At 74.0% G+C, this 56395-nt stretch carries 52 protein-coding genes (1 of these 52 cut by a window edge); 30 read left to right on the top strand and 22 right to left on the bottom strand.

Annotated features, from left to right (window positions below; translation table 11 throughout):
* Both AB0C78_RS34050 and AB0C78_RS34045 read left to right on the top strand, forming a co-directional pair.
* Positions 1 to 593, top strand: partial view of a TetR/AcrR family transcriptional regulator gene (locus AB0C78_RS34050; RefSeq protein ID WP_151541355.1) — the 3' portion only. Its footprint begins 61 nt before the window's first position; only the last 593 of its 654 coding nucleotides appear in the window; its start codon lies beyond the left edge, outside the window; it ends in the stop codon at positions 591 to 593.
* 91 nt (positions 594 to 684) lie between these two features.
* The gene (locus tag AB0C78_RS34045; RefSeq protein ID WP_360756041.1) at positions 685 to 2157 is read left to right on the top strand and encodes a carboxylesterase family protein; all 1473 of its coding nucleotides are present in this window, start codon (positions 685 to 687) and stop codon (positions 2155 to 2157) included.
* Between the two features lie 4 nt (positions 2158 to 2161).
* On the opposite strand, the gene lhgO is transcribed toward AB0C78_RS34045, so the two are convergent.
* The 3 genes from lhgO to hisN all read right to left on the bottom strand — a co-directional run bounded on the left by lhgO (position 2162) and on the right by hisN (position 4540).
* Positions 2162 to 3340 (bottom strand): L-2-hydroxyglutarate oxidase, encoded by a 1179-nt coding sequence (gene lhgO / locus AB0C78_RS34040; RefSeq protein ID WP_360756071.1) that lies wholly within the window; start codon positions 3338 to 3340, stop codon positions 2162 to 2164.
* A 45-nt stretch (positions 3341 to 3385) separates the two neighbouring features.
* Positions 3386 to 3577: a hypothetical protein gene (locus AB0C78_RS34035; protein ID WP_151541353.1), complete on the bottom strand. Its 192-nt coding sequence runs from the start codon at positions 3575 to 3577 to the stop codon at positions 3386 to 3388.
* Between the two features lie 159 nt (positions 3578 to 3736).
* The gene (gene hisN, locus AB0C78_RS34030; RefSeq protein ID WP_151541352.1) at positions 3737 to 4540 is read right to left on the bottom strand and encodes a histidinol-phosphatase; all 804 of its coding nucleotides are present in this window, start codon (positions 4538 to 4540) and stop codon (positions 3737 to 3739) included.
* A 125-nt stretch (positions 4541 to 4665) separates the two neighbouring features.
* Here hisN and AB0C78_RS34025 point away from each other — a divergent pair, with 125 nt between their 5' ends.
* A complete protein-coding gene (locus AB0C78_RS34025) occupies positions 4666 to 5532 on the top strand; it encodes a hypothetical protein (RefSeq protein ID WP_360756038.1) in 867 nt (288 codons plus the stop codon).
* Positions 5533 to 5572: 40 nt separating this feature from the next.
* Here AB0C78_RS34025 and AB0C78_RS34020 read toward each other — a convergent pair whose 3' ends face one another.
* The 6 genes from AB0C78_RS34020 to AB0C78_RS33995 form a co-directional block, all read right to left on the bottom strand.
* Positions 5573 to 7198, bottom strand: coding sequence for a serine/threonine-protein kinase (locus AB0C78_RS34020; RefSeq protein ID WP_360756036.1), 1626 nt, complete (start codon positions 7196 to 7198; stop codon positions 5573 to 5575).
* Positions 7199 to 7276: 78 nt separating this feature from the next.
* Positions 7277 to 8242 (bottom strand): ribosome small subunit-dependent GTPase A, encoded by a 966-nt coding sequence (gene rsgA, locus AB0C78_RS34015; protein WP_360756033.1) that lies wholly within the window; start codon positions 8240 to 8242, stop codon positions 7277 to 7279.
* 76 nt (positions 8243 to 8318) lie between these two features.
* Positions 8319 to 9635, bottom strand: a complete 1317-nt coding sequence (gene aroA, locus AB0C78_RS34010; RefSeq protein ID WP_360756030.1) for a 3-phosphoshikimate 1-carboxyvinyltransferase — start codon at positions 9633 to 9635, stop codon at positions 8319 to 8321.
* A 50-nt stretch (positions 9636 to 9685) separates the two neighbouring features.
* A complete protein-coding gene (locus AB0C78_RS34005) occupies positions 9686 to 10387 on the bottom strand; it encodes a zf-HC2 domain-containing protein (RefSeq protein WP_360756028.1) in 702 nt (233 codons plus the stop codon).
* A complete protein-coding gene (locus tag AB0C78_RS34000) occupies positions 10384 to 10872 on the bottom strand; it encodes a sigma-70 family RNA polymerase sigma factor (RefSeq protein ID WP_360756068.1) in 489 nt (162 codons plus the stop codon). The genes AB0C78_RS34005 and AB0C78_RS34000 overlap by 4 nt, the downstream gene beginning before the upstream one ends.
* A gap of 254 nt (positions 10873 to 11126) precedes the next feature.
* Positions 11127 to 12200, bottom strand: coding sequence for a DoxX family protein (locus AB0C78_RS33995; RefSeq protein WP_360756026.1), 1074 nt, complete (start codon positions 12198 to 12200; stop codon positions 11127 to 11129).
* Between AB0C78_RS33995 and AB0C78_RS33990 the strand changes: the two genes are divergently transcribed.
* Together AB0C78_RS33990 and AB0C78_RS33985 are read left to right on the top strand one after the other, a co-directional pair.
* The gene (locus AB0C78_RS33990) at positions 12199 to 13047 is read left to right on the top strand and encodes an SOS response-associated peptidase (RefSeq protein ID WP_360756024.1); all 849 of its coding nucleotides are present in this window, start codon (positions 12199 to 12201) and stop codon (positions 13045 to 13047) included. The two genes, AB0C78_RS33995 and AB0C78_RS33990, sit on opposite strands and share 2 nt — an antisense overlap.
* Before the next feature lie 102 nt (positions 13048 to 13149).
* Positions 13150 to 13482, top strand: coding sequence for a TraR/DksA C4-type zinc finger protein (locus AB0C78_RS33985; protein WP_360756022.1), 333 nt, complete (start codon positions 13150 to 13152; stop codon positions 13480 to 13482).
* Between the two features lie 22 nt (positions 13483 to 13504).
* Here AB0C78_RS33985 and AB0C78_RS33980 read toward each other — a convergent pair whose 3' ends face one another.
* Positions 13505 to 14308, bottom strand: coding sequence for a methyltransferase domain-containing protein (locus AB0C78_RS33980; protein WP_360756020.1), 804 nt, complete (start codon positions 14306 to 14308; stop codon positions 13505 to 13507).
* A 446-nt stretch (positions 14309 to 14754) separates the two neighbouring features.
* On the opposite strand from AB0C78_RS33980, the gene AB0C78_RS33975 reads away from it, so the two are divergent.
* The 6 genes from AB0C78_RS33975 (at position 14755) to AB0C78_RS33950 (ending at position 21548) form a co-directional block, all read left to right on the top strand.
* The gene (locus AB0C78_RS33975; RefSeq protein WP_151541343.1) at positions 14755 to 15360 is read left to right on the top strand and encodes a sigma-70 family RNA polymerase sigma factor; all 606 of its coding nucleotides are present in this window, start codon (positions 14755 to 14757) and stop codon (positions 15358 to 15360) included.
* Positions 15361 to 15449: 89 nt separating this feature from the next.
* On the top strand, positions 15450 to 15761 hold the full coding sequence (gene rsrA / locus AB0C78_RS33970) for a mycothiol system anti-sigma-R factor (protein ID WP_151541342.1): 312 nt from the start codon (positions 15450 to 15452) through the stop codon (positions 15759 to 15761).
* 111 nt (positions 15762 to 15872) lie between these two features.
* Positions 15873 to 16790 carry an NAD-dependent epimerase/dehydratase family protein gene (locus AB0C78_RS33965; protein WP_151541341.1) on the top strand — a complete coding sequence of 306 codons (918 nt, stop codon included), beginning with the start codon at positions 15873 to 15875 and terminating at the stop codon, positions 16788 to 16790.
* 571 nt (positions 16791 to 17361) lie between these two features.
* The gene (locus AB0C78_RS33960; RefSeq protein WP_360756015.1) at positions 17362 to 18708 is read left to right on the top strand and encodes an HD-GYP domain-containing protein; all 1347 of its coding nucleotides are present in this window, start codon (positions 17362 to 17364) and stop codon (positions 18706 to 18708) included.
* 11 nt (positions 18709 to 18719) lie between these two features.
* A complete protein-coding gene (locus AB0C78_RS33955) occupies positions 18720 to 20063 on the top strand; it encodes an HD domain-containing phosphohydrolase (RefSeq protein WP_360756013.1) in 1344 nt (447 codons plus the stop codon).
* Between the two features lie 147 nt (positions 20064 to 20210).
* The gene (locus tag AB0C78_RS33950) at positions 20211 to 21548 is read left to right on the top strand and encodes a biotin carboxylase N-terminal domain-containing protein (protein WP_360756010.1); all 1338 of its coding nucleotides are present in this window, start codon (positions 20211 to 20213) and stop codon (positions 21546 to 21548) included.
* A gap of 14 nt (positions 21549 to 21562) precedes the next feature.
* Here the strand turns inward: AB0C78_RS33950 and AB0C78_RS33945 are convergent, their stop codons facing one another.
* Together AB0C78_RS33945 and AB0C78_RS33940 are read right to left on the bottom strand one after the other, a co-directional pair.
* Positions 21563 to 22453 carry a MauE/DoxX family redox-associated membrane protein gene (locus tag AB0C78_RS33945; RefSeq protein ID WP_360756008.1) on the bottom strand — a complete coding sequence of 297 codons (891 nt, stop codon included), beginning with the start codon at positions 22451 to 22453 and terminating at the stop codon, positions 21563 to 21565.
* Positions 22450 to 24348: an ABC transporter ATP-binding protein gene (locus AB0C78_RS33940; RefSeq protein ID WP_360756005.1), complete on the bottom strand. Its 1899-nt coding sequence runs from the start codon at positions 24346 to 24348 to the stop codon at positions 22450 to 22452. Before AB0C78_RS33940 ends, AB0C78_RS33945 begins: the two co-directional genes overlap by 4 nt.
* Before the next feature lie 218 nt (positions 24349 to 24566).
* On the opposite strand from AB0C78_RS33940, the gene AB0C78_RS33935 reads away from it, so the two are divergent.
* Both AB0C78_RS33935 and lanL read left to right on the top strand, forming a co-directional pair.
* Complete coding sequence (locus tag AB0C78_RS33935; RefSeq protein ID WP_192808868.1) at positions 24567 to 24737, top strand: hypothetical protein; 171 nt, start codon at positions 24567 to 24569, stop codon at positions 24735 to 24737.
* 100 nt (positions 24738 to 24837) lie between these two features.
* Positions 24838 to 27396, top strand: a complete 2559-nt coding sequence (gene lanL, locus AB0C78_RS33930; protein ID WP_360756003.1) for a class IV lanthionine synthetase LanL — start codon at positions 24838 to 24840, stop codon at positions 27394 to 27396.
* Positions 27397 to 27422: 26 nt separating this feature from the next.
* Here lanL and AB0C78_RS33925 read toward each other — a convergent pair whose 3' ends face one another.
* Positions 27423 to 27914, bottom strand: coding sequence for a GNAT family N-acetyltransferase (locus AB0C78_RS33925; protein ID WP_360756001.1), 492 nt, complete (start codon positions 27912 to 27914; stop codon positions 27423 to 27425).
* A gap of 193 nt (positions 27915 to 28107) precedes the next feature.
* Here AB0C78_RS33925 and AB0C78_RS33920 point away from each other — a divergent pair, with 193 nt between their 5' ends.
* Positions 28108 to 29769 (top strand): carotenoid oxygenase family protein, encoded by a 1662-nt coding sequence (locus tag AB0C78_RS33920; protein WP_360755999.1) that lies wholly within the window; start codon positions 28108 to 28110, stop codon positions 29767 to 29769.
* Between the two features lie 21 nt (positions 29770 to 29790).
* On the opposite strand, the gene AB0C78_RS33915 is transcribed toward AB0C78_RS33920, so the two are convergent.
* The gene (locus tag AB0C78_RS33915) at positions 29791 to 30564 is read right to left on the bottom strand and encodes a hypothetical protein (protein WP_360755996.1); all 774 of its coding nucleotides are present in this window, start codon (positions 30562 to 30564) and stop codon (positions 29791 to 29793) included.
* A gap of 113 nt (positions 30565 to 30677) precedes the next feature.
* Between AB0C78_RS33915 and bioD the strand changes: the two genes are divergently transcribed.
* Complete coding sequence (gene bioD / locus AB0C78_RS33910) at positions 30678 to 31403, top strand: dethiobiotin synthase (RefSeq protein ID WP_360755993.1); 726 nt, start codon at positions 30678 to 30680, stop codon at positions 31401 to 31403.
* Positions 31404 to 31407: 4 nt separating this feature from the next.
* On the opposite strand, the gene AB0C78_RS33905 is transcribed toward bioD, so the two are convergent.
* Together AB0C78_RS33905 and AB0C78_RS33900 are read right to left on the bottom strand one after the other, a co-directional pair.
* The gene (locus tag AB0C78_RS33905) at positions 31408 to 32142 is read right to left on the bottom strand and encodes a GntR family transcriptional regulator (RefSeq protein WP_151541499.1); all 735 of its coding nucleotides are present in this window, start codon (positions 32140 to 32142) and stop codon (positions 31408 to 31410) included.
* A 112-nt stretch (positions 32143 to 32254) separates the two neighbouring features.
* Positions 32255 to 33421, bottom strand: coding sequence for an 8-amino-7-oxononanoate synthase (locus tag AB0C78_RS33900; RefSeq protein WP_360755990.1), 1167 nt, complete (start codon positions 33419 to 33421; stop codon positions 32255 to 32257).
* Positions 33422 to 33494: 73 nt separating this feature from the next.
* Between AB0C78_RS33900 and AB0C78_RS33895 the strand changes: the two genes are divergently transcribed.
* On the top strand, positions 33495 to 35189 hold the full coding sequence (locus AB0C78_RS33895) for a histidine kinase N-terminal domain-containing protein (protein WP_360755988.1): 1695 nt from the start codon (positions 33495 to 33497) through the stop codon (positions 35187 to 35189).
* A gap of 210 nt (positions 35190 to 35399) precedes the next feature.
* On the opposite strand, the gene AB0C78_RS33890 is transcribed toward AB0C78_RS33895, so the two are convergent.
* A complete protein-coding gene (locus AB0C78_RS33890; RefSeq protein WP_151541468.1) occupies positions 35400 to 35660 on the bottom strand; it encodes a WhiB family transcriptional regulator in 261 nt (86 codons plus the stop codon).
* A 295-nt stretch (positions 35661 to 35955) separates the two neighbouring features.
* A complete protein-coding gene (locus tag AB0C78_RS33885) occupies positions 35956 to 36897 on the bottom strand; it encodes a diacylglycerol kinase family protein (RefSeq protein WP_151541469.1) in 942 nt (313 codons plus the stop codon).
* A 75-nt stretch (positions 36898 to 36972) separates the two neighbouring features.
* Here AB0C78_RS33885 and AB0C78_RS33880 point away from each other — a divergent pair, with 75 nt between their 5' ends.
* A complete protein-coding gene (locus AB0C78_RS33880) occupies positions 36973 to 37530 on the top strand; it encodes a hypothetical protein (protein ID WP_360755983.1) in 558 nt (185 codons plus the stop codon).
* 95 nt (positions 37531 to 37625) lie between these two features.
* Here AB0C78_RS33880 and AB0C78_RS33875 read toward each other — a convergent pair whose 3' ends face one another.
* From AB0C78_RS33875 to AB0C78_RS33865, 3 genes are all read right to left on the bottom strand, one after another.
* Complete coding sequence (locus tag AB0C78_RS33875) at positions 37626 to 38438, bottom strand: RNA polymerase sigma factor SigF (protein ID WP_190852562.1); 813 nt, start codon at positions 38436 to 38438, stop codon at positions 37626 to 37628.
* Complete coding sequence (locus AB0C78_RS33870) at positions 38435 to 38863, bottom strand: anti-sigma factor (protein WP_151598884.1); 429 nt, start codon at positions 38861 to 38863, stop codon at positions 38435 to 38437. Before AB0C78_RS33870 ends, AB0C78_RS33875 begins: the two co-directional genes overlap by 4 nt.
* A 105-nt stretch (positions 38864 to 38968) precedes the next feature.
* Entirely contained in the window at positions 38969 to 39955 is a 987-nt protein-coding gene (locus AB0C78_RS33865) for a sugar kinase (RefSeq protein WP_360755979.1), read from the bottom strand.
* 35 nt (positions 39956 to 39990) lie between these two features.
* Here AB0C78_RS33865 and AB0C78_RS33860 point away from each other — a divergent pair, with 35 nt between their 5' ends.
* From AB0C78_RS33860 to AB0C78_RS33845, 4 genes are read left to right on the top strand one after another with little or no spacing between them, the layout of a single operon-like run.
* Complete coding sequence (locus AB0C78_RS33860) at positions 39991 to 41178, top strand: DUF5005 domain-containing protein (protein WP_360755976.1); 1188 nt, start codon at positions 39991 to 39993, stop codon at positions 41176 to 41178.
* 3 nt (positions 41179 to 41181) lie between these two features.
* Positions 41182 to 42144, top strand: coding sequence for a DUF4432 family protein (locus AB0C78_RS33855; RefSeq protein WP_360755974.1), 963 nt, complete (start codon positions 41182 to 41184; stop codon positions 42142 to 42144).
* Positions 42141 to 42938 carry an SDR family oxidoreductase gene (locus AB0C78_RS33850; RefSeq protein ID WP_360755971.1) on the top strand — a complete coding sequence of 266 codons (798 nt, stop codon included), beginning with the start codon at positions 42141 to 42143 and terminating at the stop codon, positions 42936 to 42938. The genes AB0C78_RS33855 and AB0C78_RS33850 overlap by 4 nt, the downstream gene beginning before the upstream one ends.
* Positions 42939 to 43751 carry an SMP-30/gluconolactonase/LRE family protein gene (locus tag AB0C78_RS33845; protein ID WP_360755969.1) on the top strand — a complete coding sequence of 271 codons (813 nt, stop codon included), beginning with the start codon at positions 42939 to 42941 and terminating at the stop codon, positions 43749 to 43751. It abuts the gene before it with no gap.
* A gap of 3 nt (positions 43752 to 43754) precedes the next feature.
* On the opposite strand, the gene tnpB is transcribed toward AB0C78_RS33845, so the two are convergent.
* Complete coding sequence (tnpB, locus tag AB0C78_RS33840; RefSeq protein WP_360755966.1) at positions 43755 to 45083, bottom strand: IS607 family element RNA-guided endonuclease TnpB; 1329 nt, start codon at positions 45081 to 45083, stop codon at positions 43755 to 43757.
* 128 nt (positions 45084 to 45211) lie between these two features.
* Here tnpB and AB0C78_RS33835 point away from each other — a divergent pair, with 128 nt between their 5' ends.
* From AB0C78_RS33835 to AB0C78_RS33795, 9 genes are all read left to right on the top strand, one after another.
* Positions 45212 to 46387: a DUF5005 domain-containing protein gene (locus AB0C78_RS33835; RefSeq protein WP_360755963.1), complete on the top strand. Its 1176-nt coding sequence runs from the start codon at positions 45212 to 45214 to the stop codon at positions 46385 to 46387.
* A gap of 4 nt (positions 46388 to 46391) precedes the next feature.
* Entirely contained in the window at positions 46392 to 47339 is a 948-nt protein-coding gene (locus AB0C78_RS33830) for an alpha/beta hydrolase (protein WP_360755960.1), read from the top strand.
* 37 nt (positions 47340 to 47376) lie between these two features.
* Positions 47377 to 48069: an FCD domain-containing protein gene (locus AB0C78_RS33825; RefSeq protein ID WP_360755957.1), complete on the top strand. Its 693-nt coding sequence runs from the start codon at positions 47377 to 47379 to the stop codon at positions 48067 to 48069.
* Positions 48070 to 48268: 199 nt separating this feature from the next.
* Positions 48269 to 49546: an extracellular solute-binding protein gene (locus AB0C78_RS33820; RefSeq protein WP_360755954.1), complete on the top strand. Its 1278-nt coding sequence runs from the start codon at positions 48269 to 48271 to the stop codon at positions 49544 to 49546.
* A 4-nt stretch (positions 49547 to 49550) separates the two neighbouring features.
* On the top strand, positions 49551 to 50513 hold the full coding sequence (locus tag AB0C78_RS33815) for a sugar ABC transporter permease (RefSeq protein ID WP_360755951.1): 963 nt from the start codon (positions 49551 to 49553) through the stop codon (positions 50511 to 50513).
* Positions 50513 to 51319, top strand: a complete 807-nt coding sequence (locus tag AB0C78_RS33810; protein ID WP_360755948.1) for a carbohydrate ABC transporter permease — start codon at positions 50513 to 50515, stop codon at positions 51317 to 51319. Before AB0C78_RS33815 ends, AB0C78_RS33810 begins: the two co-directional genes overlap by 1 nt.
* 33 nt (positions 51320 to 51352) lie before the next feature.
* Complete coding sequence (locus AB0C78_RS33805) at positions 51353 to 54391, top strand: glycoside hydrolase family 38 C-terminal domain-containing protein (RefSeq protein WP_360755946.1); 3039 nt, start codon at positions 51353 to 51355, stop codon at positions 54389 to 54391.
* Positions 54392 to 54393: 2 nt separating this feature from the next.
* Positions 54394 to 55629 (top strand): enolase C-terminal domain-like protein, encoded by a 1236-nt coding sequence (locus AB0C78_RS33800; RefSeq protein ID WP_360755944.1) that lies wholly within the window; start codon positions 54394 to 54396, stop codon positions 55627 to 55629.
* Between the two features lie 58 nt (positions 55630 to 55687).
* On the top strand, positions 55688 to 56158 hold the full coding sequence (locus tag AB0C78_RS33795) for a GNAT family N-acetyltransferase (RefSeq protein WP_360755941.1): 471 nt from the start codon (positions 55688 to 55690) through the stop codon (positions 56156 to 56158).
* Positions 56159 to 56395: the final 237 nt, after the last annotated feature.

The following is a 56395-nucleotide window of genomic DNA, read 5'->3' as shown; positions in this document are numbered from 1 at the left end:
TGCTCGCCCGGCTGTCCGACCCCGCCGCCGACGGCGACGACCTGGACGCCCGGATCCTGGACGCCGCGCTGGCCGAGTTCGAGACCTACGGGCTGCGCCGGGTCAGCGTCGAGGACGTCGCCAAGCGCGCCGGCGTCGCGCGCACGACGATCTACCGGCGGTTCACCAACAAGGAGCAGCTGCTCCAGGCGGTGATCCTGCGCGAGTGCCGCCGCTTCCTGACCGGCATCGCCCGGGCGACCGAGGGCCTCGCGTCGCCCGAGGACGCGGTGGTCGAGGGCTTCGTGGCCGGGTTGCAGAGCGCGCGCACGCACCCGCTGATGACCCGGGTCCTGCAGAGCGAGCCGGAGGCGTTCCTGCCGCAGCTCAGCATGAACGGCGGCGCGGTGATGCTCGCCGCCCGCGACGTCCTCGCCGACCGGCTCCGGCGGGCCCGCCCCGACCGGGCCGACGAGCACAACGCCGTCGCGGAGGTGCTGCTGAGGGTCGCGGTGTCGCTGCTGCTGGTCCCCGGTGGCGGGCTCGCGCTCGACGACGAGGACGCCATCCGCGCGTTCGCCCGCGCCTACCTGACCCGCATGCTGCGCCCCTAGGCAGCGCACCGGCTGAATCGCCCATTCCGCCCGGGGCGCCCGTCCCGTACCCTCTGATTGTCGAATTTCGTTCTAGAATCGGAGGCGCGGCATGGCGGCGGTCGTTCGGACGGCGTACGGCGAGGTTCGCGGCACCACCCGGGACGGCGTCACCGCCTTCCTCGGCATCCCGTACGCGGCGCCGCCGTTCGGCGCGAACCGGTTCAAGGCGCCGCAGCCGCCCGAGCCCTGGGACGGCGTCCGCGACGCCGTCGAGTACGGGCCCACCGCGCCCAAGCCCGGCTACCCGCGCCCCTACGACCGGCTGCTGCCCGACCCGGTCATCCCGGGCGACGACTGCCTCAACCTCAACGTCTGGACCCCCGAGCCCGGCGGCTCCGGGCTGCCGGTCATGGTCTGGATCCACGGCGGCGCGTTCCGCAACGGCTCCGGCGCCGTCGACGTCTACAACGGCCGCAACTTCGCCCGCGACGGCGTCGTCTGCGTGAGCGTCAACTACCGGCTCGGCGTCGAGGGCTTCGCGCACCTGCCCGGCGCCCCCGCCAACCGCGGGCTGCTCGACCAGATCTTCGCGCTGGAATGGGTCCGCGACAACATCGCCGGGTTCGGCGGCGACCCCGCCCGCGTCACCGTCTTCGGCGAGTCAGCGGGCGCGATGAGCGTCAGCACCCTGCTCTCCCTCGACCTCGGCCTGTTCCACCGCGCGATCGCGCAGAGCGGCGCCGGCTCCATCGCGCAGGACCCGGCGGACGCGCTGCTCGTCACCAAGGAGATGGCCGCGCGGCTCGGCGTCGAACCGACCGCCGAGGGGTTCGCCGCGCTCGACCCGGCCGCCATCCTGCCGATCCAGTCCGCCGTGGCCGCCGAGGTCACCGCGCTGCCCGACCCCGGCCGCTGGGGCGCCACGACCGCCGCCGGCGGTATGTCCCTCACCCCCGTGCTGGACGGCGAGCTGCTCGCCCGGCGGCCCGAGGACGCGGTCGGCGACGGCGCCGGACGCGACGTCGACCTGCTCACCGGCTACACCTCCGAGGAGTTCCGGCTGTTCCTGATGCCGACCGGGATCGCCGCCGCCCTCACCGACGACCTGGTGGTCGCCGCGACCGCCGGGATGGGCGTGCCGCCCGCCGTCACGGCCGGCTACCGGGACCGGCACCCCGGCGTCCCGTCCGGCGAGCTGATGGCGACGATCATCACCGACAGCCTGTTCCGGGTCCCCGCGAACCGGCTCGCCGAACGGCACGCCGCGGCCGGCGGCACCGGCGGCACCTGGATGTACGAGTTCGGCTGGCGGTCCCCGAACCACGACCTCGGCGCCTGCCACGCCCTCGAACTCGGGTTCGTCTTCGACAACCTCACCGCCGAGCCCGAGGGCCTCACCGGCCCGAACCCGCCGCAGGACCTCGCCGACCGCATGCACCGCGCCTGGGTCTCCTTCGCCGTCGACGGCGACCCCGGCTGGGACCGGTTCGACCCGTCCACCCGCCCGGTGAAGCTCTTCGGCCACCCGTCCGACGCGATCGTCCACGACCCCCGCGCCGGCGACCGCGAGCTCTGGGCCTGACCGCTCAGAGGCGCGCCGCGACGTGCTCGGCGATCGCCAGCGACGAGGTCGCCGCCGGGGACGGGGCGTTGCGGACCGTCACGACCGGGCCGACGCGGCCGATGCGGAAGTCGTCCACCAGCGAGCCGTCCGGGTCCACCGCCTGGGCCCGGACGCCCGCGGGCGCGGCGACGACGTCGTCCGCGGTCAGCTCCGGCACGAAACCGCGCGCCTGCGCGACGAACGCCCGCTTGACCGCCGACCCGTACAGCTCCTTCGCGCCCGTCCGCCAGTGCCGCCGCGCGAGATGCCGGAAACCGGGGAAGCGCAGCGTCTCCCACAGGTCGGCCGGACGGACGTCGCGGCGCCGGTAGCCCTCCCGCGCCAGCGCCAGGACGGCGTTCGGGCCGACGTCGACGCCGCCGTCGACGCGGCGGGTGAAGTGGACGCCGAGGAACGGGTACCGCGGGTCGGGTACCGGGTAGATCAGCCCGCGCACCAGGTCCGTCCGGGACGGGACGAGCCGGTAGTACTCGCCGCGGAACGGGACGATCGCGGGCTCGGGGGAGTCGCCCGCCAGCCGGGCCACCCGGTCCGACTGGAGGCCCGCGCATACGATCAGCAGGTCGAAGAGCAGCTCCTCGTCCGGTGAGCCGACCCGGACCCGGTCGCCCGCCCGGCCGAGCCGGACGACCTCGAAGCCCAGCCGCACCTCGCCGCCGCCCGCGGTGACGTCGGCCGCGAACGCGCGCGCCACCGCCGGGAAGTCGACGATGGCGGTGGTCGGCGAGTGCAGTGCCGCGACCCCGGCGGCGTGCGGTTCGATCTCGCGCAGTTCGGCCCCGGTCAGCCGGCGCAGGCCCGGCACCCCGTTCGCGGTGGCGCGGCGCTCGATCTCCTCCAGCGGGCCGATCTCGCCCGCGTCCCGCGCCACGACGACCTTGCCGCACTCCTCGTACGGCAGGCCCTTCTCCGCGCAGTAGTCCTTCAGCAGTCCGATGCCGCGGCGGCACAGGGTCGCCTTGAGCGATCCCGGCGCGTAGTAGAGGCCCGCGTGGGCGACACCGCTGTTGTGGCCCGTCTGATGGGCCGCGACGCGGGCCTCTTTGTCCAGGACCGTCACGCGCGCGTCCGGCCGCGTCGCGGTCAGCCGCCGCGCGACGGCCAGCCCCAGGATCCCGGCCCCGACGACACCGATCCGCATCTCCGCCACGAGGCGAATGCTACGGCGTGCGGGGCCGGGCCGGGATCAGCTGCCCAGGCGCTTGCGGCCCTGCGCGCGGACGCGCTTGCGCTGCGACGGGTCGAGCATCAGGTAGCCGGCGAGCGGCGCCCCGAGGACGCCCAGGATGATCAGCGCGCTCAGCCACCACGGGAACACGAACAGGGTCAGGAAGCCGACGACGACTCCACCGATCACTACCTTGGTCTTGGTCGACATCTGATACCTCCGTTGACGGGCCGCCCACCTGTTACAACGGCCGTCCCGCGACCGCTGTTCCACGATATGTCGCGAGTCCGGTGCGAAGCCACCCGTCAGACCCGCGAGGAGCCGGCCGTCGGAGACGCGAGGAGCCGGGGACCCGCGACGGGCCGGCGGTCAGACGCGCAGCGAGAGCTGCCCGCCGCCCAGCGTGCGCAGCACCTCGGCGTGCAGCCGGCCGTTGGTGCACACCACGCTGCCGCCGTCCGGGCCCGGCACCCCCGACAGGTCGGTGAACATCCCGCCCGCCTCCTCCACGATCACCTGGAGGGCGGCGAGGTCCCACAGCGACACCTCCGGCTCGGTGGAGATGTCGATCGCGCCCTCCGCGACCATCATGTGCGACCAGAAGTCCCCGAACGCCCGCGTCCGCCACACCTGCCGCGTCAGGTCCAGGAAATGGGGGAGGCGGCCCTGCTCCTCCCAGCCGCTCAGGCTGGAGAACGACAGCGACGCGTCCGACAGCTCCGTCACCGCCGACACCGTCATCCGGGTCGCGCGGGTCAGGCTGCGGCCCGTCCAGGAGCCGCCGCCGCGCGCCGCCCACCAGCGCCGGTTCAGCGACGGCGCCGACACCACCCCGACCACGATCTCGTCGTTCTCCATCAGCGCGATCAGCGTCGCCCACACCGGGACGCCCCGCACGAAGTTCTTCGTGGCGTCGATCGGGTCGATGATCCAGCACCGGTTGCCGTACCCGGTCCGCCCGTACTCCTCGCCGAGCACCGCGTCCCGCGGCCGGGCCCGCTTCAGCGTGCCGCGGATCTGCTCCTCCACGCTGCGGTCGGCGTCGCTGACCGGCGTCAGGTCCGGCTTGGTCTCGATGTCCAGATCGAGGGCGCGGAAACGCCTGGTCGTGATGTCGTCGGCCCCGTCCGCCAGCACGTGCGCGAGACGCAGGTCATCGGAATAGCCCGCCACGGCGTGCCACGCTACCGCGATCACGGCCCGCACCGACACACTCACCCCGGGCCGTTACGGCTTTTCGGTCCGCCCGCGGGGCGCGGCGGCCGGTGCGGGGCGCGGGCACCTGGCAGCATGGGCGCATGGCCCACGACCTACCCGGGTGGGTCGCCGAGCTCACCGACCCGCGCCGCGCGCGGACGCTCGACGAGCTCGCCGACCGCCTCGTCCCCCTGGCCGAGCACGCCATCGACGTCTCCCGCCGGCTCCAGGCGCAGCTGAACGACCTGAACGACCCGTTCAGGCGGGAGGCCCTGTACGGGCGGGTGGAACGGCTGAAGGCCCGGGCCGGCGAGGCGCTGGAGGAGATCACCGCGGAGATCGCCGCGTCCGGCGACGAGCGCCTCGAACGGCTCTGGGCGGACTGGGCGGAGCGCGCCGGCACCGGCGGGCGCGGCGCCCGCGAGGAGGAGCTGCGCCGCCGGCTCGACCGCGACGTCGTCCCGGTGCTGTCCCGCAGCCGCCGGGACGTGGCCGAACGGGTCGCCGCCCGCACCTCCGCCGCGCTGGACGAGGCGACGCGGACCCTGCTCACCCGGGTCGAGGAGCTCGCCCGGGCCGTCACCGACCTGATCACCGAGGTGCTGCCGCTGGCCCGCGAGGGGCTGGCGCTCGCCGGCCGCATCTCCGGCCTGTCCGCGCAGGCCCGCAAGGCGGGGCGCGGCCCGATCCCCGGCGAGCTGAAGGAGGCGGGCGCCGGGACGGCCCGCGCGTTCGACGAGGCCGTCGCGCGGCTGGAGCTGGAGTGGGCCGCGCTCGGCGCCCGGTCCGCGAGCGTGCGGGCCGCGCTGCGCGCCGCCGAGGAGAGCGCGTTCAGCCACGTCACCGAGGAGATGACCCGGTGCGTGGAGGAGCTGGCGCCCGAGCACGTCCGGGCCCTGAACGAGGCGGAGGCGCGGGCCCGCGCCCTGTTCGGCGACCCCCCGGACGAGCGCCCCGCCGACGGGTGACGGGGCGCGTGACGGGGCGCGTGACCGGAGGCGGCGGCTCTCAGCCGGAGGAGCGGAAGCTGGCGAGGAACGTCTCGTACACGGGGACGGTCGCGTCCCAGTGCGCCTGGTCGGCGGCGAGGATCACCTGGTAGAGGGCGTCGTCGAACGCGAAGACGCGCACCCGCGCCCGGCTGTCCTTGCCGTTCTTCTTGAAGGTGAACTCGATCTCCGCCGCGTCCTTGCCCTGGTAGGGCACCTTCCGGTGGAAGTACACCTGCTTGTAGTCGGCGTAGCCGGAGTCCTTGTCGCCGAAGTCCTTCGTCGCCGCCGCGAGCGCGTCCCCGGGGTCGCTGGTGTCGAAGGGACCCGGCTTCGCCCGCGTCACGGCCACGCCCCGCGTCGCGCCCTGCTCGGGCGCCGTGAAGGTGACGTCGTCGCCCGAGCCGTCGGCCTTCCAGCCGTCGGGCACGGCCGCCACGAACGCCGACCCCTCGTACCGGTGGTAGCCCGGCGGGACGCCGGACCCCGCGCTCGGCGACGGATGGGCGCTGGGAGTGGTGCCGGTCGGGCCGCCGTTACCGTTCCCGTTGACGAAGACCGCGAACACCACGGCCGCCGCGACCAGCGCGACCGAGAAGATCGCCGCCGGGACGATCAGCTCCCACCGCCGCCGCGGCCGGGGCGGCGGTGCCGCGTCCGGGTGCGGCGACGGCCCGGGGACCGGCATCGGAGCGGGCCGCGGGGGCGCCGGGTGCGGTGACGGCGAGGCCCCGGGCGCCGGAGCGGGGCCGGGTGGCTGCGTCCCTTCGCCGCCCTGACCGAGGGTGGTGTCGAGGCCCCGCGGCTCAAGGGTCGGCTCCGGCCCGTGCGCCCTTTGCGGGACCGCGGCCGCGCGCAGCAGGCGCTCGGCCTCCTCGTAGCCGAGCCGGTCGCGCGGGTCGCGGCGGAGCAGGCCGTGGAGCACCGGCTCCAGGGCGCCGGCGCGCCGCGTCGGGTCCGGGTCGTCCTGGAGCAGCGCGCCCATCAGGGCGTAGATGTCCGGGCGGCTGTACGGGCGGCGGCCCTCGACCGCCGCGTAGAGCGTGGCGCCGAGCGACCACAGGTCGGACGCCGGAGTCGCGTCCTCCCGGCGGGCCTGCTCCGGCGACAGGTAGGCGGGGGACCCGACGATCGCGCCGGTCTGGGTGAGCGTCTCGTCCCCGGCGATGGTCGCGATCCCGAAGTCGGTGAGGACCGCCCGCTCGTCGGTGAGCAGGACGTTCCCCGGCTTCACGTCGCGGTGCACGACGCCCTTGGCGTGCGCGGCACGGAGCGCGTCCAGCAGGTCCAGCCCGATCTGCGCCACCCGGTCCGGGGCGAGCGGCCCGTCCCGCCGGACCACCGCGTCCAGGGCGGGCGCGTGCACCAGCCGCATGACGATCCAGGGGCGGCCGTCCTCCCGGACGACGTCGTGCACGGTCACGATGCCGGGGTGGTCGAGCAGCGCCGCCGACTGCGCCTCCCGCATCGTCCGCGCGTACATCCGCTCGGCCTGCGTCCCGTCCAGGCCGCGCGGCGGGGACACCTCCTTGATCGCCACCTCGCGGCGCAGCACCGTGTCGCGGGCGCGCCAGACCACGCCCATCCCGCCGCGGCCGAGCTCCTCCAGGAGCTCGTAGCGGCCCTCGTCGATCGTGCGCAGCATGCAGGCGACGATACCGACGTACCACCCGGAGTGAAGGGCCGTTCTCGCCCGGTTCGCCTGATCCGCTGCGGCCGGCGGCTACTCCGGCTCGCCCTCCCGGCTGGCGAGCAGCCGGCGCAGCGAGTCCAGCCGGGCCCGGCTGGCGTGCCCGTCCGCGACCCATCCGTCCAGGCCGCAGGACTCCTGCAGGTGGTCGCAGAGCGGCGGGCAGCGCTCCGCCGCGCCCTCCGCCAGGTCCTCGAACGCGTTGATCACGTTCTCCGGGTCGACGTGCGCCAGCCCGAAGCTGCGCACCCCCGGGGTGTCGATGATCCAGCCGTCGCCGCCGGGCAGCTCCAGCGCGATCGCCGACGACGAGGTGTGCCGCCCCCGCCCGGTCACCGCGTTGACATGGCTGACGGCCCGCTCCGCGTCCGGGACCAGCGCGTTGACCAGCGTCGACTTGCCGACGCCCGAATGCCCGACGAGCACGCTCATCCGGCCCGCCAGGTGCCCGCGCAGCTCGTCCAGGTCGCCGCCGCGCCGCGTCACCACGTACGGGACGCCGAGCGGCGCGTACTCGGCGACCAGGCCGTCCGGGTCGGCGAGGTCGGCCTTGGTGAGGCACAGCAGCGGGTCCATCCCGGCGTCGTAGCCGGCGACGAGCTGCCGGTCGATCATCCGGGGCCGCGGCTCCGGGTCGGCCAGCGCCGTCACGATCACCAGCTGGTCGGCGTTCGCGACGATGATCCGCTCGAACGGGTCGGTGTCGTCGGCGGTGCGGCGCAGCGACGACGCCCGCGGCTCCACCCGGACGATCCGGGCGAGCGTGTCCGGCGCGCCGGACACGTCCCCGACCAGCGCGACCCGGTCGCCGACCACCACGCCCTTGCGGCCGAGCTCGCGGGCGCGCATCGCGACGACCGCCCGCTCGCCGCGGGTCCCGCCGTCCACCAGGCAGCGGTACCGGCCGCGGTCCACGGCCGTGACGAACCCGGCGGAGGCGTCGTCGTGCGCCGGGCGGCGGCGGGTCCGCGGCCGCGACCCGCGGCGCCCGGGCCGCACCCGGACGTCGTCCTCGTCGTAGTCCTGTACTCGTCGTGCCAGTGGTCCGGTCTCCGTTCCTGAGCGGGCGCCGCTCTCAGGCGGACGCCAGCATCGACGCCCACAGCTCCGTGAAGCCTGGAAGTGTCTTGCCCACCGTGCCGGGATTCTCCACCTCGACGCCCGGGACGGCCAGCCCCAGCACGGCCGCCGCCATCACCATCCGGTGGTCGTCGTAGGTGCGGAACACGCCGCCGTGCAGCGGGCGCGGGCGGATCTCCAGGCCGTCCGGCAGTTCCCGGATGTCCCCGCCGAGCCCGTTGATCTCGGTGACGAGCGCCGCCAGCCGGTCGGTCTCGTGGCCGCGCAGGTGCGCGATGCCGGTGAGCCGGGACGGGCCGTCCGCGAGCGCGGCGAGCGCCGCGAGCACCGGGGTCAGCTCGCCGACGTCGTGCAGGTCGGCGTCCAGGCCGCCGAACCCGCCGGTCCCGCGGACGGTGAGCCCGTCCGGGCCGGACGCCACGTCCGCGCCCATCCGGGCGAGCAGGTCGCGCAGCGCGTCGCCGGGCTGGGTGGTGTCGTCCGGCCAGTCCGGGACGGTGACGCGCCCGCCGGTGACGAGCGCGGCGCAGAGGAACTGGGCGGCGTTCGACAGGTCGGGCTCGATCACCCATTCGCCGCCGCGGACGGGCCCGGGCGCGACCCGCCAGACGTCGGTGTCCGTCTCGACGGTGACGCCGCGGTCGCGGAGCATCCGGACGGTCATCGCCAGGTGCGGCGCGGACGGCACCGGCGGCCCCTCGTGCCGGACCTCCACGCCCTTGCCGAACCGCGGCGCCGCCAGCAGCAGCCCGGACACCAGCTGCGACGACCCGGACGCGTCGATCGTGACCGGCCCGCCGTCGACCGCGCCGGTCCCGTGCACGGTGAACGGCAGCGCGCCGCGACCGCCGTCGTCGATGGACGCGCCGAGCGCGCGCAGCGCGGTGATGATCGGGCCCATCGGGCGCCTGCGGGCGTAGGGGTCGCCGTCGATGGCGACGTCGCCGGCGGCGAGCGCCGCGACGGGCGGGACGAACCGCATCACCGTCCCGGCGAGCCCGGCGTCCACCCGCGCCGGCCCGCGCAGCTCCTGCGGCACCGTCTGCCAGTCGGCATCCTTCTGGGGGGACGACCCCCCAGACCCCCCGGCAACGGCCTTTGCGTCTTCTCCGATGCTCGCGCCGAGCGCGCGCAGCGCGCCCGCCATCAGCTCGGTGTCGCGGCTGTGCAGCGGCCGGGTGATGCGCACCGGGTCCTCGGCGAGCGCCGCCAGGATCAGCGCCCGGTTCGTCATCGACTTGGAGCCGGGCAGCCGGACCGTGGCGTCGACCGGGCCGTCGGCCACCGGGGCGTTCCAGTGCGGAGTGGGCATGCCCCAAGGTTATCGGGCGGGCCCGGGGACGGCGCGAACCGTTATGCGGGTCAGAGCGGGATGGTCAGCAGCGTCCCGCCGCCGCCGTCCACGACCACCTGGAAGCGGCTGATCTCGGTGCGCGAGAGCGCGGTCGCGCCCTGCATCGCGAGCGGCTTCGGGGACCCGGGGACGCCGTACCCGGGCTCGGGCACGCGCCAGCCGCCGACGACCGACCGCGCCCCCGACGTCGACACCGCCTCGAGATGGCACTTCAGCGGGCCCTTGACGTTCGTCAGCTCGAACGTGACCTGCGTGCCCCACTTCTTGTTCACCAACCCGACGGTGCCGGACGCGCCGGTCCGGGCGTCCGTCGCCTGGTGCCGCTCGCCGACGATCGCCTGGGGCTGCGGCTGCGGCTTCGCTCCCTCGTCGCCGCCGAGCGTCGTCCCGACCCCCACCCCGATCGCCACCAGCGCCGCCGCGGCCGCCGCGCCCGCCCCGTACGCGACGCGCCGCATCCGCCGGTCCCGCGCCTGCCGACGCCGGACCAGGTCGATCACCGGCGCCGGCGGCCGCGCCGGTTCGCCCGGCGGCTCGGCCTCCGCCGGGTCGATCCCGGAGAGCGCCTCCGCCAGCGAGCCCATCTCCCGCAGCTCGGCCTGGCAGAGGCCGCACCCCCGCAGATGCGCCTCGAAGGCCCGCCGATCGCCGGCTTCGAGGAGCCCGAGCGCGTAGGCGCCGACATCGGTGTGCTCGACCTGGGAACTCATGAGTCCACCCCCCTCTCCTCCAAGGCGACGCGCAGGGCGCGCAGCGCGTAGTACACCCGGGACTTCACCGTCCCCACCGGGATCCCGAGGTGCTCGGCCGCCTGGTTGACCGTCCGGTCGCGCAGCACCGTCTCGGTCAGCGCCTGCCGGTGCGCGGGCGACAGCGAGGCCAGCGCCTCGGTCACCACGACCTTGCGCAGCAGGGCGTCCATCTCGTCCGCCATCGGGAGGTTCTCCAGGGGGGCGTCGCCGACCTCGGGCGGCCGGACGTCGCGGTGCCGACGGTCGTCGATCACGATACGCCGTGCCACGGTGGCCAGCCAGGGCATCAGCGAGGCCGACCGGACGTCCAGCCGGTCCGCGCTGCGCCACGCCCGGATCATCGTCTCCTGCGCCACGTCCTCCGCCCACTGCCGGTCGCCGCCGGTCAGCCGCAGCACGAACGACATCAGCGGCCGCTGGTACTCCCGGTACAGCCGCGCCACCAGCTCCTCGCCGGCCGGCGCGGGGGGCGGTCCGCCGCCCGGGCCGGGCCTGCGGAGCAGGCTCCGCAGGCCGCCGGTCCGGCGGGTCGATCCGGGTGCTGCCATGGCCGGGCGTCTCCGTGTCGGTCGAAGGACCCAGGTAGCGGGCGGGCACCAGGCAGTACGCGGCCGGCCCGGCGCGCGGTTCAACCGATTTGAGGCCGCGTTAAGGCTCCCTTCGGGAAACCGGCGCCGGGCCGCTTCCCCGCGCGGGCTCAGTGCTTGACGGCCTGCAGCACCTTGCCGGCCTGCACCGCCGTGCCGGTCCCGACCGTCCTGCCGGCCTTCGCGGCGCGGGCGGCCTGCGCGGCGGTCTGGGCCTTCACCGTCTTGCCGGCCTGGGACGCCATGCCCTGCGCCTTCCCGGCCCTGCCGGCGGCCTTGCCGCCCATGAGCCCGGCCTTGCCGCCCATCAGCCCCAGCTTGCCGCCCTTCCTGGACGCCTTGCCGAGCTTCAGGCCGCCGAGGAGCGCGCCGCCCCGGCCGGAGGCCTTCCCGGACGCGCGGCCCAGCTTCGCGCCGAACTTCGCGCCGCCGCCGCGGCCGGTCTTGGCCGCCTTCGCGGCCTGCGTCGCCGCGCCCGCCTTGATGGACTTGCCGGCCTGCGCCATCATCCCGGACGCCTTGCCGGACGCCTTCCCGGCCTTCGCGGACGCCTTGCCCAGCTTCGCGCCGAGCAGGGCACCGCCGCCGCTGCCCGCCTTGGCCGCCTTCGCGGCCTTCCGGGCGGCCTTCCGGCCGCTCTCGGCGCGGGCCACGCGGACCTGCCGGGCCGCCTCGCGGCGCGCCTCCCGCAGCGTCGCCGCCGCCTCCCGGCGCATCGCCTTGGCCTCGGCGCCCGTCCTGATCTGGGACTCGCGCGCGGCGCGGCGCAGCTCGGCGAGGCGCGGGGGGCGCCGGGGCTCGGTCGCCGAGATCAGCAGCGCGCCGAACAGCGCGGCGTTCTTCAGCAGGTGGGAGCGCTCTTCGGCACGGCGGTCGGGGTCGTCCTCGGTCCAGTAGCGGTGCTCGGTCGCCAGCGCCGGCACCATCTGCGCGGCGAGCAGCAGCGTCGTCAGCCGCCGGAACCTGCCCATGACCAGCAGCGCGCCCGTGCCGACGCTGATCGCGCCCTCGATGCGGACGAGGGTCTCGGGGTCCTTCGGCATCCAGTCGATCCGGTCGGCGATCGGCTTCACCGACGGCCCGACCTGCTCGGCGCGCGGGCGCGGATCGCGGACCGCCTCCAGACCGGTCATGATGAACGGGGCCGCCACCAGGGGGCGGGCCAGGGTCTCGATGGGTCGCATGACCCGCTACATGCCCGCCACGATGCGCCTCAAGCGCGGCAGGATGGGGACCATGTGCGGTCGATATGCCACCACCCGCGCGCGTCAGGAGCTGCTGGACGAGTTCCAGGTGCAGGTCGACGCGGCCGGCGGGGAGATCCAGCCCGACTACAACGTCGCCCCGACGAAGCAGGTCCCGGCGGTGCTCAGCCGGCGCCCGAAGGACGCCCCGGAGGACGAGGACGCGGTGCGGCAGCTCCGGACGCTGCGCTGGGGGCTCGTCCCGTCGTGGGCCAAGGACCTGTCGATCGGCTCCCGCATGATCAACGCGCGGGCCGAGACCGTCCACGAGAAGCCGTCGTACCGCCGCGCGTTCGCCAAGCGGCGCTGCCTGCTGCCCGCGGACGGCTATTTCGAGTGGTACACGCTGCAGGATTCCGACGACCCGGCGGAGGGCGAGAAGAAGGCCAAGCGGAAGCCGCAGAAGCAGCCGTTCTTCATCCGTCCGAAGGACGGCGCCGTGATGGCGATGGCGGGGCTCTACGAGCTGTGGAAGCCGCGCGACGACGAGGACGCCGACTGGCTGTGGACGTGCACGGTGATCACCACGAACGCGCCCGACGACCTCGGCCGGATCCACGACCGGATGCCGATGGTCGTGCGGCCCGACCAGTGGGACGCGTGGCTCGACCCCGAGCTGACCGACCCGGACCGGGTGCGGGGCCTGCTGGTCCCCGCGATGGCGGGCACGATGGACGCCTATCCGGTGTCGAAACTGGTCAACAGCGTGAAAAACAACGGCCCGGAACTCATAGAACCGTCCAGTGATGGGGATAGTTCCGGCAACCATTCCGGCGCGCTGTTCTGACCGCCGTACACCGGCCCCTCCCGGTTCCGGCGGCCGGAGCCGACGCTCCCGTCCGCCGGAGGGCTTTGCCCGGAGACCCCCACCGGGAGGAGTTCGGACCTCGTGGACGCAGCCGCCGCCCGTTCCCGACTGGAGTCGATGGTCGAGGATCTGGATCGGTCCATCGCCATTCTGCGGGGGGAGAGCCCGGAGCGCGACCATTCCCCGGCGGACGCCGGCTCCGGCCTTTCCGACCGCGACCGGGTCGAGGCCGCGCTCGACTCGCTGCGCCGGCACCGCGCCGCCGTCCAGGCCGCCCTGGACCGCATCGCCGCCGGCACCTACGGGCGGTGCGTCGGCTGCGGCGACCCCGTTCCGGAAGGGCGCCTGGAGGCCCGCCCCGACGCCGCCAGGTGCGTGCCGTGCCAGGCCCGGCACGACCGCCGCGGGCGCTAGCGAACGGGCGCCAGGCGCCGTCCTAGAGGCGCTTGGCGCTGGCCAGGAGGTGGAAGCCCAGCGACTCGTCCCCGGGCGGGGCGTTCAGCTCGGTCCGGACGAGGCGCGGCAGCGCGTCCGGCGACGTGGACAGCACGTGCTCCACCGTCGACGGGGACAGCGCCGTGCGCGGCCTGATCCACGCGACCTCGAGCCCGACCTCGGCGAGCAGCTCGCGGAGCTGGTCGGCGCCGAAGCAGCGGGTGATCGTCCCGTCCGGCCAGGGCACCAGGACGACCTCCGCGCTCGGCACGTCCGACAGGTGCGCCCAGTGGCTCTGCTCGGCCAGCAGCGCCATCCCGAGCGTGAGCGAGTCCACGCACAGCAGCACGCGCCCGCCGGGCCGCAACACCCGTGCGATCTCCGCGATCGTCTCCTCGGTGGCCAGGTGCCGCGACAGCACCCGGTTCTCGGCGAGGACGGCGTCCATCGACGCGCCGCCGAGGAAGGCCAGCGAGCCGGAGTCCCCGAGGACCTTGGTCGTGGCGGGTCCCGGCCCGGACGCCCCGTCACCGGACGTCCCCGCCGCGAGCGCCCCAGCGGTGCGGCGTTCCAGCAGCGGGTCGCGGACCTCGATCACGGTGTGCCCCGCCTCCGCGGCGCGCTCGGCGCAGCGCCCGTGATCGCCGGAGATGTCGAGGACGCGCGACGGCCGGCGCGGCAGCCAGCGCGCCAGCTGCGCGTCGGCCACCGCCCAGTAGAACCTCCAGTAGCGCGCCAGAGCGTCGCCCTCCGTGGGGGAGTCGCGCAGGCTGGCGATGGTGGGCTCGGGAGGTCGCGCCGGCACCGGTAGCAACGGTTTGCTCCTGTTCTCGCCGTGTATGTGGGTTCTTTCCCCGTCAGGGCCCGGTCATCACCCTCCGTGCAGGCCGGGCGGGGGCGACCCGGTCCGCTCGGGGACGTCCGGAATCTTTTCCGCGCGCGGCTCCCGGTCGGGGAATCGGCGGGCGCGTCCCGGCGTTGCACCGTCTCATAACCGTCCGCATGCGTGGTGCGGCACGACCGGACGGACCGCACCGCCCGCGCTCGCGGGCGGGGCGATGGACGAGCACACAGCGGAGGTGCAGGCCGATGACCACAGCCGTTGCCGATTACCCGCGCGGCGCGGGGGTAGTGTCCCCGCCCGGCGGCGCGCGCGCCCCCAGGGGCGTGATGAGGCAGCGCGGCCCGATATCGTCTGTGGGATACGACGCCACCAGGCCGGCCAAGGCCACGGGCGCCACAGTCAAGGGGGTGGGTCAGGTACCGGGCACCACGGAGACCGTTGAGCAGCGCCAGGAGCGGTTCCAGCGCGACGTGCTCCCGTTCTTGGACCAGCTGTACTCGGCCGCGCTGCGCATGACGCGCAACCCGGCGGACGCCGAGGATCTCGTACAGGAGACCTTCGCCAAGGCGTTCGCGTCCTTCCACCAGTTCAAGGAAGGCACCAACCTCAAGGCGTGGCTGTACCGCATCCTGACCAACACGTTCATCAACTCCTACCGCAAGCGGCAGCGCCAGCCGCAGCAGTCCGCGACCGAGGAGATCGAGGACTGGCAGCTCGCGCGCGCCGAGTCGCACACCTCCAGCGGACTGAAGTCCGCGGAGGCGGAGGCGCTCGAGCACCTGCCCGACTCCGACGTGAAGCGGGCGCTGCAGGAGCTGCCCGAGGAGTTCCGCATCGCCGTCTACCTCGCCGACGTCGAGGGCTTCGCCTACAAGGAGATCGCCGACATCATGGGCACGCCCATCGGCACGGTGATGTCGCGGCTGCACCGGGGTCGCCGGCAGCTGCGCGGGATGCTGGAGGACTACGCTCAGGACCGCGGCCTGACGCGCGCCACCGGGGGGCCGGCATGAGCCGGGGAAGCGCCGGACGCGTAGAGCGGAGCGACATGCCGGACACCGCGGCCGGGCGCGGCGCGGTGAGCGAGAGGGGTGCGTGAGCCATGAGCTGTGGCGACCACCACGAGACGTCCTGCGAAGAGGTCCTCGCGCGCGTCTACACCTACCTTGACGGCGAACTCGACCAGGGCGGCTGCGGCGAGGTCCGCGAGCACCTCGACGAGTGCGGGCCCTGCCTGCGCGAGTACGGCCTGGAAGAGGCCGTCAAGAAGATCGTGAACAAGTCCTGCGGGTGCGAGCAGGCGCCGGCCGAGCTGCGCTCGAAGGTGCTCGGCCGGATCGAGGAGATCTGCGGCGAGATCAAGGCGTCCGGCGGCGTCGCGTCCGGCGGCACCGGCGCGTCCGAGTCCGCCTGAGGACCCTCCCGCCCCGTACGGTCCGGCGCTGATCGCCCGAGCGGCGGCGGTGTCCGGGGACGGCCGGGCGCGGGCCCGATCGAGGGCGCCGCGGCTGGGTATCGTGCTGGGGTGCTCGCTCTCGTCACCGGCGCGGCCGGCTTCATCGGGTCCCATCTCGTCGACCGGCTCCTCGCCGACGGCCACGAGGTCGTCGGCGTCGACGACCTGTCGTCGGGGGCCAACCTCAACCCGTCGATCGAGCTGTGGCGGATGGACGTCGCCGACCCGGCCCTCGCCGAGCGGATGGCCGCGCGCCGCCCCGAGGTGGTCTGCCACCTGGCGGCGCAGGTGAGCGTGCGCGCGAGCGTCGCCGACCCGCTGCACGACGCGCGGGTCAACGGGCTCGGCACGGCGAACGTGCTGGAGGCGGCGCGGGCGGCGGGCAGCCGCAAGGTCGTGTTCACCTCCAGCTGCGCGGTGTACGGGGTGCCGGACGCGCTGCCCGTCCCGCCGGACGCGCCGCTGCGTCCCGCGTCGCCGTACGCGGCGTCGAAGGTGACGGGCGAGGTGTACGCCGGGATGTACCGGGCGCTGCACGGCCTCGACTTCACGACGCTGACGCTGGCGAACGTGTACGGGCCGCGGCAGACGCCGGAGGGCGAGGCCGGCGTGATCTCGATCTTCACGGACGCGCTGCTGGCGGGCCGCCCGACCCGGGTGTTCGGCGACGGCAAGCAGACCCGCGACTACGTGTACGTCCTGGACGTGGTGGACGCGTTCGCGCGCGCGGCGGGCGAGGCGGGCGGCGGCGGCCGGTTCAACGTGGGCACGGGCCTGCAGACGACCGACCGTGACCTGCACGCGCTCGTGGCCGCTGCGGTGGGCGCGCCGGACGAGCCGGAGTTCGCGCCGCCGCGCCTGGGCGACCTGCCCGCGATGGCGGTGGACCCGGGGCCGACGCGGGAGGCGCTGGGCTGGGAGCCGCGGGTGAGCCTCGTGGACGGTCTCGCCGAGACGGCCGCCTGGGCCCGCGAGCGGACGGCCTGACCGCACGGGCGGGCCGCCCGGCCCCATGAACCCGCGTGACCGGGCGGTCGGTGTCGGAGAGCTGAGGAATGCGGCTTGGTGCCATTGATGGGTTGATTCTGACCGGTTTAAGAATGCCATTTGCAGATGCACGTGCATTGAGATTGTGCAGCGGCATTGTGCGGGTACGCTCGGTGCATTAATCTCCGGCCATTGATCACTTAAAGTGACACTTGCTTCACGCTTTGCTCACGATTCCCGGCATGCCTGTGTGACCTGGGCAGTTCGCGTTAGGCTTGGGGCCGAAATCAGCGACGGGAACGCGTGCAGGCCCCGGGAATTCGGGGTATGTGCGGACCTGGGAGACCGGGGCCGTGCGGTTCCGGCGGGCCGGCCCGTGCCGGCCGACCCGGTTGACGGGGGGAGGCGGAAGCCATGCTCAAGTGCGACAGTCCGGCCCGACGAGGCCGGTGCGAGGGCGCCACGGGATCGTCGCTGATGATGCCCGAGGGCGTTTCCTGGGTCTAGGTGCCGGCAGGCACGGTCGATCCCGGCGGCGGCCCGCTCGTTCGTCACTCCCTAAGGGGCGGCAATGCGTGGACTACCTCTCGCTGCCTGGGCGTACGTGTGCGGGGTGGTCGCGCTCGCGGCCGCGGTCATCGCCACGTCGTCCTTCACGGGGGTGGACTGGACGAAGCTGGCCGTGCTGGCCCTGCTGTTCCTGATCTGCGACTCCGCGCCCGCCCGGCTCAACGTCGAGCGGGCCCGGGTCTCGCTGAGCTTCGCCGCCAGCCTGGCGGGGGTCGTGCTGCTCGGCCCGGCCGGCGCCGCACTGCTCGGCCTGTCCGCCCTGGTCACCGGGCAGCGGTTCTTCGCCCCCGAGAAGCGCGCCTTCAACGGCGCCCAGTTCGCGCTCAGCGGCTTCTGCGCCGGCACGGTCTTCGACCTGCTCGGCGGTGACCGCTTCCATCCCGAGCAGTCCCGCTGGGTGGAGAACGTCATCGGGCCCTTCCTCGGCGCCCTCGTCACCTTCGTCCTGGTCAACCTGCTGCTGATGGCGGGGGTCCTGCTGCTGTCCCGGCAGGCCGCGCCGCGCGAGCTGCTGCACGAGAGCGGCCAGCTCGCCGTCGGCTGCCTCGGCTACGGCATGGTCGGCCTGCTGATCGCCGGGCTGTGGCCGCGGATCGGCGCCTTCGCCGCCGTGCTGGTGCTGCTGCCGCTGTTCATCGCCCGGTGGGCGATGGACCAGGCGTACGTGCAGCAGCAGGCGCACGCCGCCACCCTCGCCGCGCTCTGCCAGGCCGTCGAGACCAAGGACTTCTACACCCGCGGCCACTCCGAGCGCGTCTCCCGCGGCTCGGTGATGATCGCGCAGGAGATCGGCATGCGCGCCGACCGGGTCGAGGCGATCCGGTACGCGGGCATGCTGCACGACGTCGGCAAGCTCGGCGTCCCGACGAAGGTGCTGCAGAAGTCCGGATCGCTCACCGAGGAGGAGTTCGCCGCGATCCAGCTGCACCCGATGCGCGGGCTGGAGATCGTCCGGGAGATCGGGTTCCTGGACGAGGCGCTCGCCGGGATCATGCACCACCACGAGAAGGTGAACGGCCGCGGCTACCCGATGGGCCTGGCCGGCGACGAGATCCCCGAGTTCGCGCGGGTCATCTCCGTCGCGGACGCGTTCGACTCGATGACCTCCACCCGCTCCTACCGGGCGGCCCGCACCGTCGCGGAGGCCGTGGCGGAGCTGCGCCGCGGCATGGGCGACCATTTCGACCCGGTGATGGTGGAGGCGTTCCTGCGCGCGCTGGACCGGGACGGCTGGGAGCCGCCGCGGCCCGTCGTGCTGCCGGACGACGACGTCGTCGAGACCACCCAGCAGGACCATGACGACCCGAGCGCGCCGCTGCGGGTCGCCGGAGACGAAGCACGGCGGTGACCGGACCCCCCATGAGCAGCACCCAGATCCGGGCCCGCCGCGAGCGGGCCGCATGGCAGACCATCGACTCCGGCCAGCTGCTGCTGATCGCGACCGCCGGGCTGTTCGTCGTCGTCGCGATCGCCGAGGTCGCCGCGGCCGGGCTCCGGCAGCCCAACGTCGCGATCATCTTCGGCGTGCTGATCGCGCTCGGCGAGCTGTTCCGGATGGTGATGCCCGGCAACCGGGAGGTCGCGCCGATCGCCAGCGCCGGCGCGATGGGCTACGCGCTGCTGGTCGGCATCGGCCCCGAGGGCGCCCCGCCGGACGCGCCGCTCGGCGTCGTCCCCGCCGAGCACTCCCCGCTGCAGGTCGTCGCGGTGACGTCGGTCGGGATGCTGGTCGGCTCGCTGCCGCACATCCTGGTCGGCCGCTCGCCGCGCCCCGACGCGATGGCGCGCCGGCTGTTCACCGTCGCGGTCGTGGCGCTGTGCTTCCGGCCGATGCTGACGCTCGGGCTGCCCTGGCAGCTGCTTCTCGCGGTGATGGGGCTCGTCGTCGTGCTGTCCTGCTTCACCGACGTGCTGATCGCCGCGATGATCCGGGCGGAGGCGGTGCGGGCCCGGTTCGGCATCGCGCTGCGCGACGAGATCGACGCGAAGATGGCGCTGTGCGCGGCGACCAGCGCCACCGCGATGCTGATCGCGGTCGCGACCACCGCGATGGGCGAGGCCGCGCTGCTGATCTTCACGGTGCCGATCCTCGTCACCCAGTTCGCGTTCCGCCGGTACGCGGGGATCCGCGCGACGTACCTGCAGACCGTCCGGGCCCTGTCGCGGGTCACCGAGGTCGGCGGGTACGTGGAGACGGGGCACTCGCGGCGGGTGTCGCGGCTGTCGGTGGCGATGGGCCGCGAGCTCGGCATGTCCGAGGAGGAGCTGCTGGAGCTGGAGTACGCGGCGCTGATGCACGACATCGGGCAGCTGTCGCTCGGCGACCCGATCCCCGGCGGCGCGACCGTGCTCGCGTCGCCCGCCGAGCAGCGCCGCATCGCCGAGCTCGGCGCCGAGGTCATCAAGCAGACCGGCGTGCTGGACCGGGTGGCGCACATCGTCCAGCTGTCGTCGCACCCGTACCGGACGGGCCCGGAGGCGCTCGGGGGCCCCGGCGAGGGGGAGCGGCCCGCCCCGGTGCCGCCGCTGGCCGGCCGCATCATCAAGGTCGCGAACGCCTACGACGACCTGGTGGGCGACTCCGCCGACCGGGACCGCGGCGCCGCCGTGCTGGAGCGGCTCCGGCTGGACTCGGCCGCCGAGTACGACCCGACCGTCGTGGAGGCGCTCAGCCGCGTCGTCGACCGCCGTCCCCGCCCCTGACCGCGGGCCGCGGCGCCGCGCGGGCGGTGCCCGCGGGGGCCGTTCATCGGCGGTACGGGCGGACGCGGGCCGGAACGGGGACTAGTGTCGGCCGGGTCAGGGCCGCCGGGGCAGCCGGGGCCGCGGACCGCCGATGAGGAGTCGCAGGTGTTCGAGTCCGTGCTGGTGGCGAACCGGGGTGAGATCGCCGGCCGGGTCGTGCACACCGCGCAGGCCATGGGGCTGAAGGCGATCGCGGTGTACTCCGAGGCCGACGCCGACCTGCCCTACGTCGCCGAGGCGGACGAGGCGGTGCTGATCGGCCCGGCCGACCCGGCGCGCAGCTACCTCAACGCGGCGGCGGTGCTGGAGGCCGCGCATCGCACGAACGCGCAGGCCGTCCATCCCGGCTACGGGTTCCTCGCCGAGAGCGCCGCGTTCGCGCGGGCCGTCGCCGAGCGGGACCTGGCCTGGGTGGGGCCGCCGCCGCTGGTCGTCGCCCGGATGGGCGACAAGATCAACGCCCGGAACCTGATGAAGGAGGCGGGCGTCCCGGTCTCGCCCGGCGCGTGGGAGCCGGTCCCGGACGCGGCGACCGCGCTGGAGGAGGCCGAGCGGATCGGCTACCCGGTGCTGGTGAAGCCCGCCGCCGGCGGGGGCGGCGCCGGGCTGGGCGCCGCGTACGACGAGGCGTCGCTGCGCGCCGCGTTCGAGGCGGCGCACACCGCCGCGACGCGGCTGTTCGGGCACGGTGACGTCCTGCTGGAGCGGTACGTCGAGGGCGCCCGGCACGTCGAGGTGCAGATCCTCGGCCTCGCGGACGGCGCCGTCGTCGCGCTGGGGGAGCGCGAGTGCTCCGTCCAGCGCCGGTTCCAGAAGGTCGCCGAGGAGAGCCCGTCGCCCGGGGTCGGGCCGGCGCTGCGGGAGCGGATGCTCGCCGCGGCGGTCCGCGCGGGGGAGGCCGTCGGGTACCGGGGCGCCGGGACCGTCGAGTTCCTGGTCGACCCGGTCGCGCAGGAGTTCGCGTTCCTGGAGATGACGACCCGGCTCCAGGTCGAGCATCCCGTCACCGAGCTGGTCACCGGCATCGACCTGGTCGAGCAGCAGTTCCGGATCGCGGCCGGGGAGCAGGCGGGGCCGGCCGCCGCCGCGCCGGGCGGCCACGCGATCGAGTTCCGCGTCCACGCCGAGGACCCGCGCGACTTCCGGCCCGCCACCGGCGAGATCAAGGTGTGGGAGGAGCCGGTGGGCGACGGCATCCGCATCGACGCGGGCTACCACGAGGGCAACACCGTCACGCCGTACTACGACTCGCTGCTCGCCAAGCTGTGCGTGCACGGGGACGACCGCGCGCACGCGCTGGCCCGGGCCCGCGCCGCGCTGGGCGCGTTCCGCATCGAGGGCGTGGCGACAAACCTGCCGCTCTTGGCAGAGCTGCTCGACTACCGCGAGTTCATCGACGGCACCTACGACACCGGCGTGGTGGCGCGCATGCGCGCCCGCTGACCTGGCGCGTTCCGTCAGCGGACGGGACGCGCGGCGGCGGCGTCCGCCCACCGCAGGAGGGCGTGGAACCCGGCGGGGGTGTCCGCGCCGCCCGCCGCGAGGACGGTCCCGGCCGCGTCGGTGACGACGGCGTACGGCGGCCACGGGATGCCGTTCGCGTCGTACACGGCGGGGTCGATGACCAGCGGGAGGTGGGCGACGCCGTGCTCGTCCAAGTGCCGCCGGACGTCGGGCTCGTCCGCCGCGCTCACCAGCACCACCCGCCGCCGGGCCGCGGCCTCGGCGAAGACCGGCAGCATCGTCCGGCAGAGGCCGCACGCCGGCGAGATCAGCGCGAAGACCGCCGGGGCGCCGATCTCGGCGTCCAGCGCGAAGGGCGTTCCGGGACGCGGGCCGGCGGGCGGTGAAGCCTCCGGCTCGGGCACCCCGGGCCGCGGCCGGGGCACCGCCGCGACCGCGCCGAGGAAGACCGCCGCGAGCACCGGCTGCACCGGCGAGAACGGCGCGGGCCCGGCGATCGCCGCCATGACGGCCAGCAGCAGGAGCAGCGCCGTCCGCGCCACCGACGCGGCGCCGACCGGCGCCGGGCGCCGCGCCGACCCGAAGCAGCCGCAGTCGATCCGCATGCCGCGCCGCAGCACCGAGGCCATCGCGGCGAGGAACGCCGCGAACAGTGCCGCCGCGAACAGCGCGCCCCAGCGCCGCGTGGCGGGGACGGCCAGCAGCACGGCCGCCGCCGCCTCCGCGGACAGCACCGCCACCGCCGCGGCGCGGGTCAGCCGGGCGGGCAGGACGCGGTAGGCGCCGATCGCCGCCGCGAACCCGGGCACGTCCCGGACCTTCCCGCCGGCCGCGACGACCAGCACCGCGATCACCGCCGGCCACGCCGACGCGAGGACGGTCACGCGACCTCCTGCGGGTCCGGCTGGAACGCCGACGCCTGGAGCCGGTACAGGTCGGCGTACAGGCCGTCCGCCGCGAGCAGGTCGGCGTGCGCGCCGCTCTCGGCGACGCGGCCGCGGTCCAGCACGTAGATGCGGTCGGCGAACCGGACGCTCGCCAGCCGGTGGGTGATGAGCACCACGGTCCGGCCGTCCGCGTGCCGCCGGATGCGGTCGAACAGGGCGTGCTCGGCGCGGGCGTCGAGCGCGGAGGTCGGCTCGTCGAAGATGACCAGCGCGGCGTCGCGGTAGAAGCCGCGCGCGGCGGCGATCCGCTGCCACTGCCCGCCCGACAGGTCGTGGCCGCCCCGGAAGCGCCGGTCCAGCAGCGCGTCGTACCCGTCCGGCAGCTCGCCGACGACCCGGTCCGCGCCCGCCGCCGCGGCGGCGGTGACGAGCCGGTCCTCGTCGAGCGGGCGGCCCATGACGATGTTCTCCCGGACGGTGAGCGGCCAGCGCGTGTGGTCCTGGGCGATCACGGCGATCCGGCGGCGGAGCGCGTCGCCGTCCAGGGCGGCGAGGTCGGCGTCGTCCCAGCGGACGGTCCCGGAGTCCGGCCGGTACAGCCCGGCGAGCAGCTTGGCCAGCGTCGTCTTGCCCGAGCCGTTCTCGCCGACCAGCGCGATCACCTCGCCGCGCCGCACGGTGACGCTGACGTCGGTGAGCGCCGGCGTGCTCGCGCCCGGGTACCGGAACGACACCCGGTCGGCGGTGACGCGGTGGAAGTCTTCGGCGGGCGGGGCGGCGCCGCCCGCCGGCGGCAGCCGCTCGGCGGCGAGCGCGCGGAAGTTCAGGTAGTCGCCGAAGTACAGGCCCGCCTCGTACAGCTTGTTCAGGCTCAGCACGCACGCCGCGAGCGACGACTGCCCGGCCCGGATCGCCAGCACGGCCGCGCCCGCGACCGACAGCGGGACGACGCCGCCGGCGAGCAGGCCGCCGAGCGCGCCGTAGACGGCGACGGTGGCGGCGCCGGTGAGCAGGTCGCCGGCCGCCTTCGCGCCGGTCTGGCGGCGCGCGACGTCCAGCTGGACGCGCTGCTCGAGGTCGGCGACCCGGTCGTACTCGCCGAGCAGGAAGCCGCGCAGCGTGAACGCGCGGACCTCGGCGGCGGGCTGCCGCTCGGCCATCAGGTCCGACAGCATGAACTTGCGCCGCCGCGCCGCCGACAGCCGGTAGAACGCCGCGTACCGCAGCCGCGCCGTGCGCAGCGCCGCCCAGCCCGCGGGCAGGGCCGTGACGAGCAGCAGCGGCATCAGCGCCGGGTGCAGCAGGCCGAGCGCGACGGCGGGCGCGGCCAGCCCCACCGCGCCGGTCAGCACGCTCACCGTCGTCTCGACGACGGTGGCGGTGTCGGGCACGCCGTTGTCGCGGGCCCGGCGCATCGCGTTGTGGAACTCGTGGTCGTCGAACGCGGTCAGTTCCACCCGCGTGGTCAGCTCGAACAGCCGCGTCTCCGCCCGCCGCTCGACCTGCGGCTTCAGCCGGGCCTGCGCCCAGCCGGCGGCGGCGAGCAGCGCGCCGCGCAGCCCCGCCGCCGCGCCGACCAGCGCCAGCGCGGGCAGCGCCGCGCGGACCCGCCCGGGCGTCGGCCCGGCCGCGAACAGCGACGCGAGGACGTCGGAGGTGGCCAGCAGCCCGAACGCGGTGAACACCCCGGCCGCGAGGTTGCCGCCGAGCGCGACCGCCGTGTCGCGCCGGCTCGCCTCCCACGCCAGCCGGACCGCCGCCGCGACCAGCGCCGGAAACCGCCGCAGCATCGCCGGCAGACCGGCTTTCAGCAGTTCCTCGTCGCGGCTTTCCCAATAGGTGATTTCGAGCCCCGACCTGTCGTCGGCGAGGGCCGGGGAACGTCGGAACACAGGGCCAACCTAGATCATCGAATGTCGGCTGTAAATGCCTCGTTCCACGGCCGTGTTCGGCGCTGCCGCACCGGTGACAAATCACTGTCTGGACAGCCCGCTGATCATCTGCTCATAATGCGTCCGTTTGATCTGGGGGAGCCCGGCGCCACCCGATGCCGGCCCCCAGGCTCAGATCCCGAACGGCCGCCCGAACGGCGGCCAAGGAAGGAGCCCCCATGTCCGTGCTCGCCCTGGAGCCCCGCGACGCCGGCGTCCTCGACCCGGAAGACCTCGACGTGGACTTCGAGATGGAGCTGCTGGAACTGCTGCACGGCCCGCAGGCCTGCGTGAACACCTGCAAGCGCACGGTGTGCAGCAGCTACCCGTGCTGCCCCTCCATCGTCTGACCCTCACCCGACGCACGCGGAAAGGCCATTGGCTCCCACCGGTGGCCTCTTCCGGTGCGTCCTCGCATTGCCGGGCCCGCACCGCGATCGAAGGGCGACAATGGAGCCATCGATATTTCAGCGCATTTCCACAATCGCCCGCGAGCGCGGCAGGGAAATCCGGTCCGACGACACCTGGATCAGCGTCCGCGATCCCGGCTTCGACGCGCCCCGGCAGGGCTGGAAACTGCATGTCTCCGCCCGGCCCGGCACGTTCGCCGAGACGCTCGACCGCATCCTGCCGCTGCTGCTGGCGGCCCCGTGCGATTTCAAGGCGGCGCGGTCCGCGGAGATGCTGCGCGAGCTCAACTCCGGCGACCTCGACGCGGCCTCCGTCGGCAAGGCCGTCACCGTCTACCCGCCGCAGGACGCGGTCGTCCGGCTGGGGCACGCGCTCGCGACCGCCCTCGCCGGCATGGCCGGGCCGCGCGTGGTCAGCGACCGCCGCGTCCGCCCCGACGCGCCCGTCTACTACCGCTACGCGCCGTTCGCCCCGCAGTACAAGGTGGATGAGAACGGCGACTTCGAGCTGGTCGTCGTCGGCCCGGACGGCGAGGCCGAGCCGGGCGCGGCGGGCGTCGAGTTCGCCTGCCCGCCGTGGGCCGCCGACCCGTTCCGCCCGCCCACCCCGGCCGGCGCCTCCACCCCGGCCGGTGCCTCCGCCCCGGCTGGTGCCTCCGCCCCGCCCTCGGCCCCGGGCGCTCGGGCGCCGCGCGTCCGGACGATCGGGGGCCGCTACCGGGTGACCACCGGGGTGATGCGCGGCCCGCGCGGCAACGTGTACCGGGCCGAGGACGCGGGCGGGCGGCCCGTCGTCGTCAAGGAGGCCCGCGCCTACGTCGGGGAGCACCCCGACGGCTACGACCTGCGGATGTACCTGCGCAACGAGCTGCGCGTCCTGACCGTCCTCGCCGGGGTCGACGGCGTCCCGGAGGCGCTCGACCACTTCCGGCACGGCGAGGACGAGTTCCTCGTCATGAGCGACGCCGGCGCCACCGACCTCAACCGGCACGTGGCCGAGCACGGCGCGCTCACCGGCCCCGAGCTCGCGGGCCTGGCGTCCCGGCTGCTCGGGGTCCTCGACGCGGTGCACGCGCGCGGCGTGGTCGTCCGCGACCTGTCGCCCAAGAACGTGGTGCTCGGCGAGGGCGGCGGCTGCACGATCGTCGACTTCGGCACCAGCCGCCACGGCGACCTGCAGATGCCGGGCTGGAGCCGCGGCTTCAGCGTTCCCGACCAGCGCACCGGCCGCCCGTCCGAGCCGGCGGACGACCTGTTCTCGCTCGGCGCGACGCTGTTCTTCGCGGCCACCGGCATGAACCCGGTCATCATCGACCCCGACCCGGAACGCGGCGTCGAGCGGACGCTGCAGTGCCTGGCGCGGATGTCCCCGGGAGGCGGCCCGGTCGCGCTCGTGCCGCGGCTGCTCAGCCTCGACCCGGACGTCCGGAGGCGCGCCGCCGCCGAGATCCGCGCCGGGCGGCACGCGACCGCGAGGCCCGCCGCCCCGGTGCCCGTCCCGCGCCTGACCGGCGACCTGCTGTCGTCGGTCCGCGCGCACACCGTCCGCGAGTGCGTCCGGTTCGCCGAGCGGCTCATGGACGAGCCGGAGGACCGCCGGACGAGCCCGCCCGTCACCAACGTCTACGCCGGTTCGGCGGGCGTCGGGATGGAGCTGCTCCAGCATCCCGAGGGCAAGGCCGCGGGTACCGACCTCGCCCGCTGGACGGCCGCGAACCTGCCCGCCGCGACCCTGCCCGCCTCGCTCTACTTCGGCCTCACCGGCACGGCGATCTTCCTGGCCGCCGCCGGGGTCGCGATGCCCCGGCCCGTCCGCGCGTCCGGCGGCGAGCGCGCGGACCAGGCGCACGGCGTCGCCGGCATCGGCACCGGCCACCTGATCCTCGACGCCCTCGCCCCCGATCCGGCGAACGCGGCGGCGGCCGCGGAGTGCGCGCGGCGGCTGCTGGCCGGCGACGTCGCCGCGCCGGACGCGGCGGTGTCGGTCGAGCAGCCCGGGTCCGGCGTCGCCGTCGACACCGCGTTCGCGCACGGTGACGCGGGCGTGGCCGACTTCCTGCTGGCCTTCCACCGCGCCACCGGCGACGCCGCCGCCGGCACCGCCGCCCGCGACGCGTTCGCCGCCCTCGCCGAGCGGACGGAGGCGCTGATCGGCGAACTGGAGGGACCGGCCGCGCGCCCGATGGGAGCGTCGTGGTGCCAGGGCATGTCCGGCGTCGTCGGCGCGATGCTCCGCGCCGCCCGCGCCTATGACGACGCGCACTACCTCGACCTCGCCGAACGGGGCGCCCGCGCCTGCCTGGCGATCGCGCCGCGCGCGTGGGTGTCGTCCCAGTGCTGCGGCCTCGCGGGCATGGGGGAGGCGCTCATCGACGTCGCCCTGGCGACGGGCGACGACGCGTACTGGCGGGGAGCGGAGGAGATCGTGGAGCTGATGCTCGTGCGCAGCGGCGGCGACCCCCGGCGGCCGGTCTTCCCCGGCAACGACCTCGACACCCAGGCGTTCACCTGGGGCACCGGCACCGCGGGCATCCTGTCGTTCCTTCGCCGGCTGGACGCCCGCTCCGGCCCGCGCCTCTGGACGTCCCCGGCCGTCTAGGAGGTCGGGGCCTCCAGCATGGGCGGCTAGAACGTCAGCGCGTAGGTGAGCAGGCGGAGGCCGGGCACGGGGGACCAGTCCCGGTCCGGGGTGCGGACGAAGCCGAGCCGCTCGTACATGCGGTGCGCGGCCTCCATGTTCGCCTGCGTCGACAGCCGCAGCCCGGTCAGGCCGGCGGCGCGGGCGCGCGCCGCGCACTCGCCGACCAGGGCGCGTCCCGCGCCGGACCGGCGGGCCTTCGCCAGGACGGCGAGCATGCGGAACTCGGCCTCGTCCGGGCCCGCCAGCTCGGCGTACGGGCTGCCGGGCGGGCAGTAGGCGACGGCGCCCGCGACCTCCCCGCCGACCTCGGCGACGAGCAGCTGCGACTTGGCGGCCCGGTCGGCGGCGTCGCGGAGCTTCCCGACGTAGGAGGACTCGGGCGAGACCAGCCCGCCGTGCACGTACACCTCGACGGTCAGCTCGCCGATCAGGTCGTACTCGTGGGGGTGCGCGTCGCGGACGGTGACGGGCTGCATCGGGTGCTTTCTCCAGGCGGGGAGCGTCGGTGCCGGGATCATCCCGACCGAAAGGTCGTGACATATCAGGCTATCCGCATCCGGAAGGAGCGGCCGCCCGCCGGGTGCCCTAGTCGTTAGAGGCTTGACTACTAGCGGCCGGGCCGTGTTGATTGGCGGGTGTCGACGGCCCGCCGCACCCCCAGGAGGCGCCATGCCGGTCCCCCGCTCGATCCTCGGCACGCAGGACATCGACGACCTCGCGTTCGAGGTCGTCGCCGGCGCGTGGCCCGGCGACGTCCGCGGCCACTTCGTCGTCAGCACCTCCGACCAGCGCACCCACCCCGTGCACGCGTTCTTCGGCGACGGGATCATCGCGCGGCTGCCGCTCCGGCCGGACGCCGGCGGCCGGTTCCGCTGGCGCGCCCGGGTGATCGACACCCCGTCCGTCCGGCTCCGCCGCCGGCGCCCCGACCTGTTCACCGCCGGGCCCGTCGGGACGAGCTCGCCGTGGGGGTTCGTGAACGCCGCCAACACCGCGCCGCTGCCGTGGGGCGACCGGCTGTTCGCCACCTGGGACGCCGGGCGGCCCGTCGAGGTCGACCCGGTCACGCTCGGGTTCGTCGCCGAGGTCGGCCACCGCGACGACTGGAGGCCCGCGATCGACCAGGCCGTGCTGCCGCTGGTCTCCACGTCCGCGCATCCGGTGATCGACCCCGAGCGCGGCTGCCTGTGGACGGTCAGCCGCGACGTCATGACCGGCACCGTCTCGGTGATCCGGTACGCGGGGGAGGGGAGCCGGGTCGAGCGCTGGGAGGTGGCGGACGCCGTCCTGCCGCAGGCCACGCACACGATCACGCAGACCCGCGACTGGCTCGTGCTCGCCGACACCGCCTACAAGATCGACACCGGCGAGGTGTTCGGCGCGGAGCGGACCGTCGCCAACAACCCCGACGGGCCCGTCCTGCTGATCCGCAAGGACGACCTGCGCCCCGGCGGTGGCACCGTGGCCTGCAAGGAGTTCCGGATCGCGCCCGAGGTCAACCACTTCTACGCCAGGTACGACGACTCCGGCGGCGTGCAGGTCGTCATGGAGCACACGCCCGGCGTCGACATCGGCATGTACCTGCGCGAGGACGACCTCGACGCGTTCGGCCGGCCCGTCGACCCGGCCCTGCGCGGCATGTACTGCCACGGCATGACGCCCGCGCTCACCACCGTCCTGGTGTTCGACCCCGAGACCGGGAAGGTGAGCGAGCGGGCCCGCGCGAGCGACCCGGCGCGCTGGTGGCAGGCCGAACTGTCGGCCGTCGACTGGAGCATCGAGGGACAGACCGCCCCGACCCGGCACCATCTCGTCTACCTGGGCTTCCACCCCGAGGCGATCAACCAGCGGGCGCTGCGCAACTACACCGGCCGCATCGACGCCGACCTGTTCCCGCCGGAGGAGACCCCCGCCGTCCTGGTCACCCACGACCGCGACGACCTCAAGGCGCTCGCCGAGTGGACGTTCGCGCTGGACGACTACCCGACGTCGCCGTGCTTCGTCCCGCGCGGGCGCGGCGGTAGCCGGTACGCGGGCGCCGACCCGGGCGGCCACGACGGCTACCTCGTCGTCGCCGTCCACAACGACGACCGCTTCCGGATCGAGCTGTTCGACGCCGCCGACGTGGGGCGCGGCCCGCTCGCCGTGCTGGCGCCGCCACCCGGCACCACCGTCCCGTTCCTCATCCACTCCGCGTGGATGCCGGAAGCCGTCCCGCCGCCCGAGCTGGAGCGGCTGAGCTTCGCCGACGACCTGGACGCCCGCCTCGGCCAACTGCCCCCCGACCTGCAGGCCATCACCCGCGAGGTAGCCGCCGACCTGACCCGTTGAGTCAGGGCGACACGCGACGGCTCAACGGAGGGCCGTGCAGGTCTGCTCGTCCGGGAGGAGGGGGCGCAGGCGGACGGTGTAGGTCTTGCCGGCGCTGCGCCATGCGGTATTCGGGCTCGTCGCGGGGACCTTGCCGGACGCGGCGACCGTGCACACGGCGGCCCCGACCTGCGTGCCCTTGCCGAGCGGCGCCAGCGGCCAGGTGCGGACCGGGCCGTCGGCCACCGCGCCCTGCGACGCGAGCACGGCCACCTTGGACGGCTTGTACGGCCGGGGGCCGGACGCGAGGTCGGTCTTCGGCCACCGGGCGGGATCGAGCCGCGCCTGGAACGCCGTCGCCGGGTCCGGCCGGACGCCCGGCTCGGCGATCTCGCTGTGCGCGCCGTCCATGGTGAACTCCAGCACGATCGCGTCCGAGACCTGCCCGGCGGGGACGGTGTGCGAGCGGCCGAGGCCGGCGGCGCGCGCCTCGCCCAGCAGGCGGTCCCGCGCCGCGGGCGTGAGCCGGTACTCGGTGACCTTCGCCTGGGACGCGACGAGCGCGCGGCCCGTCGAGTACAGCGAGAAGTCAGGCAGGCCGCCCGGGCCGCCGAGGCCGGCGATGCCGCCGGTCTTGCGCATCCGCAGGACGAGGTGCTCGCCGCGCGGGGACTCCTTCGCCGGCTTCGTGGCGGTCCCGGCGGGCGGCAGCGAGTGCGGCGGCTTCTCCACGCCCGAGGCCCCGCCGCAGGCCGCCAGCGCGCCCGCGCACGCGAGCGCGACGATCGAGCTGGTGCGTGTGTGCGAACCGGCCATGCGCCTTGGACGCGCCGCCCCGCCCCCGGGTTCCCCCGGATACAAATCCGGCGCCGGAAGACTGTGGGAATCAGCGGCCGACCGGGCCCGTCCCGCGCGCTAATGTGCCGGGCGTGAGTGTGCTCGTAGTGACCGGGACATGCACGGGCGTCGGCAAGACGATCGTCACCGCGGCGCTGGCCGCCGTCGCCGCCGCGCGCGGCGCGTCCGTCGCCGTGGTCAAGCCCGGGCAGACCGGGATGGGCGGCGGCGAGCCCGGCGACCTCGACGAGGTGCGGCGGCTCGCCGGCGTCGAGGACGTGCACGAGTCCGCGCGCTTCCCCGACCCGCTGTCGCCCGCCGCCGCGGCCCGCCGCGCGGGCGTCCCGCCGGTCCGGCTGCCGGACGTCGCCAAGCACGTCCAGGAGCTCGCCGCGACCCGCCGGCTCGTGCTGGTGGAGGGCGCGGGCGGGCTGCTCGTCCGCTACGACGAGGAGGGCACCACCATCGCCGACCTGGCGCGCTGGCTCGGCGCCGCGGTCGTCGTGGCGACCCGCCCCGACCTCGGCACGCTCAACCACACGGCGCTGACACTGGAGGCGATGGCGCACCGCGGCGTGCAGCTCGCCGGCGTGGTCATCGGCGCCTGGCCGGACGACCCCGACCTGGCGATGCGCAGCAACATCCGGGACCTGGAGACCATCGCGGCGCGGCCGCTGTCGGGCGCGCTGCCCGCCGGGGCGTCCGCCCTCGACCCCGCCGAGTTCCTCCTCGCCGCGCACCGCGGCCTGGCCCCGGCGTTCGGCGGCAGCTTCGACCCCGCCGCCTTCCGCGAGGCCCACGCCCCCGAGGCGGAGTAAAGGATCAGGAGTCGCGGCGCAGCCGGGTGATGAACTTGTACCGGTCGCCGCGGTACAGCGACTGCGCCCACTCGACGGGCTGGCCGGTCGTGTCGAAGGCGTGCCGGGACAGCAGCAGCATCGGCAGGCCGACGTCGACGCCGAGGAGCTGCGCGTCGTGCGGGGTGGCGAGGACCGTCTCGATCGTCTCCTCCGCCTCCGTCAGGTGGACGTCGTAGGCGGTCGCGAGGGTCTCGTACAGGGAGCGGTGCCGGGGCAGCTCCCGGCGCAGGCCGGGGAAGCGGCGGGCCGGCAGGTGGGAGGTGTCGACCGACATCGGCTCCCCGTCGGCGAGCCGGAGCCGGTGGACGCGCAGCACCCGCCCGCCCGGGCGGATGCACAGCAGGGCGGCGAGGCGCTCGTCGGCGCTGACGTACCCGGCGTCCAGGATGCGGGTCTCGGGGCGCAGCCCGTGGTGCCGCATGTCCTCGGTGTAGGAGACGAGCTGGAGCTCCTGCGACACCTTCGGCTTCGCGACGAACGTGCCCTTGCCCTGGATGCGCTGCAGGCGCCCCTCGACGACGAGCTCGGCGAGGGCCTGCCGGACGGTCGTCCGGGACGTCTCGTACTTCTCCGCCAGCGCGCGCTCGGGCGGCAGCGGGCTGCCCGGCGGCAGCGACTGGATGAGCTCGACGAGGAGTTCTTTGAGCTTGTAGTACTTCGGGATGCGCGGCGCCTGGTTGGTGTGGTGCTTACCCAGGTCGCCGAGCGCCGCCCGATCGAATCCGCGCTCGAATCCGTCCCCGTGCCGGGGCCCGCCCCTGACCTCCGTCACGGCATCTCCTCACGTTCATCATCGGTTTCCCCCGATGTTATGCGTGAAGACTACGGCCGGTAGAGCGCGCGATCTCCGCCAGGGCCGCCCGCAGCCTTGTGAGGTCCGACTCGTCGACCGTGGCGCGCGCGGTGAGCCGCAGGCACGCCCGGCCCTTCGGCACGGACGGCGGCCGGAAGCAGCCGACGCGCAGCCCGTGCTCAGCGCAGATCCCGGCGGCGCGGACCGCGTCGTCCGGTTCGCCGAGGAAGACGGGGACGACGGCGGCGGCCGGATCGGCGGTCTCCAGTCCGGAACCGGCCGCGAGGTTTGCCATCGCGCGGGCCGTGGCACGGGCCCGGCCCGGCAGGCCCGGGTCGGCCTCCAGGACGTCGAGCGCGGCGAGCGCGGCCCCGGCGGCGGGCGGGTTCAGGCCGGTGTCGAAGATGAACGAGCGGCCGGTGTCCACCAGCGCCTGGATGACCTCGGGGGCGCCGAGGACGGCGCCGCCCTGCGAGGCGAGCGACTTCGACAGGGTGAGGGTGAGGATCACGTCGGGCTCGCCGGCCAGCCCGGCGGCGTGCGCGGCGCCGCGCCCGCCGTCGCCGACGACGCCGAGCGCGTGCGCCTCGTCGATCACCAGCAGCGCGCCGTGCGCCCGGACGATCCGGTGCAGCTCCGCCAGCGGCGCGAGATCGCCGTCCACGGAGAACACGGCGTCGGTGACGACGATCGCGTGGTCTTCGTCACGTCTGGCGAGGGCCTGCTCGACGGCGCCGGCGTCCCGGTGCGGGACGATCGCGACGCGGGCCCGCGACAGCCGGCACGCGTCCACGATCGAGGCATGGTTGACCTGGTCGGACACCACGAGCGCGCCGGGCCCGGACAGCGCGGTGACGGCGCCGAGGTTGGCCAGGAAGCCGGAGGAGAACACCAGCCCGGCGGCGCTTCCGGTGAACGCGGCGAGCCGCCGGTCCAGCTCGGCGTGCAGCCCGGTCGTGCCGGTGACCAGCCGGGACCCGGACGACCCGGTGCCCCACTCGCGCGCGGCGGCGACCGCGCCCTCGACCAGCCGCGGGTCGCGGGACAGGCCGAGGTAGTCGTTGGACGCGAGGTCGGCCAGGCCGTCGTGGTCGGCGCCGCGGGGGCGCAGCGTGCGCCGCAGGCCCGCCTCCGCGCGCCGGGCGGCGGCGTCCCGGAGCCGGGCGAGGGGGTCGTCGGTCATGCCCGAATCCTGCCAGGTGGCGGGCGGCGGGGACGGCGCCGGGGCACCGAATCGGATGGGCGATGATGGTCGTGTGCCTACCTTGACCGATCTGGTCCGCGACCACACCGACCTCACCGAGACCGATGTGGAGTGGCTGCACGCGCTGGTGTCGGACTGGCAGCTCCTCGCCGACCTGTCGTTCGCCGACCTGCTGCTGTGGGTGCCGCTGCGGTCCGGCGCGGCGGTCCCCGCCGACGGGCCGGGCGCCCGCGGCGGGCGGCGCGGCGGCGGCACGATCGACACCGGCGCCGCCGTGCAGGGCTGGGTCGCGATCGCGCAGATGCGGCCGACGACCGGCCCGACCGCCTACCCCGAGGACCTCGTCGGCAAGGTCGTCCGGACGGGCCGGCGCGGGCTGATCGACGTGGCGTGGCGGGAGCGGCGGATCGTCCGGGAGGGCGACCCGGAGTGGGGCAGCGGCATCCCGGTCCGGGAGGAGTCGATCCCGGTGCGCCGCGGCGCCAAGATCCTCGGGGTGATCCAGCGCAGCACGAACCTCAGCTCGGCGCGGACCCCGTCCCGGCTGGAGCTGACCTACCTGCAGAGCGCCAGCGACCTCGCGAAGATGATCTCCGAGGGGCGGTTCCCGGTGCCGGGCGAGGAGCCGAACATGGTCCGCTCGCCGCGCGTCGGCGACGGGCTGATGCGGCTCGACCGCGGCGGCGGCGTCACCTACGCCAGCCCGAACGCCCAGTCCGCCTACCGGCGCCTCGGCTTCCCCGCCGACCTGGTCGGCGAGTCGCTCGGCAAGGTCACCGCCGACCTGTGCGACACCGGCGAGCCGCTGGAGGAGGCGCTCAGCGTCGTGCTCAGCGGCCGCGCGCCGCGCGAGGTGGAGGTCGAGGCGAACGGCTCGGTCATGCAGCTGCGCACGATCCCGCTGGTCGTCGGCGGCACCCGGATCGGCGCGATCGTGCTGTGCCGGGACGTCACCGAGCTGCGCTGGCGCGACCGGGAGCTGATGACCAAGGACGCCACCATCCGGGAGATCCACCACCGGGTGAAGAACAACCTGCAGACCGTCGCGGCGCTGCTGCGGCTGCAGGCGCGCCGGCTGCGGATCCCGGAGGGGCGGGCGGCGCTGGACGAGGCGGTCCGCCGCGTCGGGTCGATCGCGATCGTGCACGAGACCCTGTCGCACACCCCGGACGAGCTGATCGACTTCGACGACATCGCGGACCGGGTGATCATGATGGCGGGGGAGGTGTCCACGCCGGAGACCAAGGTCGCGCCGAAGCGGACCGGCAGCTTCGGGGTGCTGCCCGCGGAGGTCGCGACGCCGCTGGCGATGGCGCTCACCGAGCTGCTGCAGAACGCGCTGGAGCACGGCCTCGCCAACCGGTTCGGCACGCTGGAGGTCGTCGCGCACCGCTACGGCGAGGGCGACCCGCCGCGCGAACCGGCGGGCGTGCCGGTGTGGGGGGAGTGGCCCGGGTCCGACGCGCACGACCCGCGCGTCGCGAAGGAGGCGCCCGCCGGCCGCGGGCCCGCCGCCGGGCCGCGGCTCGTCACGATCGTCTCCGACGACGGGGTGGGCCTGCCCCCGGACTTCGACGTGGAGAGCAGCAACAGCCTCGGCCTGCAGATCGTCCGCACGCTGATCGTCGGGGAGCTGGGCGGCAGCCTCGACTTTCGCGACCGTCCGGGCGGCGGCACCGAGGTCATCGTGGACGTCCCGATCGACCACAGCAACCGGCTCCACGGGCCCCGCTCGGCCCAACCCTAGGAACCGGCCGCTGGGAACCGGCCGCTGGGAACCGGCCGCTGGGAACCGGCCGCTGGGAACAGCGCGGGAAACAGCGCCGGGAACCGGCCCCGGAGACGCCGAGTGCCCGCCGCCTGGGGTCAGGCTGCGGGCACGTCGAGGTGCGGTGCGGCGGCGCCGGGGTTTCCGGCCCTGGGGGTTCGGAGGCGGCGCCGCTCGTCGGGTGGACGCTCAGAGACCGGCGTTCGCGCGGGCGCGGGCACGGGAGGCGCGGCGCTTGAGGGCGCGGCGCTCGTCCTCGCCCATCCCGCCCCAGACGCCCGAGTCCTGGCCGGACTCCAGCGCCCAGCGCAGGCAGGCGTCGGTGACGTCGCAGCGCCGGCATACCTGCTTGGCCTCTTCGATCTGCAGGATCGCGGGCCCGGTGTTGCCGATCGGGAAGAACAGCTCGGGGTCCACGTCACGGCAGGCAGCGCGGTGGCGCCAGTCCATGCGGTCCACTCCTTCGTCAGGTGGTGTGAGACACTCCACGTTTGTGAACGGTTTCACATGTCGCGAACGCCCGGAGCGGCGGTGGCCGGCGATCCGAGGGTGATTGTTCCGCGGCGCTGCGATCAGGAGGCGGACGACGTTGGGGCCCCTGTCGGCTGGCGCACTTTGAGCGTGTCAGCCGGGCGCGGGCAGACGCAAGACCTTTGAGAAAGGATTCTCAAAGTATGGGTGTCGCATGTGTCACACCTGTGGGTCGGGCGTGTTACTTGGCTCTCAGCATGGCGTGACGGCGGTCTCAGATGAGGATGCGGACCGCTTTCGGCACCGAGCGGAACGTCACACTGCGCTGTTCACCCAGGTAGTCGCCGTCCAGCTGGAATGCGACCGGACGGTCCGCGCGCAGCGTGACCTCCGTCGCGTCGTGCACGTTCACCACGTCGCGCCCCTGCACCGGACGGGTCCGCACCAGCATCATCTGCGCGAGCGCGCCCAGGACCGGGCCGGCGGCCAGCGTGCGCATCCCGAACACGTCCAGCCCGCGCGCGAAGTTCGACCTCGGACTGGGATTCACCGGCAGCCGTCCCATGAAAGTCCACGGCGCGGTATTGGAGACGAACGCGAGGAACAGGCCCGCTTTCGGCGGGCGCCCCGGCACTTCCAGCGTCAAGGCCGGATGGCGCCGATCCGTGCCCGCGAAGAAATGGCGGATCGCGGCCCGCACGTAGAGTGACGGATCGGCCTTCGCGCCCGCGCCGCGGCGGCGTTCCACCTCCCGGACGACCTCCGCGTCCAGCCCCACGCCCGCGTTGAAGGTGAAATAGCGCTCCACCCCGTCCGGCAGGCACGCCGTGCCGAGCCCGACCGTCCGGTACCGCCCGGCGCGCAGCGCCTCCAGCACCGCCCGGGTCGCGCCGGCCGGGTCGTTCGGCAGCCCGAGCGCGCGGGCGAACACGTTCGCGCTCCCCGACGGCAGCACCGCCAGCGCGGGCAGGTCCGGCGACGGGCCGTTCGCGAGCAGTCCGTTCACCGTCTCGTTGACGGTGCCGTCGCCGCCCAGCGCGATCACCGCGTCGTAGCCCTCGTCGGCGGCCCGGCGGGCGAGCTCGGTCGCGTGCCCGCGGTGGGCGGTCTCGGCGATCTCGAGGTCGAGATCGCCGGTGAAGGCCCGGACGAGGAGGTCGCGGGCCCGCCGGGAGGTCGAGGTCGCCTTGGGGTTGGCGATGAGCATGGCGCGCACGGCGCCAGCGTATCGAGCGTTTCCCGTGCGTTTCCCCACGCATCGGCCGCGGCGGCGGGCGAGTAGGGTTTCGTTGTGACCGATCGTCCCATCACCGTGCGGGCCGCCGCCGCCCTGGAGGGCGCGGAGGGCCTCGGCGCCGTCGCGTTCGGCGTCTACACCGGCGTGGAGACCGCCTCGGGCGCCGCCGTCGACCCGGTGAGCGCGATCGGCGTCACCGTGCTCGCCCTCGCCGGCGGCCTCGGCATGCTCGCCTGCGCCCGCGGCCTGCTGCGCGGCGCCCAGGGCAGCCGCGCCCCGACGGTCCTGACCCAGCTGTTCGCGCTGCCCGTCGCCTGGTCGCTGTGGCAGAGCGACCGGCCCGCGATCGCCGTGCCGATGGGCGTCGTCGCCGTGCTGGCGCTGGTCGCGGTGCTGAGCCCGGCGAGCACCGCCTGGCTCGTCCACGACCACGACGAGGACGAGGAGGAGGACGCCCCGTCCGGCGCCGCGTCCGGCGGCGCGAAGCCCGCGCCGCGCGCCGCGGAGCCGCGCGCCAAGGACGACCGGTCCCTCGGGCAGAAGCTCATGGATCGCCTGAAGGAGCAGCCGGCCAAGGACGCGCCCGCCAAGGGGACGTCCGCGAAGAACTGACCGGCCACCGGCCGCAAGCCGGGAGCGCCAGAAAAGCCGGGAATGCCGAGGGGCCCCAGGGGAGACACGTCCCCGGGGCCCCTCGGCGTTCTGCGTCACTCGTCGGCGGTGAGGCCCTCGCGCAGCTGCGCGAGCGTGCGGGCCAGCAGCCGCGACACGTGCATCTGGGAGATGCCGAGCTCCGCCGCGATCTGCGACTGCGTCATGTTCCCGAAGAACCGCAGCAGGAGGATCTTCTTCTCCCGGGCGGGCAGCTTCTCCAGCAGCGGCTTGAGCGACTCGCGGTACTCCACGCCCTCCAGCGACTCGTCGATCATGCCGAGCGAGTCCGCCACGGCGGGCGCGTCCTCGTCGCCGGAGTCGGGCGCGTCGAGGGACACCGTGGAGTAGGCGTTCGCCGACTCCAGGCCCTCCAGCACCTCCTCCTCGCTCATCTGCAGGTGCGCGGCCAGCTCGCTGACCGTCGGCGCCCGGCCCTCGCGCTGCGCGAGGTCGCTGATCGCCTTGGTCAGCGACAGCTTCAGCTCCTGGAGCCGGCGCGGCACCCGCACCGCCCAGCCCTTGTCGCGGAAGTGCCGCTTGATCTCCCCGACGATCGTGGGCGTGGCGTAGGTGGAGAACTCGACGCCGCGCTCCAGGTCGAACCGGTCGATCGACTTGATCAGCCCGATGGTGGCGACCTGGATCAGGTCGTCCAGCCACTCGCCGCGGTTGCGGAAGCGGCGGGCCAGGTACTCCACCAGGGGCAGGTGCAGCTCGACGAGCTGGTCGCGGATGCGCTGCCGCTCCGGGTCGCCCTCGGGCAGCTCGGCGAGGCGCTCGAACAGCGCGCGGGCCCGCGCGCGGTCCGGTACGCCGCTCTCGGACCGCTCGTTGCTCGCGCCGGCGATGGTCGTCTTCTCTGTCACGGGGCCCCCGCCGTACCGCGCCGCTTCTGCAGCGTCACGGTCACCCGGTCGTCGGAGCCGATCTGCGCGTCGACCTCGCCGGCCAGCGACGACAGCACCGTCCACGCGAAGGTGTCGCGGTTGGGCTCCTGGCCGTCCACGGTGATCACCGACACCGAGATGCGCATCGCCTCCCCGGTCAGCTCGAACTCGCACGACAGGTCCGTCCCGGGGACGGCCTGGGAGAGCAGCATCGCGCACGCCTCGTCGACCGCGATGCGCAGGTCCTCTATCTCGTCCAGCGTGAAGTCCAGCCTGGCGGCCAGCCCCGCGGTCGCGGTTCTGAGCACCGACAGGTAGGCGCTCGCGGCGGGCAGCTTCACTGTCACCACGTCGCGCACGGACAACTGTGTACTGGCAGGCATGGCAGCGGTTTCCTCGGTCACGTCACTCCCTCGCAGGATGGTCCCGCTGCTTCCGAAACTACCGCCTGCGGAGCCCACTGCGAGACTTCGGCGCGCACAGGTTTCGACCGGTTGTCCGAGTATTGACTAAATGACTTGGTCCCTGGGGGGCTCGCCGGCGGCGCGGGGCGGGGGCGTCGCGGCCGGGACGCGGCGGGCCGGAAGCGGCGGCAGGAGCGCGCCTGGACGGCCGATCACCTCGGCGGCCAGCCGGGCGCCCGCCCCGGCGGCGGCGCGCCGGTCCGCGCCGGCCAGCCGGGCCGCCAGATAGGCGCCGTTGAATGCGTCACCCGCCGACGTGGTGTCCACCACGCGGACGTCCGGGACGGCGGGAACGGCCTCCACGGAGGCCTGGTCGGCGATCACGCAGCCCTGGGCGCCGAGCTTGACGACGATCTCCGGCACGCCCGCGTCGCGGAGCCGCTCGACGCAGTCCCGGGCGGACGCGTCGCCGTGCACGAGACGGTCGTCGTCCAGGGACGGCAGCGCGATCGAGGTGTGCGCCAGGACCGCCTCGGCGGCCCGCGCCGCCGCGCCGGGGGACGGCCAGCCGCTCGGCCGGTGATTGCCGTCGTAGGCGACGCGACCGCCGCGCCGGCGGGTCTCCGCCAGCACCTCCGCCAGCCGGGCCCGGGCCGGCTCCGCCATGATCGAGAGGGTGATCCCGGACAGGTAGACCAGGTCGTGGCCGGCGATCGCGTCGTCGATCGCGGCGGGCTGGTCCGGGCCGAACAGGTCGCGGGCGGGCGATTCGCTCCGGTAGTGCTGGAACGTCCGCTCGCCGTGCTCGTCGGTGCGGATCAGGTAGAGGCCGGCGCGGCCGCCGGGACGCACCCGCGCGTACCGGTCGCCGACGCCGTGGGCGTGCCAGGCCGCGCGCATCTCGGCGCTGTACGGATCGTCGCCGGTGACCGTGACGAACTGCACGTCCACCGTTCCGGGGGCGGCGCTGCGGGCCAGGTAGGCGGCGGTGTTGAAGACGTCGCCGGCGTAGCCGAGGGCGAGCCGGTCCGGCGCCAGATGCCGCAGTTCGATCATGCATTCGCCGATGAGGGCGACCCGGGGAACGTTCACGGGCAGCACGATACATCTAGACAACAAGTCATCTGATGACCAGACTTCTGGCCGTGCGCAGAAGATCCCCCTGGCGCGGCCTCGCCGCCGGCGTTCTCACCCTGGCCCTGTCCACGACGACCTTCACCGCCCCCGCCCGTGCCGCCGCGGCCGCCGCCCAGGCGTGCGCCGGCACCCCGACCCCGTCCTTCCAGGGCTCGGCGCCCGACGCCGGCCTGAACACCCTGTTCACCCGCTACGGGAACGACAACCGCCGGACCGACGACTGGACCGGCGCGGACGGCACGTTCTCCACCACCCTGCCCGGCGGGAAGGTGGCGTTCGTCTTCTCCGACACCTTCCTCGGCAAGGTCGACGCCGACGGCGGCCGCTCGCCGGTCGTCGAGGAGGGCGGGACCACCCCGTTCCTCAACAACTCGTTCGTGGTCAAGGCCGGCGACCGGCTGAGCACCGTGCACGGCGGCACCCGCGAGCAGCCGAAGGCCGTGATGCCGCCCCGCGACGGCGAGCACTGGTACTGGGCCGGCGACGCGATCACCGCGGGCGGCAAGGTCCAGGTCACCTACCAGGAGTACGAGCGGTTCGGGCCCGGCATCTGGGACTGGCGCTGGCTCCGCAACGTCGTCGCGAAGTTCCGGCCCGACCGGCTGTCCGAGCCCGTCAGCGTGACCGCGATCCCGTCGTCCAAGGGGATCTCCTGGGCGTCCTGGCTGGAGCGGCGGGACGGCATGATCTACGTGTACGGCGTCGAGGACCTCGGCGACACCAAGTACATGCACCTGGCCCGCGTCCGCGGCGCCGACCTCACCGGGCCGTGGGAGTTCTACGCGGGCGACGGCACCTGGTCGCGGAACGAGGCCGACTCCGCGCGGATCATGGACGGTGTCGCGAACGAGTACAGCGTCACCCGCATGGGCCGCGCCTACATGCTCATCACCCAGGACACCACCGAGAAGTTCAACACGAACATCGTCGCGTACTTCTCCTGCTCGCCGCAGGGCCCGTTCACCGGCAAGACCACCGTCTACTCGACGCCCGAGACCGGCGCGAACGGCAGCTACGGCAACCCGAACGTCTTCACCTACAACGCCCACGCCCACCCTGAGCTGAGCCGTCCCGGCAGCCTCGTCGTCTCCTACAACGTCAACAGCTTCGTCAACACCGACCACTACAAGGACGTCACCATCTACCGGCCCCGCTTCGTCGACCTGAAGTTCGGCTGACCGATGGCGTACCGACGGCACCGCCCGGCCCGCAACTGGGGCGCGCGCCTGCACGAGATCACCTGGTTCGGGATGCGCGCCGTCGTGCTGGAGAACGAGCTGCTGCGCGTCACCGTCCTCGCGGACAAGGGCGGTGACGTCGCCGAGTTCTGCTACAAGCCGCGCGACATGGACTTCGTCTGGCTCGCGCCGGACGGGATCCGCAACCCGCGCGACGTGGCGGGCGGCGCGGGCGACGACGTGGCGGCCTTCCTCGACCACTACGAGGGCGGCTGGCAGGAGGTGCTGCCCAACGGCGGCGAGCCGAGCACCTACCGCGGCGCCGCGCTGGCGCAGCACGGCGAGGTCGCCGGGCTGCCCTGGGACGTCGAGATCGCGGCCGACGACCCGTCCGAGGTCGCGGTGCGGCTCACCGTGCGGGCGCGGCGCGTGCCGCTGCGCGTGGTGAAGACGTTCCGGCTCGTGTCCGGCGAGCCGGAGCTGCGCGTCGACGAGGAGCTGACCAACGAGTCGGACGTCGCGCTGGAGGTGATGTGGGGCCACCACATCGTGTTCGGCGCCCCGTTCCTGCGTCCCGGCCACCGGATCCGGTTCCCGGACGGGGCCGCCGCCGGCCCGGAGCTGGCGGTCGTCCCCGAGCGCGGCGCGCCGAGCGACATCCACTACCTGTTCGGGTTCCGGGACGGCCGTTACGAGATCATCGACCCGGACGCGGCCCTCGGCCTGCGGGTCCGGTGGGACGCCGCCGTCCTGCCGGACCTGTGGCTGTGGCGGGAGCTCGGCGCGTCCCGCGAGGCGCCCTGGTGGGGCCGCGCGTACGTGGTGGGGCTGGAGCCGTTCGCCGGACGGCCGACCGAGGGCCTCGCCGAGGCGGTCCGCAACGGGTCGGCGCTCGCCCTGCGGCCGCGCGAGACCAGGCCGCTGTGGCTGCGCGCGGCCGTGATCGAGGGGGAGGAAGCGCGATGAAGGAGTTCGCCGGCAAGGTCGCCGTGGTCACCGGGGGGTCGCTCGGCATCGGCCGGGCGGTGGTGCGGCGGCTCGCGGAGGACGGCGCCGCGGTCGTCTTCTGCGGCATCGATGAGGACGGCGTCCGCGCCACCGAGGCGGAGCTGTGCGGCGCCGGCCTGGACGTGACCGGCGTCGTCGCCGACGTCACCGACGCCGGGCAGATGCGCGCCCTCGTCCGCCGCGCCGTCGACGCGCACGGCGGGCTCGACACCGTCGTCACCTGCGCCGGGATCCAGCGGTACGGGACCGTCGAGGACACCGCCGAGGAGCTGTGGGACGAGGTCCTGGACGTCAACCTCAAGGGCGTCTTCCTGGTCTGCAAGGCGGCCGTCCCGGAGCTGCGGCGGCGCGGCGGCGGCACGATCGTCACGGTGTCGTCGGTGCAGGCGTTCGCGTCGCAGGACCGGGTCGCGGCCTACACCGCGAGCAAGTCCGCGATCAACGGGCTCACCCGGGCGATGGCGCTGGACCACGCCGCCGACGGGATCCGCGCGAACGTCGTGTGCCCCGGCTCCGTCGACACCCCGATGCTGCGCTGGGCCGCGGACCTGTTCCGCGGCGGCACGAGCCAGGACGACCAGGTCGCCGAGTGGGGCCGGGCGCACCCGCTGGGCCGCGTCGCGCGGGCGGAGGAGGTCGCCGAGGTGGTGGCGTTCCTCGCCGGGCCGCGCTCCTCGTTCATCACCGGGGCCGAGCACCGCGTCGACGGCGGCCTGCTCGCCCGCAACCCCGCCGCACTCCCGGAGGTCTGAATGCCCGACGCCCGCGTCTTCTTCGACGGCCTGTTCAGCAGCCCGCGCCTCGACCACCCCGAGTGCGTGGCGGTCCATCCCGACGGCAGCGTCTGGTGCGGCGGGGAGGCCGGCCAGATCTTCCGCGTCGACCCGGCGGGCGAGAGCGTCGAGCAGGTCGCGACCACCCACGGGTTCGTGCTCGGCATCGCGTTCGACGCGTCCGCCTCGCACCTGTACATCTGCGACATCAAGCATCCCGGCGTGTTCCGCCTCGAGCTGGCTTCCGGCGAGGTGTCGCTGTTCGCCGACGGCGCGGACGGCCACCGCTTCGCCAACCCGAACTACCCGGTGATCGACGCGGCGGGCCGGATCTACGTCTCCGACAGCCGGCAGATCGACGTTCCCGGCCCGTCGGTGTTCCGCTACGCGCCGGACGGCACCGGCGAGGTCTGGGACGAGCGTCCGATGGCGTTCGCCAACGGCCTCGCGCTGGCACCGGACGAGTCGGCCCTGTACGTCGCCGAGTCGTTCCTGCCGGGCGTGACCCGCGTCGAGATCCGGCCGGACGGCACCGCGGGCGACCGTTCGACGGTCGCCGAGCTGCCCGGCACCGTCCCCGACGGCATCGCGTTCGGCCCCGACGGCCTGCTCTACGTCGGCCTCTACGAGCCCAGCGAGGTGCTGCGGCTCACCCCGGACGGGCGGCCGGAGACGGTCGTCCGCGACCCCACCGCCCACCTCCTCTGCCATCCGACCAACCTGGCGTTCCGGGGCACCACGGCGTTCGTGGCGAACCTGGGCCGCTGGCACATCAGCGCGTTCGACCTCTAGCCGTTATCGGAACCAGGAGCGAATGTGAGCATCCGCTGTCCAGATAGCCGTCGCTTGCGCGGCGGCGGTCCCGGTCTCACCCGCGTGGTGCGCGGTGCCGGGTTCCTGCTTCGCGGGCGGTCGCCCGGCGGGGCCGGGTCTCACATCGCCTCCACAGGCGTTTCGTCTCTCCGCCCCACTGGCGGCGAGGTTTCGCAGGTTGATCGCGGCGTTGACGTCCCGGCCGAGCACCAGGCCGCACGCGTCGCACCGGAAGGTCCGCTCGGACAGCGACAGGCTTGGCTTTCGCCCGCCGCACCCCGAGCAGGTCTTGGACGAGGGGAACCAGCGGTCGGCCACGACGAGACGGCCGCCGTTCCACCCGGTCTTGTAATCGAGCATCCGCCGCACGGCCCCGAAGCCCTGGTCAGCGACGGCGCCGGCCAGCCGCCGGTTGGCCAGCATGCCGGTGACGTTGAGGTCTTCCACGACGACGGTTTCATAGCGGGCGGCCAGGGTGCTGGTGGCCTTGTGCAGCGCGTCGGCGCGGACGGCGGCGACGCGGGCATGATGCCGCGCGAGCCGCTTGGCGGCCTTGGCGCGGTTGGCCGAGCCGCGCTGCGCACGGGCGTGCGCCTTGCCGAGCCGCTGCAGTTTCCGCAACCCGGCCCGCAACGCCTTCGGCCCGCCGACCTCGATCTCAGCGCCATGATCGTCGACGCCGGTCAGCAGTGTCGTGACGCCCAAGTCGACACCCACGATGGTGCCCGGCCGGGCATGCCGTCCGGGAACGTTGCGGTCGACCTGCACGGTGAACGAGACGAACCAGCGGTGCGCGGTCCGCGACACCGTGGCCGACAGGATCCGCGCCGTCCCGTTCTCCAGTCGCCGGGCGAGTTTGCGGGTGGACTCGTGCGTGGCGATCGATCCCAGCCGCGGCAAGGTCACCGTCCGGCCACTACAGCGCATCACGCCCGAACCGAACCGGAACGAGTCACGGCACCGGCCCCGCTTCTTGAACCGGGGAAACCCCGGGCGCCGCCCCTTCCGAAGACCCTTACGAGCCCGGACGAACCCGCGCAGGGCCCGGTCCAGGTCCCGGAAGGCCTCCTGATACACGCACTTGGAGTGCTCGCCCCACCAGCCCAGGCCAGGGTCGGTCTTCTTCACCCGGTTCCACAGCCGGTGCAACTCCACACCCGACCACCACTTGCCCTCGGCGTCGTACCGGTCCCGGCAGGCCGCCAGGCCCCAGTTCCATGCGAACCGCGCCGCCCCCGCATGCGACCACAATCCCCGCTCCTGCCGAGGGCTCGGGTCCAGCGCGAACCGGTACGCCTGCGTCACCAACACAATCCGCACGGTAGCCGGGGCCCCTGACAAAACCCGAGCAACGCGAGGCTCGGGCGCTGCACGCCCACACAGATGCGCACGTTGATGCACCTCCCGCTCACCAGTCCCGAACCCCCAGGAAGGTCCGCATGCGTCTTCTCATTCGTGCGGCTGTGGCCTCGACGCTGGCCGCCACCGCTCTGGTCGCCCCCTCGGCCGCCGCTCACGCCGCGGCGCTCACCTGTGGTGGGAGCGCCGCGCCGGCGTTCGGCACGGCGACGCCCGACACCTCGCTGAACACGCAGTTCACCTCGTACGGCAACAGCAACGCGCTGCTGGACGACTGGACCGGCGGTGACAGCACCTACTCGGTGAAGCTGCCGGACGGACGGACGGTCTTCGGCTTCTCCGACACCTTCCTCGGCAAGGTCAACGCCGACGGGTCCCGGCCGATGACGGTCGCCGACGGCGGCACGACCCCGTTCGTCAACAACACGTTCGTCGTGCGGTCGGCGGGCGGCGCGCTGACCGGGACCGCGCACGGCGGCACCGCCGCGAACCCGACGGCACTGCTGCCGCCGAGCGACGCCTCGCACGTCTACTGGGCGGGCGACATGGCGATGAACGGGAGCGAGATCCAGCAGCCGTACCGCGAGTACAAGGTCGGGTCCGGCGACCTGAACGTCACCTGGGACCGCAACGTCCTCGCCCGGTTCTCGACGAGCGACCTCACCCGGCCGACGTCGGTTACGTCGCTGCCGTCCGGCAGCGGCGTCATGTGGGGGTCGGCGCTGCTCCGCGACGGCGGCTACACCTACGTCTACGGCACCGAGGACCTTGGCGCGGACGGCAAGCACATGTACGTCGCGCGGGTCGCGGGCACGGACCTGCGCGGGACGTGGAGCTACCTCGCGGCGGGCGGCACCTGGTCGTCGTCGGAGTCGGCGGCGGTGGAGGTGCTGGGCGGCGTGTCCAACGAGTTCAGCGTGAGCAAGCGCGGGAACTTCTACATCCTGCTCACGCAGGACACCAAGGACGCGTTCAGCGCGCAGATCGACACGTACCTGTCCTGCTCGCCGGCCGGGCCGTTCACCGACGAGAAGACCGTCTACAACACGCCGGAGGGCGGGCCGTTCGGCTCGTACGGCGACCCGGACGTCTACACCTACAACGCTCACGCGCACGCCTCGCTGACGACGGCGAACAAGCTCGTGGTGTCGTACAACGTCAACAGCCTCGACACGACCGCGGGGCCGACGAGGGACGTCTACCGCGATGTGAGCATCTACCGTCCGCGCTTCGTCGACGTCCCCGTGACGGGGTGACCCGGTGGACCCCGAACTGTCCGAGGCGCTCGCCGGGATGCCGTACGTGAGCCTGGCCGATCCGATCAAGGCGCGGGCCGCGATGCGGGAGCTGTCGGCGACGCTGTCGGGGGAGCCGGCGACCGACCCGCGCGTGGACGTCACCGACCGGACGATCCCCGGCGGCGTGCCCGTCCGCGTGTACCGGCCGGACCGTCCGGCGGGGCCCGTGCTGGTGTACTTCCACGGCGGCGGCTTCGTCACCGGCGACCTGGGCAACGAGCACCACCGTTGCCTGGACTTCGCCGCCGGGCTCGGCATCGTCGTGGTGTCGGTGGACTACCGTCTCGCGCCCGAGCATCCGTTTCCCGCGCCGTTCGAGGACGCCTGGGCCGCGACGGTCTGGACGCACGCGCACGCGGCCGAGCTCGGCGCCGACCCCGGCCGGGTGGCGGTCGGCGGCGGCAGCGCGGGCGGCGGCCTGGCGGCGGCGGTGGCGCTGCGGGCGCGCGACGAGGGCGGGCCGCCGCTCGCCTTCCAGCTGCTGCTCTATCCGGTGCTCGACGACCGCATGGACACCGCGTCGATGCGGGCGTACACCGAGCCGCCGCTGTTCAACCGGGGCGAGGTGGAGCAGATGTGGCGCCACTACCTCGGCCCGGACCGGGGGAAGCCGGGCTGGGAGACGCCCGTGTACGCCGCCCCGGCCCGCGCGCGGGACCTGTCCGGGCTGCCGCCCGCGTACGTGCTGGCGGCCGAGGCCGACCCGCTGCGCGACGAGGACCTCGTGTACGCGCGGCGGTTGATCGAGGCCGGCGTGCCGGTGGAGCTGCGGCACGTGCCGGGCGCCTACCACGGGTTCGACGGCGTCCTCTCGGCGGCGGTGGCGCGCCGGGCGCGGGACGAGCAGCACGCGGCGCTGCGCGAGGCGCTCGGTCCCGGCCCTGGACAGCCCGGCACATCAAGTGATTAGATGACTTGACTTCTTCGAGGAGTGAACGAGGTAACGAATGTCCAAGGATGTGGCCCGGCCCAGCCTCTCCGACGCGCTCACCGAGCGCGTCCTGGAGCTGATCCGCGCCGGCGGGCTGCGTCCCGGCGACCGGCTCCCCTCGGCGCGGGAGCTGTCCGAGCGCTTCGCGGTGACCACCCCCACGCTCCGCGAGGCGCTCCGCCGGCTCGAGGCCACCGGCGCCGTCCAGATGCGGCACGGATCCGGCATCTACGTCGGCGCCGACCTCGAACGGGTCGTCATCCCCAACCCCAACGTCCGGCCGCTGCAGGGCGACCAGCTCCTCCAGCTGCTGGACGCCCGGCTGCTCATCGAGCCCCCGCTGGCCGCGATGGCCGCCCGCCGCGCCGAACCCGGCGACCTGGAGCGGCTGCGCACCGTCCTGGACCACGCGGGCCGGCACCTGGAGGGCGAGGACGTCGAGCTGGACGCGGCGAACATGTCCTTCCACCGCGCCGCCGCCCACGCGTCCGGCAACGCCGTGCTCGGCGAGGTCATCGACTCGCTGCTGTCGGTGCACGGCGCCGAGCAGCGGGAGATACTGCGGATCTTCGACGACCGGCGCCGCGACCACGACGACCACCGGGCCATCCTCGGCGCCATCGAGGCCGGCGAGGCCGAACGCGCCGAGGAGCTGATGCGCGCGCACCTGCGCGACGTCACGAAGGTCATCGCGTCCCGGCTCGCCTGACCGCTCGCGAGACCGCTCGCCCGACCCCCCGACCGCCCACGATCCACCGTCCGTCACCGGCCGTCCGCCCGCGCAGGGCCGGCGGTCCCCTTCAGCACACCCTCCCGCCGCACACCCCGCACCAGCACCCGCACCACCCCCGCACACCCAGAACACCCTCAGCCGACCTCCAACCACCCCACGAACCAGGGAGGCCCCCATGCCGTCGACGCGCACGCGCACGACCGCCGTCCTCGCGGCGGCCGCGGCGCTCGCCGCGGTCGCGGGCTGCGCCTCGGGCAACGACTCGGGAGGGTCGAAGTCCGGGCTCAGGCTCTACAACGACAAGGGCGCGTGGAAGCCCTTCTTCGAGCAGATGAGCGCGCTGGGCAAGCAGCAGACCGGGCTGGACATGACGCCCGTCGGGTACACCGACGAGCCCACCTACACCGCGTTCATCAAGTCCTCGTTCCGCACCAAGGTCAAGCCGGACCTGTTCACCTGGCAGACCGGCGGACGCCTCCAGGAGATCGTCGAGCAGAACCAGGTCGCCGAGACCACGTCGATCTGGCAGGACGCCATCAAGAGCGGCGACCTCACCCAGGACCTCGCCAAGTACTACACGGTCGGCGGCAAGCAGTACTGCGTGCCGCTCAACACCGGGTACTGGGGCATGTTCTACAGCAAGAAGATCTTCGCGAAGTACGGCCTGGCGCCGCCGAGCACCTGGGCGGACCTGATGAAGATCGCCCAGACGCTGAAGAGCAAGGGCCAGGTCCCGTTCAACCAGACCACGCCGACCTCGCTGTTCTCCTTCGCCTGGTTCGAGCAGCTGCTCGCCGGCACCGACCCCGACCTGTACGAGCGGCTGTCCACCGGCCAGGCGTCCTACACCGACCCCGGCGTGGTGAAGGTGATGGAGCAGTGGAAGTCGATGATCGACTCCGGCTACTTCTCCAACCCCGGCGACAAGGCCGACCCCGCCGACCACTTCAAGGCCGGCGACGCCGCCATGGTCATCAGCGGCACCTGGTTCAACACCAGCATGACCCAGCGCGGCCTCAAGCTCGGCACCGACTACGGGTTCTTCCTCATCCCGAACGTCGCGCCGTCGCTGCCGAAGCGGTCGCTGATCTTCGAGAGCGGGCCGCTGTGCTCGCTGCGCAAGGCGCCCGACGCCGCCGCGAGCACCAAGTACCTGAAGTGGTGGGTGACCCCCGTCGCGCAGGAGAAGTGGGCCAACGCGCGCGGCGACGTGTCCGGCAACCCCAAGGTCAAGATCGCCGACCCGGAGCTGGACAAGGTCACCAAGGAGGCCGCGGGCGGCGGGAACCGGCTCGTGCTCCGCTACTTCGAGGCCGCGCCCGCGCCCGTCCTGACGGCCGCGCTCAGCGGGTTCGACGGCTTCCTCAGCAAGCCCGGCTCGTACATGAGCGTGCTCAAGGACATCCAGAAGGCCAACGAGGACTACTGGAAGAACCACAAGGCCGGAAGCTGAACCGATGACCGACCAGACGACCGCCGTGCGCGCGAGGACCCCGCACCGACGCGCGCGCGGCGGGCACCAGCGCAGCGGGGGAGGCGGGCGCCCGCCGGGCGGGTTCGCGATGCACGGCCGGTTCCGGCACGCCTACCTCACCCCGGCCGTCCTCTTCGTCGCGGTGCTGATCTACCTGCCGTTCCTGTGGACGGCGTACCTCAGCCTCACCAGCTACGACGGGCTCGGGTCGCCGAAGTTCACCGGCCTCGACAACTACCGGCGGCTGTTCCAGGACGAGGCGCTGCTCACGTCCGTCCGCAACACGCTGTTGTGGGTCGCCGGCACCACGGTCTTGCCGGTCGGGCTCGGCCTGCTGGTCGCGGTGCTGTCGTACAACATCAAGGGCGGCGCCTGGTACCGGCTGCCGTTCCTCATCCCGTACGCGATGTCGGGCGCCGGCCTCGGCCTCATCTGGGGCTTCATCCTGCAGCCCGACGGCATGGCCAACCAGGTGCTGTCGTTCCTCGGCATGCCCGGCGGCCACACCGAGTTCCTCCAGGACGGCCCGCGCAACACCCTCGCGATGATCGTGGTGTGGGCGTGGCAGCAGCTCGGCGTCAACATGCTGCTGTTCGTCGTCGGCCTCCAGTCGATCCCGCGCGCGCCGATCGAGGCCGCCCGCATCGACGGCGCGTCCGGCTGGCAGCTGTTCCGGCACGTCATCTGGCCGCTGATGCGGCCGCTCACCACCGTCGTGTTCGGGCTGGCGCTGGTCGCGAGCCTGAAGACGTTCGACATCGTCTGGGTGATGACGCAGGGCGGCCCCGGCCGCACCTCCGAGACGCTCGCGGTGACCATGTACCGGCAGGTCTTCGTCGCCGACGAGTACGGCTACGGGTCGGCGATCGCGGTGGCGCTCACCACCGTCACCGGCCTCGCCTCCTACGTCTACCTGCGCCACCAGCTCGCCAGGGAGGGCTCCTGATGCGCCGCGCCATGCTGATCGTCCTCGGCCTGGTGTGGCTGTTCCCGACGTACCTCATCGTCGCGAACGCCGTCCGCCCCGCCGGCGACTACGACCCGTCCGACGCGGTGAAGCCGCCCGGGTCGATGGGCCTGTTCGACAACATCAGCGAGGCGTGGAGCCGCACCGACGTCGGCGCCACCCTCGGCAGCACCGCGATCTACAGCCTGGTCGCGCCGGCGCTCGCCGTGCTGTTCGGGGCGCTCGCCGGATACGCGATCGTGGTGCTGCGGGTCCGGTTCGGGTTCCTCTGGTTCATCGTGATCTTCGCGGGCACCGTCGTGCCGTTCCAGATGCTGCTGGTGCCGCTGTTCGTCGGCTACAGCAAGATGTCGCTCTACGACAACCAGATGGGCCTCGTGCTGGTCCACACCGCGATCAGCGTGCCGCTCGCCGCGCTGGTGATGCGCAACTTCTTCGGCTCGGTGGCCGTCTCGATCTTCGAGGCGGCGCGGCTGGACGGCGCGTCCACCTTCCGCATCTTCTGGCGCATCTACCTGCCGCTGTCGTCGGCCGCGCTCGCCGCGGTGTTCATCCTCGAGTTCACCTACGTCTGGAACGACCTGCTGTTCGGGCTGACGCTGGCGCAGTCCGACAACGTCCGGCCGGTCTGGGCGGAGCTGTCGGCGCTCACCACCGACGTGTACGCCGGGACGCCCGTCCCGGTCGCGCTGGCCGCCGGGCTCGTGGTCTCGCTCCCCACGGTCGTGCTGTTCCTGGCGACGCAGCGGCTGTTCACCCGCGGGCTGACGCTCGCCCAGTTCTGACCCCTCGGTCACAGTCATTCTGAGAGGACACGGATGACCAGTCGGCTCCTGACGGAGAGCCTCGGTTCCCCGGACTACGACGGAATCCGCGCCGCCCTCCGCCACGACACCTCCGTCGAGGTGCTCGCGGTCCGCGGGCTGTCGGTGCGGGCGGCGGTGGTCCCGCTGTTCAGGCGGGACGCGGCCGGCGCGCTCCGGCAGGCCGTCCGGATCGAGGCGGGCCCCGGGCTGGCGCTGCGGCTCGGCGACGCCGAGGAGCGCACCGACGACGCGGGCCGGGCGACCCTGCTCGTCCCTGCCGTCGACGCCCCGCGCCGCCTCACGCTGGAGGTGCGGGACGGCGCGGGCCTCGTCGGCGCCGCCCCGCTCGACGTCACCCCGCAGCGCAAGTGGAGCGTCTTCGTCGTCCACCACTCGCACCTGGACATCGGCTACACCGACACCCAGGGCACCGTCCTGCGCCACCACCTCGACTACCTCGACGCCGCGCTCCGGCTGTCCCGCGAGACCGACGGGCGGCCCGACGACGCCCGGTTCCGCTGGTCGGTGGAGTCGTCGCTGCCCGCGCTGCGCTGGCTCGCCACCCGCCCGGACGATCAGGTCGCCGAGTTCGTCGACCGGACCCGCAGCGGGAACATCGAGGTCACCGCGTTCCCCATGCAGCTGCACACCGAGGCGTGCTCGACCGACGAGCTGTACCGGCAGCTGCGGTTCGTGGCGGAGCTGCGCGACCGGCACGGCATCGACGTCCGCTCGGCGATGCACACCGACATCCCGGGCGCGGTCGTCGGCGTCGTCGACGCCCTGAACGCCGCGGGCGTCCGCTACCTCGCGGCGGCGCACAACTGGGCGGGACGCTCCGTCCCGTACATCACCGGCGGCGACAAGCTCGGCCGCCCGTTCCGCTGGCGCGCGCCGAGCGGACGCGAGCTGATCGTCTGGTTCACCGACACCCCGCACGGCATGGCGTACATGGAGGGCAACACCGTCGGGCTCGTCGACGGCTACGACCTCGCCGAGGACCTGCTCCCGCGGTACCTGTCGTCCCTCGCCGACCGGCCCTACCCGTACGGGCCGGGCACCTTCGGCTGGTACGCGGCGCCCGGCCAGGTCGGCGCCGACAAGGCCCCCGACGTCCTCGACGCCGTGCACCTGCGGGTGCAGGGCGCGCACGCCGACAACGCCGGCCCGTCGATCATGCCCGCCGACATCGCGCTGCGTTGGAACGCGACATGGGAGTACCCGCGGCTGCGCATGGCGACCAACGCCGACTTCTTCGAGCACGTCGAGGAGCACCACCACGACCAGCTCCAAATCCACGAGGGCGACTGGACCGACTGGTGGGCCGACGGCCTCGGCTCCGGCGCCCGCCCGCTCGGGCACGTCCGCCGCGCCCAGAACGTCCTGCGCACCGCCGAGACGCTGCACGCCCTCGCCGGCGCCGAGGCCGAGGGCCTGGACGACGCCTACGACAAGGCCGCGCTGTTCGACGAGCACACCTGGGGCGCCGCCAACCCGTGGGAGGACGCCGAGGAGGGCACCGACTCCGGCGGCCTGCAGTGGACCCGCAAGTCCGCCGTCGGCTACCAGTCCTACGACGACGCCCTCGACCTGCTGCAGGCCAAGGCGCGCCGGTTCGGCGCCACCCTCGCGCCCGCGCCGGACGCGCTCGCTTCGTTCGCCGTCGTCAACCCCGGGTCCGCCGCGCGGACCGACGTCGTCCGCGCGTTCCTGCCGCGCGACGTGGTGCCCGTCGACGTCCCCGTGACGCTGGTCGACGCCCGCACCGGCGACCCGCTGCCGCACCACGAGGAGGAGGTCGACCCCGACGAGTGGCCGACCCGCCCCATCGGCCGCCACCTGGAGGCCGTCGTCCCGGACGTCCCCGGCATGGGACGCGTGCGCCTCGACGTCGTGCGCGGCGAGGCCCCCGCGCCCGAACCCGTCGACCTCGGCCGCGACGGCGTGATCGAGAACGAGTACTACCGCGTCACCTACGACCTCGCCGAAGGCCACCTCGCCTCCGTCTTCGACAAGGCCGCCGGACGCGAGCTGGTCAACGCCGACGCCGCCGCCGGGTTCGGGCAGTACGTCTACGACCGGTACGCGACCGCGCCGCACTTCAACCACATGTCCGGGCACATGCTCGTGCACGACCGGACGCTCCTCGGCGACCGCGCCCTCGGCCGGCACGCCGCCGTCGTGAAGTGCGAACGCACCCCGGTGGGAGAACGCCTCGTCGTAGAGCTCACCGGCAAGGGCGCCGATTGGATCCGCACGACCCTCGAACTGCACGCGGGCGTCCCGCGCCTCGACCTGCGCTTCCAGCTCGGCAAGCAGCCCACGGCGACCAAGGAGGCGGTGTTCTTCGCCTTCCCCTTCGCGTCCGGCGGACCGCCCGCCGCCTGGGAGCTGACCGGCGGCGTCGGCGGCACCGGCGTGCCGAGCGTCCCGGGGTCGGCCGAGCACATGCGCCCGATCCGGCACTGGGTCGCGTTCGAGGACCCCGACCTGACCGTGGCGTGGGCGACGCTGGAGGCGCCGCTCGTCCAGTTCGGCTCCATCCACATGCCGTACGCGCCGTTCCCGCCGACCATCGACGACGAGCCCGCCACTGTCTACTCCTGGGCGCTGAACAACATCTGGGACACCAATTTCCCGTCCCAGCAGCAGGGCGAGACCACCTTCCGGTACGCCGTCGCGTCCGCCGCCGGCGACGTCCCCGGCCGGCGGCTCGGCGCCCTCGCCGCCGCCGGCCTCACCGACCCGTTCGTCGCGACGCTGACGACCGGGACCGGCCGGGCGGCACCGGTGGAGGCGTACGCGTCCGTCGACGACCCCGACGTGCAGATCACCTCGATCGGACGGGACGGCCCCGACCTCGTCGTCCGGCTCCGCTCGCTCGCCGCCGCGCCCGTCGAGACGGCGCTGACCGTCCCCGGGATGCGCGGCGCGACCGTCGACTCCGGCCTCGGCCGCGACGCCGCCGAGGCGCCCGTCCGCGACGGCGCCGCGACCGTCCGCCTGCCCGCCTGCGGGATCGTCGCCGTCACGGTGAAGGGGAACCTCTGACCATGAAGATCACCGACATCCGGGCCACCACCGTCGCGGTCCCGCTGGAGGCGCCGCTGCTGCACAGCAACGGCGCGCACTGGGGCCGCTTCGTCCGCACGATCGTCGAGGTCGAGGCGGACAACGGCCTGGTCGGGCTGGGCGAGATGGGCGGCGGCGGGCAGAGCGCCGAGGACGCCTTCCGCGCCCTCGCGCCCTACCTGGAGGGGCACGACCCGTTCGAGCTGGAGGCCCTCCGCTTCAAGATCGCGAACCCGACGGCGAGCCTGTACAACAACCGCACCCAGATGCTCGCCGCCATCGAGTTCGCCTGCCTCGACCTCGTCGGCAAGCACCTCGGCGTCCCCGTCCACGACCTGCTCGGCGGCCGGGTCCGCGACAGCGTCCCGTTCGCGTCCTACCTGTTCTACCGCTACCCGGGCGCGGACGGCCGGACGCCGGAGGTCCGCACCCCCGAGCAGCTCGTCGCGCACGCCCGCGACCTCAAGGAGCGGCACGGCTTCACCGTCCACAAGCTGAAGGGCGGCGTCTTCCCGCCCGCCTACGAGCTGGAGTGCTACAAGGCCCTCGCCGAAGCGTTCCCCGGCGACCGGCTGCGCTACGACCCCAACGCCGTGCTCAGCCTCGACGAGGGACTCCGGTTCGCGAAGGCCATCGAGCACCTCGACAACGACTACCTCGAAGACCCCGTCTGGGGCCTGGAGGGGCTGCGGCTCGTCCGCGAGAGGACGCCCACCCCGCTCGCCACCAACACCGTCGTCGTCAACTTCGAGCAGCTCGCCACCAACGTGCTGCACCGCAGCGTGGACGTGGTCCTCCTCGACACGACGTTCTGGGGCGGCATCCGCGCGTGCGTCAAGGCGGCCGGGATCTGCGACACCTTCCAGCTCGGGGTGTCGGTGCACTCGTCCGGCGAGCTCGGCATCCAGCTCGCCACCATGCTGCACCTCGGCGCCGTCCTGCCGAACCTCACCTACTCCGCCGACGCGCACTACCACCACCTCGCCGGCGACGTCATCGAGGGCGGCCCGTTCCAGTACGCGGACGGGCGGATCGCGGTGCCGTCCGGGCCCGGCCTCGGCGTCACGCTGGACCGCGGCAAGGTCGCCGAGTACGCCGACCTGTACCGCGAGCTCGGCGGCTACCCCTACGACCGTGACCCAGGACGCCCCGGCTGGTACCCGCTCGTCCCGAACGAGCGGTGGGCCGACCCGGAGACGCCCCTGGCCGCGCTCTAGGCGGAGCGTCCCGCGGCCCCCGGACGGCGCACGCGGCGGCCTGGCATAGCCTTTCGGCATGATCCGCCCAGCCGCCCCCGACGACGTCCCCGCGATCCTCCGGCTCATCCGCGAGCTGGCCGAGTACGAGCGCGCCCTGCACGAGGTGAAGGCCACCGAGGAGCAGCTGCACGCGCGGCTCTTCGGCGACGACCCGCGCGCCCACGTGCTCATCGCCGAGCACGAGGGCCGCGTCGCCGGGTTCGCCGTGTGGTTCCTCACATTCTCCACGTGGAACGGCACGCACGGCATCTACCTGGAGGACCTGTTCGTCGACCCGGGCGTCCGCGGCCACGGCTACGGCAAGGCCCTGCTCACCGAGCTCGCCCGCATCGCCGACGAGCGCGGCTACGAACGCGTCGAGTGGGCGGTGCTCAACTGGAACACACCGGCGATCGGCTTCTACGAGTCCCTGGGCGCCCGCCCGCAGGACGAGTGGACGACCTACCGCCTCACCGGCGACGCCCTCACCAAGCTCGCCCGCTCGTAACAGATTGTGTTGGTAGGATAACGAAACGCTCCCCGTTCATGCGGGGGTGGTCCGATCGCCGAGATCGACAAGATCTCGTGAGAGACCTGCTCCCCGCGCACGCGGGGGTCCGGACACAGCCGAGGCCCGGCCCCGTCAGGGGGCGGGCCGCCGGGGTGGGGGCCGGGCGGCCCGGGGGGGTTCCCCCAACAATTGGTTGAAGTTGGGAATGATACCCGCGCTGTGCTGGGCGCACGT

The organism is Actinomadura sp. NPDC048394, from assembly GCF_040651755.1.
In the GTDB taxonomy this organism is placed as follows: Bacteria; Actinomycetota; Actinomycetes; order Streptosporangiales; family Streptosporangiaceae; genus Spirillospora; species Spirillospora montaniterrae.
Note: the sequence above shows the minus strand (reverse complement) of the source record. Positions and strands in the feature narration are given on the sequence as shown.

Excerpts from the sequence above, each read along its gene's own strand:
- AB0C78_RS33860 (WP_360755976.1), top strand. The coding sequence starts at position 39,991 with ATGACCAGACTTCTGGCCGTGCGCAGAAGATCCCCCTGGCGCGGCCTC.
- AB0C78_RS34035 (WP_151541353.1), bottom strand. The coding sequence starts at position 3,577 with ATGTCGACCAAGACCAAGGTAGTGATCGGTGGAGTCGTCGTCGGCTTC.
- AB0C78_RS33795 (WP_360755941.1), top strand. The coding sequence starts at position 55,688 with ATGATCCGCCCAGCCGCCCCCGACGACGTCCCCGCGATCCTCCGGCTC.
- AB0C78_RS33960 (WP_360756015.1), top strand. The coding sequence starts at position 17,362 with ATGCGTGGACTACCTCTCGCTGCCTGGGCGTACGTGTGCGGGGTGGTC.
- AB0C78_RS33915 (WP_360755996.1), bottom strand. The coding sequence starts at position 30,564 with ATGGCCGGTTCGCACACACGCACCAGCTCGATCGTCGCGCTCGCGTGC.
- rsrA (WP_151541342.1), top strand. The coding sequence starts at position 15,450 with ATGAGCTGTGGCGACCACCACGAGACGTCCTGCGAAGAGGTCCTCGCG.
- AB0C78_RS33900 (WP_360755990.1), bottom strand. The coding sequence starts at position 33,421 with ATGACCGACGACCCCCTCGCCCGGCTCCGGGACGCCGCCGCCCGGCGC.
- AB0C78_RS33815 (WP_360755951.1), top strand. The coding sequence starts at position 49,551 with ATGACCGACCAGACGACCGCCGTGCGCGCGAGGACCCCGCACCGACGC.
- AB0C78_RS34045 (WP_360756041.1), top strand. The coding sequence starts at position 685 with ATGGCGGCGGTCGTTCGGACGGCGTACGGCGAGGTTCGCGGCACCACC.
- AB0C78_RS33810 (WP_360755948.1), top strand. The coding sequence starts at position 50,513 with ATGCGCCGCGCCATGCTGATCGTCCTCGGCCTGGTGTGGCTGTTCCCG.
- AB0C78_RS33800 (WP_360755944.1), top strand. The coding sequence starts at position 54,394 with ATGAAGATCACCGACATCCGGGCCACCACCGTCGCGGTCCCGCTGGAG.
- AB0C78_RS33825 (WP_360755957.1), top strand. The coding sequence starts at position 47,377 with ATGTCCAAGGATGTGGCCCGGCCCAGCCTCTCCGACGCGCTCACCGAG.
- AB0C78_RS34005 (WP_360756028.1), bottom strand. The coding sequence starts at position 10,387 with ATGAGTTCCCAGGTCGAGCACACCGATGTCGGCGCCTACGCGCTCGGG.
- AB0C78_RS33835 (WP_360755963.1), top strand. The coding sequence starts at position 45,212 with ATGCGTCTTCTCATTCGTGCGGCTGTGGCCTCGACGCTGGCCGCCACC.
- aroA (WP_360756030.1), bottom strand. The coding sequence starts at position 9,635 with ATGCCCACTCCGCACTGGAACGCCCCGGTGGCCGACGGCCCGGTCGAC.
- AB0C78_RS33820 (WP_360755954.1), top strand. The coding sequence starts at position 48,269 with ATGCCGTCGACGCGCACGCGCACGACCGCCGTCCTCGCGGCGGCCGCG.
- AB0C78_RS33990 (WP_360756024.1), top strand. The coding sequence starts at position 12,199 with ATGACCCGCTACATGCCCGCCACGATGCGCCTCAAGCGCGGCAGGATG.
- AB0C78_RS34025 (WP_360756038.1), top strand. The coding sequence starts at position 4,666 with ATGGCCCACGACCTACCCGGGTGGGTCGCCGAGCTCACCGACCCGCGC.
- lanL (WP_360756003.1), top strand. The coding sequence starts at position 24,838 with ATGGAGCCATCGATATTTCAGCGCATTTCCACAATCGCCCGCGAGCGC.
- AB0C78_RS33850 (WP_360755971.1), top strand. The coding sequence starts at position 42,141 with ATGAAGGAGTTCGCCGGCAAGGTCGCCGTGGTCACCGGGGGGTCGCTC.
- AB0C78_RS33855 (WP_360755974.1), top strand. The coding sequence starts at position 41,182 with ATGGCGTACCGACGGCACCGCCCGGCCCGCAACTGGGGCGCGCGCCTG.
- AB0C78_RS33920 (WP_360755999.1), top strand. The coding sequence starts at position 28,108 with ATGCCGGTCCCCCGCTCGATCCTCGGCACGCAGGACATCGACGACCTC.
- AB0C78_RS33890 (WP_151541468.1), bottom strand. The coding sequence starts at position 35,660 with ATGGACTGGCGCCACCGCGCTGCCTGCCGTGACGTGGACCCCGAGCTG.
- AB0C78_RS34020 (WP_360756036.1), bottom strand. The coding sequence starts at position 7,198 with ATGCTGCGCACGATCGACGAGGGCCGCTACGAGCTCCTGGAGGAGCTC.
- AB0C78_RS33805 (WP_360755946.1), top strand. The coding sequence starts at position 51,353 with ATGACCAGTCGGCTCCTGACGGAGAGCCTCGGTTCCCCGGACTACGAC.
- lhgO (WP_360756071.1), bottom strand. The coding sequence starts at position 3,340 with ATGCGGATCGGTGTCGTCGGGGCCGGGATCCTGGGGCTGGCCGTCGCG.
- AB0C78_RS33995 (WP_360756026.1), bottom strand. The coding sequence starts at position 12,200 with ATGCGACCCATCGAGACCCTGGCCCGCCCCCTGGTGGCGGCCCCGTTC.
- AB0C78_RS33925 (WP_360756001.1), bottom strand. The coding sequence starts at position 27,914 with ATGCAGCCCGTCACCGTCCGCGACGCGCACCCCCACGAGTACGACCTG.
- AB0C78_RS33845 (WP_360755969.1), top strand. The coding sequence starts at position 42,939 with ATGCCCGACGCCCGCGTCTTCTTCGACGGCCTGTTCAGCAGCCCGCGC.
- AB0C78_RS33955 (WP_360756013.1), top strand. The coding sequence starts at position 18,720 with ATGAGCAGCACCCAGATCCGGGCCCGCCGCGAGCGGGCCGCATGGCAG.
- AB0C78_RS33935 (WP_192808868.1), top strand. The coding sequence starts at position 24,567 with ATGTCCGTGCTCGCCCTGGAGCCCCGCGACGCCGGCGTCCTCGACCCG.